Source organism: Streptomyces sp. NPDC031426, from assembly GCF_055581585.1.
The window spans coordinates 444,094-501,764 of sequence record NZ_JBVIJE010000001.1 but is presented as its reverse complement, the minus strand read 5'-3'; the positions used below and the strand labels follow the sequence as shown (position 1 = coordinate 501,764).

The 57,671-nt window shown below is 70.3% G+C and carries 43 protein-coding genes, 1 tRNA gene and 6 pseudogenes (1 of these 50 running past the window's edge); 34 read left to right on the top strand and 16 right to left on the bottom strand.

All coding sequences use genetic code 11. The features are described from left to right. The first annotated feature begins 640 nt into the window (after positions 1-640). The 7 genes from ACZ5NH_RS02480 to ACZ5NH_RS02450 all read left to right on the top strand — a co-directional run bounded on the left by ACZ5NH_RS02480 (position 641) and on the right by ACZ5NH_RS02450 (position 10,901). Positions 641-2,245, top strand: coding sequence for an amino acid permease (locus ACZ5NH_RS02480; RefSeq protein WP_468772560.1), 1,605 nt, complete (start codon positions 641-643; stop codon positions 2,243-2,245). A gap of 62 nt (positions 2,246-2,307) precedes the next feature. Next, positions 2,308-3,219, top strand: coding sequence for an urea amidolyase associated protein UAAP1 (locus tag ACZ5NH_RS02475; RefSeq protein ID WP_388635257.1), 912 nt, complete (start codon positions 2,308-2,310; stop codon positions 3,217-3,219). Position 3,220: 1 nt separating this feature from the next. Beyond that, a complete protein-coding gene (locus tag ACZ5NH_RS02470; RefSeq protein WP_468772559.1) occupies positions 3,221-4,021 on the top strand; it encodes an urea amidolyase associated protein UAAP2 in 801 nt (266 codons plus the stop codon). Continuing rightward, on the top strand, positions 4,018-7,611 hold the full coding sequence (uca, locus tag ACZ5NH_RS02465) for an urea carboxylase (protein WP_468772558.1): 3,594 nt from the start codon (positions 4,018-4,020) through the stop codon (positions 7,609-7,611). Before ACZ5NH_RS02470 ends, uca begins: the two co-directional genes overlap by 4 nt. A 5-nt stretch (positions 7,612-7,616) precedes the next feature. Continuing rightward, entirely contained in the window at positions 7,617-9,320 is a 1,704-nt protein-coding gene (atzF, locus tag ACZ5NH_RS02460) for an allophanate hydrolase (RefSeq protein WP_468772671.1), read from the top strand. Between the two features lie 41 nt (positions 9,321-9,361). Further along, positions 9,362-10,045: a TetR/AcrR family transcriptional regulator gene (locus ACZ5NH_RS02455; RefSeq protein ID WP_468772557.1), complete on the top strand. Its 684-nt coding sequence runs from the start codon at positions 9,362-9,364 to the stop codon at positions 10,043-10,045. Positions 10,046-10,256: 211 nt separating this feature from the next. After that, positions 10,257-10,901, top strand: coding sequence for a dihydrofolate reductase family protein (locus tag ACZ5NH_RS02450; RefSeq protein ID WP_468772555.1), 645 nt, complete (start codon positions 10,257-10,259; stop codon positions 10,899-10,901). 20 nt (positions 10,902-10,921) lie between these two features. Here ACZ5NH_RS02450 and ACZ5NH_RS02445 read toward each other — a convergent pair. Beyond that, positions 10,922-11,632: pseudogene (locus ACZ5NH_RS02445) on the bottom strand (transposase); the annotation flags it as partial. Positions 11,633-12,256: 624 nt separating this feature from the next. On the opposite strand from ACZ5NH_RS02445, the gene ACZ5NH_RS02440 reads away from it, so the two are divergent. Together ACZ5NH_RS02440 and ACZ5NH_RS02435 are read left to right on the top strand one after the other, a co-directional pair. Beyond that, a complete protein-coding gene (locus ACZ5NH_RS02440) occupies positions 12,257-12,799 on the top strand; it encodes a hypothetical protein (protein WP_388635267.1) in 543 nt (180 codons plus the stop codon). A 730-nt stretch (positions 12,800-13,529) separates the two neighbouring features. Beyond that, complete coding sequence (locus ACZ5NH_RS02435) at positions 13,530-14,078, top strand: DUF4142 domain-containing protein (protein WP_468772553.1); 549 nt, start codon at positions 13,530-13,532, stop codon at positions 14,076-14,078. Between the two features lie 309 nt (positions 14,079-14,387). On the opposite strand, the gene ACZ5NH_RS02430 is transcribed toward ACZ5NH_RS02435, so the two are convergent. After that, a complete protein-coding gene (locus ACZ5NH_RS02430; RefSeq protein WP_468772552.1) occupies positions 14,388-16,100 on the bottom strand; it encodes an MFS transporter in 1,713 nt (570 codons plus the stop codon). A gap of 278 nt (positions 16,101-16,378) precedes the next feature. Here ACZ5NH_RS02430 and ACZ5NH_RS02425 point away from each other — a divergent pair, with 278 nt between their 5' ends. The 3 genes from ACZ5NH_RS02425 to ACZ5NH_RS02415 all read left to right on the top strand — a co-directional run bounded on the left by ACZ5NH_RS02425 (position 16,379) and on the right by ACZ5NH_RS02415 (position 18,559). Further along, positions 16,379-17,173, top strand: coding sequence for a TetR/AcrR family transcriptional regulator (locus ACZ5NH_RS02425; RefSeq protein WP_468772551.1), 795 nt, complete (start codon positions 16,379-16,381; stop codon positions 17,171-17,173). A gap of 57 nt (positions 17,174-17,230) precedes the next feature. Continuing rightward, on the top strand, positions 17,231-17,431 hold the full coding sequence (locus ACZ5NH_RS02420) for a DUF6207 family protein (RefSeq protein ID WP_468772549.1): 201 nt from the start codon (positions 17,231-17,233) through the stop codon (positions 17,429-17,431). A gap of 201 nt (positions 17,432-17,632) precedes the next feature. After that, positions 17,633-18,559, top strand: coding sequence for a hypothetical protein (locus ACZ5NH_RS02415; protein WP_468772548.1), 927 nt, complete (start codon positions 17,633-17,635; stop codon positions 18,557-18,559). Positions 18,560-18,684: 125 nt separating this feature from the next. Here the strand turns inward: ACZ5NH_RS02415 and ACZ5NH_RS02410 are convergent. Beyond that, a pseudogene (locus ACZ5NH_RS02410) lies at positions 18,685-19,326 on the bottom strand (integrase core domain-containing protein). A gap of 49 nt (positions 19,327-19,375) precedes the next feature. Then, the gene (locus ACZ5NH_RS02405) at positions 19,376-19,774 is read right to left on the bottom strand and encodes a VOC family protein (protein ID WP_468772547.1); all 399 of its coding nucleotides are present in this window, start codon (positions 19,772-19,774) and stop codon (positions 19,376-19,378) included. 93 nt (positions 19,775-19,867) lie between these two features. Here ACZ5NH_RS02405 and ACZ5NH_RS02400 point away from each other — a divergent pair, with 93 nt between their 5' ends. Further along, positions 19,868-20,857 (top strand): helix-turn-helix transcriptional regulator, encoded by a 990-nt coding sequence (locus tag ACZ5NH_RS02400; protein ID WP_468772546.1) that lies wholly within the window; start codon positions 19,868-19,870, stop codon positions 20,855-20,857. Between the two features lie 641 nt (positions 20,858-21,498). On the opposite strand, the gene ACZ5NH_RS02395 is transcribed toward ACZ5NH_RS02400, so the two are convergent. Both ACZ5NH_RS02395 and ACZ5NH_RS02390 read right to left on the bottom strand, forming a co-directional pair. Continuing rightward, positions 21,499-21,747 (bottom strand): hypothetical protein, encoded by a 249-nt coding sequence (locus ACZ5NH_RS02395; RefSeq protein ID WP_388635283.1) that lies wholly within the window; start codon positions 21,745-21,747, stop codon positions 21,499-21,501. A 124-nt stretch (positions 21,748-21,871) separates the two neighbouring features. Further along, a pseudogene (locus ACZ5NH_RS02390) lies at positions 21,872-22,099 on the bottom strand (ABATE domain-containing protein); the annotation flags it as partial. Between the two features lie 683 nt (positions 22,100-22,782). Here ACZ5NH_RS02390 and ACZ5NH_RS02385 point away from each other — a divergent pair. The 9 genes and pseudogenes from ACZ5NH_RS02385 to ACZ5NH_RS02345 form a co-directional block, all read left to right on the top strand. After that, positions 22,783-23,916: an alpha/beta hydrolase family protein gene (locus ACZ5NH_RS02385; RefSeq protein ID WP_468772544.1), complete on the top strand. Its 1,134-nt coding sequence runs from the start codon at positions 22,783-22,785 to the stop codon at positions 23,914-23,916. A 458-nt stretch (positions 23,917-24,374) separates the two neighbouring features. Continuing rightward, positions 24,375-26,546 carry a SpoIIE family protein phosphatase gene (locus tag ACZ5NH_RS02380; RefSeq protein WP_468772542.1) on the top strand — a complete coding sequence of 724 codons (2,172 nt, stop codon included), beginning with the start codon at positions 24,375-24,377 and terminating at the stop codon, positions 26,544-26,546. A 513-nt stretch (positions 26,547-27,059) separates the two neighbouring features. Beyond that, the gene (locus ACZ5NH_RS02375; RefSeq protein WP_468772541.1) at positions 27,060-27,527 is read left to right on the top strand and encodes a hypothetical protein; all 468 of its coding nucleotides are present in this window, start codon (positions 27,060-27,062) and stop codon (positions 27,525-27,527) included. A 332-nt stretch (positions 27,528-27,859) separates the two neighbouring features. Beyond that, positions 27,860-29,395: a S8 family serine peptidase gene (locus ACZ5NH_RS02370; protein ID WP_468772540.1), complete on the top strand. Its 1,536-nt coding sequence runs from the start codon at positions 27,860-27,862 to the stop codon at positions 29,393-29,395. A 75-nt stretch (positions 29,396-29,470) separates the two neighbouring features. After that, positions 29,471-30,167, top strand: a pseudogene (locus tag ACZ5NH_RS02365) (MmyB family transcriptional regulator); the annotation flags it as partial. After that, positions 30,061-30,840 (top strand): annotated as a pseudogene (locus ACZ5NH_RS02360) (RNA-guided endonuclease InsQ/TnpB family protein); the annotation flags it as partial. The pseudogenes ACZ5NH_RS02365 and ACZ5NH_RS02360, both read left to right, overlap by 107 nt. 96 nt (positions 30,841-30,936) lie before the next feature. Then, positions 30,937-31,923, top strand: a complete 987-nt coding sequence (locus ACZ5NH_RS02355; RefSeq protein WP_468772538.1) for a GNAT family N-acetyltransferase — start codon at positions 30,937-30,939, stop codon at positions 31,921-31,923. 175 nt (positions 31,924-32,098) lie between these two features. After that, positions 32,099-33,340 (top strand): ThuA domain-containing protein, encoded by a 1,242-nt coding sequence (locus tag ACZ5NH_RS02350; RefSeq protein ID WP_468772536.1) that lies wholly within the window; start codon positions 32,099-32,101, stop codon positions 33,338-33,340. Positions 33,341-33,440: 100 nt separating this feature from the next. Further along, positions 33,441-33,764: pseudogene (locus ACZ5NH_RS02345) on the top strand (PP2C family protein-serine/threonine phosphatase); the annotation flags it as partial. Positions 33,765-33,802: 38 nt separating this feature from the next. Here the strand turns inward: ACZ5NH_RS02345 and ACZ5NH_RS02340 are convergent. Next, complete coding sequence (locus ACZ5NH_RS02340) at positions 33,803-35,332, bottom strand: methionine--tRNA ligase (RefSeq protein WP_468772534.1); 1,530 nt, start codon at positions 35,330-35,332, stop codon at positions 33,803-33,805. Between the two features lie 218 nt (positions 35,333-35,550). On the opposite strand from ACZ5NH_RS02340, the gene ACZ5NH_RS02335 reads away from it, so the two are divergent. The 5 genes from ACZ5NH_RS02335 to ACZ5NH_RS02315 all read left to right on the top strand — a co-directional run bounded on the left by ACZ5NH_RS02335 (position 35,551) and on the right by ACZ5NH_RS02315 (position 43,213). Beyond that, positions 35,551-35,615, top strand: a tRNA-Ser gene (locus tag ACZ5NH_RS02335). Positions 35,616-35,673: 58 nt separating this feature from the next. Further along, a complete protein-coding gene (locus ACZ5NH_RS02330; RefSeq protein ID WP_468772532.1) occupies positions 35,674-39,294 on the top strand; it encodes a hydantoinase B/oxoprolinase family protein in 3,621 nt (1,206 codons plus the stop codon). Between the two features lie 208 nt (positions 39,295-39,502). Then, complete coding sequence (locus tag ACZ5NH_RS02325; RefSeq protein WP_468772531.1) at positions 39,503-40,033, top strand: (2Fe-2S)-binding protein; 531 nt, start codon at positions 39,503-39,505, stop codon at positions 40,031-40,033. After that, complete coding sequence (locus tag ACZ5NH_RS02320; RefSeq protein WP_468772530.1) at positions 40,020-41,009, top strand: FAD binding domain-containing protein; 990 nt, start codon at positions 40,020-40,022, stop codon at positions 41,007-41,009. The genes ACZ5NH_RS02325 and ACZ5NH_RS02320 overlap by 14 nt, the downstream gene beginning before the upstream one ends. Then, complete coding sequence (locus ACZ5NH_RS02315; RefSeq protein WP_468772528.1) at positions 41,006-43,213, top strand: xanthine dehydrogenase family protein molybdopterin-binding subunit; 2,208 nt, start codon at positions 41,006-41,008, stop codon at positions 43,211-43,213. Before ACZ5NH_RS02320 ends, ACZ5NH_RS02315 begins: the two co-directional genes overlap by 4 nt. A gap of 372 nt (positions 43,214-43,585) precedes the next feature. On the opposite strand, the gene ACZ5NH_RS02310 is transcribed toward ACZ5NH_RS02315, so the two are convergent. Further along, positions 43,586-43,867 carry a hypothetical protein gene (locus ACZ5NH_RS02310; protein ID WP_468772526.1) on the bottom strand — a complete coding sequence of 94 codons (282 nt, stop codon included), beginning with the start codon at positions 43,865-43,867 and terminating at the stop codon, positions 43,586-43,588. Between the two features lie 231 nt (positions 43,868-44,098). Next, positions 44,099-45,028, bottom strand: a complete 930-nt coding sequence (locus ACZ5NH_RS02305) for an alpha/beta hydrolase (RefSeq protein WP_468772524.1) — start codon at positions 45,026-45,028, stop codon at positions 44,099-44,101. Positions 45,029-45,138: 110 nt separating this feature from the next. On the opposite strand from ACZ5NH_RS02305, the gene ACZ5NH_RS02300 reads away from it, so the two are divergent. Next, positions 45,139-45,585 (top strand): MarR family winged helix-turn-helix transcriptional regulator, encoded by a 447-nt coding sequence (locus ACZ5NH_RS02300; RefSeq protein WP_468772523.1) that lies wholly within the window; start codon positions 45,139-45,141, stop codon positions 45,583-45,585. Between the two features lie 124 nt (positions 45,586-45,709). On the opposite strand, the gene ACZ5NH_RS02295 is transcribed toward ACZ5NH_RS02300, so the two are convergent. The 3 genes from ACZ5NH_RS02295 to ACZ5NH_RS02285 form a co-directional block, all read right to left on the bottom strand. Next, positions 45,710-46,381, bottom strand: coding sequence for an enoyl-CoA hydratase-related protein (locus tag ACZ5NH_RS02295; protein ID WP_468772522.1), 672 nt, complete (start codon positions 46,379-46,381; stop codon positions 45,710-45,712). A 176-nt stretch (positions 46,382-46,557) separates the two neighbouring features. Then, entirely contained in the window at positions 46,558-47,601 is a 1,044-nt protein-coding gene (locus ACZ5NH_RS02290) for a TDT family transporter (RefSeq protein ID WP_468772520.1), read from the bottom strand. Between the two features lie 79 nt (positions 47,602-47,680). Continuing rightward, positions 47,681-48,697, bottom strand: coding sequence for an alcohol dehydrogenase catalytic domain-containing protein (locus ACZ5NH_RS02285; protein WP_468772518.1), 1,017 nt, complete (start codon positions 48,695-48,697; stop codon positions 47,681-47,683). Between the two features lie 198 nt (positions 48,698-48,895). Here ACZ5NH_RS02285 and ACZ5NH_RS02280 point away from each other — a divergent pair, with 198 nt between their 5' ends. Both ACZ5NH_RS02280 and ACZ5NH_RS02275 read left to right on the top strand, forming a co-directional pair. Beyond that, entirely contained in the window at positions 48,896-49,468 is a 573-nt protein-coding gene (locus tag ACZ5NH_RS02280) for a TetR family transcriptional regulator C-terminal domain-containing protein (protein WP_468772517.1), read from the top strand. Between the two features lie 101 nt (positions 49,469-49,569). Beyond that, entirely contained in the window at positions 49,570-50,289 is a 720-nt protein-coding gene (locus ACZ5NH_RS02275; RefSeq protein WP_468772516.1) for a hypothetical protein, read from the top strand. A gap of 72 nt (positions 50,290-50,361) precedes the next feature. Here ACZ5NH_RS02275 and ACZ5NH_RS02270 read toward each other — a convergent pair whose 3' ends face one another. The 4 genes from ACZ5NH_RS02270 to ACZ5NH_RS02255 form a co-directional block, all read right to left on the bottom strand. Then, positions 50,362-50,538 carry a hypothetical protein gene (locus tag ACZ5NH_RS02270; RefSeq protein ID WP_451555316.1) on the bottom strand — a complete coding sequence of 59 codons (177 nt, stop codon included), beginning with the start codon at positions 50,536-50,538 and terminating at the stop codon, positions 50,362-50,364. Positions 50,539-50,948: 410 nt separating this feature from the next. After that, positions 50,949-51,857, bottom strand: coding sequence for an alpha/beta hydrolase (locus tag ACZ5NH_RS02265; protein ID WP_468772515.1), 909 nt, complete (start codon positions 51,855-51,857; stop codon positions 50,949-50,951). Between the two features lie 143 nt (positions 51,858-52,000). Beyond that, entirely contained in the window at positions 52,001-53,065 is a 1,065-nt protein-coding gene (locus ACZ5NH_RS02260; protein ID WP_468772514.1) for a carbohydrate kinase family protein, read from the bottom strand. After that, complete coding sequence (locus ACZ5NH_RS02255) at positions 53,058-54,116, bottom strand: LacI family DNA-binding transcriptional regulator (protein WP_468772513.1); 1,059 nt, start codon at positions 54,114-54,116, stop codon at positions 53,058-53,060. Before ACZ5NH_RS02255 ends, ACZ5NH_RS02260 begins: the two co-directional genes overlap by 8 nt. A gap of 149 nt (positions 54,117-54,265) precedes the next feature. On the opposite strand from ACZ5NH_RS02255, the gene ACZ5NH_RS02250 reads away from it, so the two are divergent. From ACZ5NH_RS02250 to ACZ5NH_RS02235, 4 genes are all read left to right on the top strand, one after another. Continuing rightward, positions 54,266-55,390: a substrate-binding domain-containing protein gene (locus ACZ5NH_RS02250; protein WP_468772512.1), complete on the top strand. Its 1,125-nt coding sequence runs from the start codon at positions 54,266-54,268 to the stop codon at positions 55,388-55,390. Between the two features lie 146 nt (positions 55,391-55,536). Continuing rightward, on the top strand, positions 55,537-56,571 hold the full coding sequence (locus ACZ5NH_RS02245; RefSeq protein WP_468772511.1) for an ABC transporter permease: 1,035 nt from the start codon (positions 55,537-55,539) through the stop codon (positions 56,569-56,571). Continuing rightward, positions 56,568-57,350, top strand: a complete 783-nt coding sequence (locus ACZ5NH_RS02240) for an ATP-binding cassette domain-containing protein (RefSeq protein ID WP_388635315.1) — start codon at positions 56,568-56,570, stop codon at positions 57,348-57,350. The genes ACZ5NH_RS02245 and ACZ5NH_RS02240 overlap by 4 nt, the downstream gene beginning before the upstream one ends. Positions 57,351-57,367: 17 nt before the next feature. Then, a protein-coding gene (locus ACZ5NH_RS02235) for an aldose epimerase family protein (protein ID WP_468772509.1) crosses the window boundary here: on the top strand, positions 57,368-57,671 show its beginning. 710 nt of this gene lie beyond the right edge of the window; only the first 304 of its 1,014 coding nucleotides appear in the window; the start codon lies at positions 57,368-57,370; its stop codon lies off the right edge, out of view.

Genomic DNA, 57,671 nt, shown 5'->3' with positions numbered 1-57,671 from the left:
CGGAAAACCCAGGGAGCCAGGGGCGTCGCAACCACCCGCGACGCCCCTGGCTGTGACCGGGTGGGCCGGGACGGTTCGGATGAAGGCGGAACCGAGCCCTCTGACGGACTGGCTGAACGACCCGGGGTTGACCACGACCAGGTAGACCTTGCCTGACTTGCTGTCCTTGGTGGCGACGGTGTTGATACCGCCGACACCGGTGTACGTGGCTCCGGTCACCCGGTCACAGTGATGGCCGGCGAGCGGGTCTGCTGCACGTAGTAGCTGGGCGCGCCATAGCTGGTCCGTGCGTCGTTTGGCCATCCGCTGCGCAGTGACCGCGAGCGCCGCCCGGGAGAAGTCCCGGAGATGACCTTGCCATCAGGGCCCTGGGCCTACGCCGGAGGCCAACGCTCACCAACGCGACGACCAGAGCCCCGGTCGGTCGCCGAGACCGGAGGAGACGCGGGAGCTGATCCTGCGTCTCGCGCGGGAGCATCCGCTGTGGGGACACCGCAGAGTGCTGGCACGCGGTCATCTCCGAGGCGGGCCCGCGGATACACGAAGTTAACTTCCCAGACTCGGGTGTGAGACCGGTCCGGCCGACGATCGCAATACCTATCAAGCGACAGGTATCTGTCGACCGATCGGAGGTGCGGCGATGAGCCGGCCCGAACTCCCCCTTGCGCAGGACCCTGACGGCGGTGGCACGACCGGCCACGCCCTCTTCGGCTACCAGCAGGAACTCCGCCGCGGCGTGGGCGGCTTCGCGTCGTTCGCCGCGGGGTTCTCCTTCGTGTCGATCCTCACCACCGTCTTCCAGCTGTTCGGGCTGGGATTCGGTCTCGGCGGCGCGGCGTTCTTCTGGACCTGGCCGCTGGTCTTCGCGGGCCAACTGCTGGTCGCGCTGTGTTTCGCCGAACTGGCCGCGCGCTGGCCCATATCCGGGGCGATCTACCAGTGGTCGAGCCGGCTGGCCGGCACCACGACGGGCTGGTTCGTCGGCTGGATCATGATCATCGGGCAGATCCTCACGGTCGCGGCGGCCGCGATCGCGGCACAGGCGGTACTGCCGGGCATCTGGTCCGGGTTCCAGATCGTCGGCGGTCCGGGCGCCGATCCGTCGGTGGGCTCCCCGACCGGCGCGCAGAACGCGGTCCTGCTGGGATGCGTCCTGCTGGTCATCACCACAGTGGTGAACATCCTGGGCATCCGCCAGATGGCCGCCGCCACCAGCTTCGGCGTCACGGTCGAGATCATCGGCGTGCTCGCACTGGTGCTGATCCTGTTCTTCCTGCCCGAGCGGGGTCCACAGGTGGTGGCCCACCCCACCGGTTGGGCCGGCCACGGCAGCTACTTCGGGGCCCTTCTCGCGTCCTCACTGATGGCGGCGTACGTGATGGTCGGCTTCGACTCGGCGGGCGAGTTGGCGGAGGAGACCCACAGCCCGCGCCGGACCACCCCCCGGACCATCCTGCGGGCCCTGATCACCTCGGGTGTCGGCGGCGCGTTGCTGATCCTGTCGGGGTTGATGGCGGCGCGCAGCCTGACCGACGGAAAGCTGGCGGCCGGTGGTCTGTCCTGGGTGCTCACCGACCGGCTCGGCGGGGTTCTGGGCCGACTGCTGCTGTGTTGCGTGGCGGTCGCGGTGTTCGCCTGCACCCTGGCCGTGCAGACCTCCGGGGCGCGGATGATGTACTCCATGGCCCGCGAAGGCGCCCTGCCTTTCCACCGGCACCTCGGCAAGGTATCGGCCCGCACCGGTACGCCGATCACCACGTCGATCGTGGTGGGCGTCGGCGCCGCGATCGCGCTCGTGGTCAACATCCGCCAGTCGGCGATCTTCACCGCCCTCTCCAGCCTCTGCATCGCCCTGCTGTACCTGGCCTATCTGGGCGTGACGGTGCCGCTGCTCGTCACCCGGATCCGGCAGCGGGGCGGCGGCGGGCTGCCGGTGGGCGTCGACGAGACCGGCCGGCCCCTGTTCTCGCTGGGCCGCTGGGGAGTGGCGGTCAACGCGATCGCCGTGCTCTACCAGGCCGGTATGACGGTCAACCTGATCTGGCCCCGTGCGGAGATCTACGACCTCACCGGCGGCACGTGGTGGCTGCGGTGGAGCGCCCTGCTGTTCATCGGGCTCAGCCTGGCCGCCGGTGCCGGCTACTTCCTCGCCCGCCGGCTGCACCGCCGTATCGAGCTGAGGCACGTACCGCACACGCACACCGAGCCGACCCTCGACGCGCAGGCCGTCGCCGAGCCCGCCTGAGGGCCCGTGTGACACGAGCGGACGCACCGATGACGTACCGACGAAGGGACGACGGGACATCCATGACCACCACCGAGAGCTCGACCGCCGGGCCCCCACGCGGCCGCTGCACGACCGGGCAGACGCCCACGCGCGCCCGTGATCTGCACCTGACCGACAGTGTCCACAGTGCCCGCGACGACGCCCGCGCCCAGGGCGGGCAGGCCGGCGCGTGGATGCCGTACCTGCCGGCGTCGGACAGCCCGTACTGCCCACCGGGGGTGGACGCGACCGCCTTGGTATGGGCGGAGACGGTGGCACCCGGCGGCTACACGCACAAAATCCTTGCCCGCGGCACACGGCTTCGCTTCGACGACCCGAGCGGTGACGCCTGCGCGCACCTGCTGCTCTTCAACGCCCTGGAGCCGGTGGAGCGGCTCAACGTCGCCGACACCCAGAAGGTGCCCTGGCAGGCCTATCCGGGCCAGGACCACCCGCTGCTCTCCGGCGACGGCCGGATCCTGGCGGTGGTCAGCGCCGACTCCTCCGGCCGGCACGACGCCTTCTGCGGCACCACCACCGACGCCTGGAACGAGCGCAAGTACGGTGACGCCCGCCCCGAGGGGCCGTCGCCGTCCGGCCGCGGGCTCTTCCTCAAAGCGGCCGCCAAGCACGGTCTGAGCCGGCGCGACCTGCCACCCAGCCTGTCCTTCTTCCAGGGCGTGCGCGTCGAAGCAGACGGCACCCTGGCCTGGCAGGGCAGCGCGGGGGCGGGCACGCATGTCGAACTCGTCGCGGAGATGCCCCTGTTGGTGCTGGTCGCCAATGTCGCCCATCCGCTGGACCCTCGTCCCGGCTATGTGGTCGGCCCACTGCGGGTGCACGCCTGGCGCGGTGCCCCGACCGGCCCCGGCGAGCCGCGGTTCACCGCCACTCCGGAACTGCACCGGGCCTACCTCAACACCGTCGACTACTGCGAAGCCCGGGGGCTGTGACATGGCGAGCACGCGGACCGAGACCAGGCCCGTCAACTACCCGACCGCCGCCGACGGCACGGTCGCCTCCACCGTCCCCGTGGGCGCCGTGTACGCGGAGGGATCTCCCCTGGACCGGGGAGCGAGCCTGGTCGAGGGCGCCGTGGTCCTGGACGAGACGGTGGCCCCCAACGCGCCCTGGTCGGCGGTGGTGCGGACGGGGCACGTCCTGACGATCGTCGACGTCGGCGGCAACCAGTCGGCCGACTGTCTGCTCTACAACGCCGACGATCCCGAGGAGCGCTACAGCGTCCCCGACACCCTGGCGTGGCAGGGCAACGCCTATGTGCGCACCGGCACCGTGCTGCGCAGCAGCGAGGGCCGCCCGTTGATGACCGTTGTCGCCAACGAGGTCGACCGCCAGGACACCATCGGCGGCGCGTGCGGCAAGGAGTCCAACACCCTGCGCTACGGCCATCATGTGATGTTCCAGCACGGCTGCCGCGAGAACTTCCTCGCCGAGGCCGGCCGGCGTGGCCTCGGGGTGCGGGACATCGTCTCCAACCTCAACTGGTTCATGAACGTGCCCGTCGAGGCGGACGGCGCGCTGGGCATCGTGGACGGCATGTCGGCGCCGGGCCGCCGGGTCGCGGTGCGCGCCGAGACGGATGTGCTGGTGATGGTGTCCAACTGCCCGCAGATGAACAACCCGTGCAACGACTTCAACCCCACTCCGCTGCGGATGATCGTCGTGGAGCCGGCACCGGTCGACGTCGACGCACGGTCCGCGCACGCCGCTCGCACCGCGAAGGAGGGCGCGTGATCCGCCCGACCGCCGTTCTCGTCGCCAACCGCGGTGAGATAGCCCGCCGTGTGATCCGCACCGCCAGGAGGATGGGCCTGGGCACCGTCGCAGTCTTCTCCGACGCCGACCGGGCCGCTCCGCACGTCCGCGAGGCCGACCGCGCGGTCCGCCTCGGTCCGGCGCCCGCCCGCGCGTCGTATCTGCGCGGGGAGGCGATCATCGAGGCCGCGCTCGCCCATGGCGCGGGCATCATCCACCCCGGCTACGGCTTCCTCTCCGAGAACACCGCCTTCGCCCGTGCCGTGGAGGAGGCCGGTCTGCGTTTCGCGGGACCGACCGCCGACCAGATCACCGCCTTCGGCGAGAAGCACACCGCGCGCGCCCTGGCCAAGGCCGCCGGAGTGCCGCTGCTGGCCGGGACGGAACTGCTGGCAAGCGCCGAGGAGGCCGTCACCGCGGCCTCCTCGATCGGGCTGCCCGTGATGGTCAAGGCCACCGGCGGTGGCGGCGGCATCGGCATGCAGGCCTGTGCCACCGCCGACGAGGTACGCGAGGCCTTCGCCCGCGTCGCGGCGCTCGCGGAGTCCAACTTCGGGTCCGCCGGGGTCTTCCTGGAGCGCCTCGTGCGCCCCGCCCGCCATGTCGAGGTGCAGGTCTTCGGCGACGGCACCGGCCGGATCGCCGTCTTCGGCGACCGGGACTGCTCGTTGCAGCGCCGCAACCAGAAGGTGATCGAGGAGGCCCCGGCCCCGGCCCTGCCTCCGCATGTGCGGGCACTGCTGCACGACTCCTCGCGCCGGCTGCTCGCCTCGGTCGGCTACCGGGGCGCGGGGACCGTGGAGTTCGTCTACGACCCCGTGCGCGAGGAGGCCGCCTTCCTGGAGGTCAACACCCGCCTCCAGGTCGAGCACCCGGTGACCGAGGAGGCGTACGGCGTCGACCTCGTCGAACTCATGCTCGTCCTGGCCCGCGACGGCCGGGTCGAGGACGCGGTGTTCGAGCGGGAGTGGACGCCCTCCGGCCATGCCGTGGAGGCTCGCGTCTACGCCGAGGATCCCGGCAAGGACTCGCTGCCGTCCTCGGGCCTGATCACCCGGGCGGTCTTCCCCAGCCAGGGCGCCGACAACATGCCCGGCGTGCGCGTCGACGGCTTTGCCGAAACCGGTCTGGAGGTCTCGCCGTACTACGACCCCATGCTCGCCAAGGTGATCGCGAAGGGCCCCGCCCGGGAGGCCGCGTTCGACGTGCTCGGCCAGGCCCTGGCGGCGAGCCGGGTCGACGGCATCGTCACCAACCTGGGCCTGCTGCGCGAGCTGACCTCGCGGAGCGAGGTGCGCGAGGCCGTGCACAGTACCAGCACGCTCGCCACCACGGCCGACCCCGGGCCGCGCATCGACGTCCTGGTGCCGGGCGCTATGACCACCGTCCAGGACCTTCCGGGCCGGCTCGGCTACTGGCACGTGGGCGTGCCGCCGAGCGGCCCCTTCGACGCCGTCTCCTTCGCCGAGGCCAACCTGGCCGTCGGCAACCCGGCCCAGGCCCCTGGCCTGGAGGTCACCGCGGGCGGGCTGAGCCTGCGCTTCTCGGCCGCCACCGTGGTCGCCGTCACCGGCGCTCCCGTCCCGGTCACGGTGGACGGCAGCGCGGCAGCCCTGTGGGAGCCGGTCACGGTCGCGGCCGGCGCCACCCTGGTGCTCGGTGCCTGCCGGGGACCGGGCCTGCGCAGCTATGTGGCGGTCCGGGGCGGTATCGACGTACCCGAATACCTGGGCAGCGCCTCGACGTTCACCCTCGGTGGCTTCGGCGGGCACGCCGGGCGGGCGTTGCGCGCCGGAGACGTACTGCGGCCCGGAACTTCGGCGACGGCCGGTGGCGGCCCGATCCCGCCCGAGCGCCGGCCGGAGATCACCTCGTACTGGCACATCGGTGTCACCGAAGGGCCGCACGCGGCGCCCGAGTTCTTCACCCGCGCTGACATCGACACCCTCTACGCCACCGACTACAAGGTGCACCACAACTCGGCCCGCACCGGCGTCCGCCTGATCGGGCCTAAGCCGCGGTGGGCCCGCCAGGACGGCGGTGAGGCGGGCCTGCACCCCTCCAACATCCACGACACGCCATACGCGGTGGGAGCCCTGGACTTCACCGGCGACACGCCGATCATCCTGGGCCCCGACGGTCCGTCCCTCGGCGGTTTCGTCTGCCCCGCGGTGGTCGCCAGCGGCGAACTGTGGAAACTCGGCCAGCTCCGCCCCGGCGACACCGTCCGCTTCGTACCGGTCAGGGAAGCCGAGGCGGCCGCCCTCGATGCCCGCCGCTCCTCCCCCACGCTGATCAGCACGGGCGGAGACGGCGACGACGGCGTACTCGGCCGCCTGGAGGCCACCGATGCCCGCCCCGCCGTCACCTACCGCCGGGACGGCGACGACAACGTCCTGGTCGAGTACGGCCCCATGGTCCTCGACCTCGGCCTGAGGATGCGGGTCCACGCCCTGCAGGAGACTCTCGCCGGCCACGCGCCCGACGGCATCCTCGACGTCACCCCGGGCATCCGCTCCCTCCAGATCCACACCGATGCCCGGCGGCTGAAGGCCCGTGACCTCACCGCCCTGCTGCGCGAGCTGGAGGACGAAGTCCCGCCCAGCGACGAACTGGTGGTCCCCTCCCGCACGGTGCGGCTGCCGCTCAGCTGGGACGACCCGGCCACCCGGCTCGCCATCGAGCGGTACATGGCCGGGGTGCGCGACGACGCCCCGTGGTGCCCGTGGAACATCGAGTTCATCCGCCGTGTCAACGGCCTTCGGACCGCCGACGACGTCTACCGCACCGTTTTCGACGCCTCCTACCTGGTGCTCGGCCTCGGCGACGTCTATCTCGGCGCCCCCGTCGCCACCCCGCTCGACCCACGGCACCGCCTGGTGACCACCAAGTACAACCCGGCCCGCACCTGGACCGCGGAGAACTCCGTCGGCATCGGCGGCGCCTACCTCTGCATCTACGGCATGGAAGGCCCCGGCGGCTACCAGTTCGTCGGCCGCACCGTGCAGATCTGGAACCGGTTCCGCAAAGGCGGCCTGTTCCAGGACTCGCCGTGGGCGCTGCGCTTCTTCGACCGCATCGAGTGGTATCCCGTCACCGCGGAGGAACTGCTCGAACTGCGGGCCGAGACGGACGCCGGGCGCGGTGACTTCGCGACCGAGGAGGGCACCTTCTCGATCGCGGAGTACAACGCCTTCCTCGCCGCGGAGGCCGACTCGATCGCCGCGTTCCGCCGGCGGCAGAGCACCGCCTTCGAGGCCGAGAAGGAACGCTGGCGAGCCGCGGGAGAGTTCGACCGCGTCGACGATCCCGAACCCGTCACCGCCACTGCTGACGTCACCCTGCCGGACGGGGCGGTCCCCGTCACCGCGCCGTACACCGCCACCGTCTGGCAGATCGCCGCCGAGCCGGGCGCCACCATCGCGAGCGGCGATGCGATCCTCTCCCTGGAGGCGATGAAAATGGAGTCCAAGGTGAACGCCCCCACCGCCGGGACACTGCTGGAGATCTACGTCAAGCCCGGTGAACAGGTCGCCCCCGGCCAGATCCTCGCGGCGGTGAGGGCATGAACGCCATGACACCGGCCGCACGCGTCCAGGCCGCCTACGACCGGATCAAGGACATCGGCCGGCCCGAGATCTGGATCCACCTCAGGCCGCGCGAGGAGGTGCTCGCCGAGGCGGCCGGTATCGACCCGGCGCTGCCGCTGGCCGGCCTGGTGGTGGCCGTCAAGGACAACATCGACGTCGCCGGGCTCCCCACCACCGCGGGCGCCCCGTCGTACGCCTACGAACCGCAGGCCGACGCGGCGGCGGTGGCGCGGCTGCGCGCGGCCGGCGCGGTGGTGCTCGGCAAGACCAACCTGGACCAGTTCGCCACCGGCCTGGTCGGCACCCGCAGCCCCTACGGCGCGGTGCGCAACGCCTGGGACGCGGCCCGCATCTCCGGCGGGTCGTCCTCCGGATCCGCCGTCGCGGTGGCGCTGGGCATAGCCGACATCGCGCTCGGCACCGACACGGCCGGCTCCGGGCGGGTGCCCGCCGCCCTCAACGGCATCGTCGGCGTCAAGCCCACCAAGGGTCTGGTGCCCGTGACCGGGGTGGTCCCCGCCTGCTACACCCTCGACTGCGTGACCGTCTTCGCCCGCGACCTGCAACTCGCCCGCACCGCCGCGGAGTTCGTCGAGGGCCCCGACCCGGCCGACCCGCTCTCCCGCACCGGCACCCAGCTTCCGCCGCCCCCCGCGCGCCCGCGGATCGCCGTACCGGCCGGGGAGCATCTGAAGGGCATGGCCGGCGGCTGGCGCGAGGCCTTCGACGCCGCCGTCGCCCGCCTGGCGAGCACCGGGGCGGAGATCGTCGAAACCGACATCACCCCGCTGCTTCAGGCCGCGGAACTGCTGTACGACGGCGCGTTCGTCGCCGAGCGGTACGCCGCCGTGGGCGCGCATCTGGAGAAGCACCGCGACCTGATCGGGGCGGACCTCGATCCGACCGTCGCCGCCATCGTGCTGGCAGGCCGGGAGAAGACCGCCGCCGACTGGGCCGCCGACGCCGCCAGGCTCGCCGCGCTCGGTGCCGCCGGACACGCGGTGCTCGACGGCTGTGCAGCTCTCCTGACCCCGACCACCACCTGGCATCCCACCCTTGAGGAGGTGGCGGCCGACCCGGTCGGCGCCAACGCCCGGTTGGGACGGTTCACCAACTTCGCCAACCTGCTGGACTGCGCCTCGATCGCCGTTCCCGCCGGGTTCGTGGACGGCCTGCCGTTCGGCGTGATGTTCACGGGACCGGCCTTCTCCGACCGCGCCCTGGCCGCGCTGGCCGAGCGGTTCGCCAACCCCCGGCTCGACCTGTTCGTGGTCGGCGCCCACCTCACCGGTCAGCCCCTCAATGCCCAGTTGGTGCAAGCCGGCGCCACACTGGTCGGCCCGGCCCGCACCGCAGGCGGCTACCGGCTGTACGCCCTGGCCACCGAGCCGCCCAAGCCCGGCTTGCTCCGGGTCACCGAGGGCGGGCGGGACGCCGCCGCCGGGGCGGGTCACGACACGGCGTCAGGCGGCGACGCGCGGCCGGGCGTCGAGGGCGAGATCTGGCGGCTGCCCGCCGCCGGTTTCGGGGCGTTCACCGCCGCCGTGCCCGCGCCGATGACCATCGGCACCGTCGAACTGGCCGACGGGCGGCACGTCTGCGGCTTCCTCGTCGAGCCGTACGCCGTCGAGGGCGCGCCCGACATCACCCGCTTCGGTGGCTGGCGGGCGTACACGGCGTCCGCGTGACCGGAGGCCGCAGGGCGGACACCTGGTGGCAGGATGGGGTCATGACGACGACGCGTCCCCGTCAAGGCAGGCCCCGGCACACGCCGCCGTCCGACCCCGGCACCTCCGCCCGGGAACAGATCCTCGACGCCGCCGGGGCGCTCTTCGTCGACCATGGGATCACCAGCACCAGCACCCGCATGATCGCCGAGCGGGTCGGCATCAGGCAGGCCTCGCTCTACTACCACTTCGCCACCAAGGAGGAGATCCTCGCCGAGCTGCTGGCGACGTCCGTGCGGCCCAGTCTGCAGATGGTGGACCGGATCCGGGCACTGGTGCCCGAGCGGGCGAATCCGGCCGCCGCGCTGTACGCCGTGGCCGCGATGGACGTACGCACCCTCTCCCGCACTCCGTACAACATCGGCACGCTCTATCTGCTGCCGGAGGTGCAGGCCGAGCGGTTCGACGCCTTCCGGGCCGAGCGGGGCCGTCTGCAGTCGAGCTACGGCGCGCTGGGCGCCCTGGCGGCGACCGAGGACGTCGCACGCGGCCTGCCCGCCGAGCGGCTCGGTGAACTGCTGATCCAGCTGGTGGAGGTCGTGATCCAGATACGGCGGTCCCGTGAGCCGGATGCGGCGGACACCGAGGCCATCGCGTCGTCGTGCCTGCGCCTGTGCGGGCTCGGAGAGCCGGCGGTGGCCGCCGCCCGGAAGGACGGCCGAACGCTGCTGAGCAGCCTGGACTGACTGCCGGCCCACCGCACACCCTCCAGCGCCGCCATGCAGCACCCTCGATGCCCTCCGCGTCCACGACGGTCACACCGCCGACGCGGCCGCTTCCTGACGCGCCGCTGGAAAAAAGTTGCGGGCCGCTGTCGATTCGGCCACGTCCCGTTCGACGTCATGATGTGCGGCGCCTCGCCACACGATGACGCGACAGGACCTGAGGAGGACACACGTGGATCAACTGCTGAGAGTCATGAACTTCAACGTCTCGTGTGACGGAATCGGTGCCGGTGAGCACCAGAGTCTCGAGCAGCCGTTCGGCCTCGACCATCCCGAGAGGCTGTTCGCCTGGGCCGGGGCCACGGCGAGCTGGCCCATGCGCACGGATCCCGGGGGTAGCCGGGGCCTCGACGACTACTTCACGCGCGACTTCGCACACAACATCGGTGCCGAGATCATGGGCCGCAACAAGTTCGGGCCCCAGCGCGGGCCCTGGCACGATCATGAGTGGCGCGGCTGGTGGGGGGAGGAGCCGCCGTTTCGCACTCCGGTGTTCGTCATGACCCACCACACGCGTCCTTCGTTCACGCTCTCCGACACCACGTTCCACTTCGTCGACAGCGATCCGGCCACCGTCCTCGAACGGGCGCGGGAAGCGGCGCAGGGCAAGGACGTCCGGCTCGGCGGCGGGGTCACCATCATCCGGCAGTTCCTTGATGCCGGCCTTGTCGACACCATGCATGTGGCGGTCTCGCCGGTAAAGCTCGGGTCCGGGCTACGGCTCTGGGAGTCCCCCGATGAGCTGCTCGACCGGTTCCACCTGGAGGTCGTGCCCAGCCCGAGCGGCGTGACGCACCACCTGTTCTGGCGAAGGTGAGGCGAGGGGCCCAGTTGAGTTCAGGCTGCGGCTGGGAGGGGGCGTCCGCCCCGTCGGATGCCCTTCTCGCTGCGGATGCGCCGCGTTCCTTGCGCTGGGCGGCGAGTGTGGCGGCGCGGCGGCCGTTGGCGTTGCGCCAGCGCAGGCAGCGGTGCAGGCCCTGGGTCTGTGCGGGGGTGGCGGGGGTGGTGAGAGTTGGCCAGGGTGAACTGGCGCAGCGGGCCGAAGTGGGCCTCGATCGGGTTGGTCCAGGAGGCGTAGGTCGGGGTGAAGCACAGCTCGACCTTGTTCTTCTTCGCCCAACGGCGGATGTCGGCGCCGGTGTCGGCGGAGAGGTTGTCCAGGATGATGTAGATCGCGGCGCCGTCGGGTCGGGCGGCACGAATCGACTTCAGCGCGGCCAGGGTGGTGGCGGTGCCCTTGCGGCGGCGGTTGACGCCCCACAGACCGTCGTCGCCGACGGAGCAGCAGCCGTGGAAGTAGGTGACGCCGTGGATGCGCTGGTAGGTCACCGGCAGGCGGTTGTGTTTGCCCTGCTTCGCCCAGCAGGAGCCCGCGGTGGGCCGGATCCCCAGCGGCCCGAACGCGTCGAAGTCGAAGACGGGGTCGGGGAAGCGGTCCGGCACTTGCTCGATCTGGTCGAGCTTCGCGCAGCGTTCGGGCTCGAGGGATTCGTTCCAGGTATTGGTGTGCCGGAAGGTGATGCCGCGGCGCGACAGCAGGCATCGCGGCGAGTGTGCCACCGTGCACGACCGCGACCACAACGCAGCACGTAACGTCCTGTTCGAAGGACGGCGAATCGTCGCCACCGGACGGGTGGAGACGCCGAACGCCTAGCCGGTAAGACGGGCACACGTGCCCACCCCGCACGTCGAAGCAGGAAGCCCCCGGAAGGGTCACACGACTCAGGCCCCGCCGCACCACTTCGGCGACGGCCACCCGCACACTCGGACCAGGAGGCACCGCGGCCTCGGACACCTGCGCACGCATCGGCCGGCCCCGCCCGCCTCTGCCCAGCGATAGGCCGCAGACGGCGACCGTGACCGCGACGCCGGTGTCGATCGAGCTCACCCTGCCCCGGTGGCTCGGGCCCGGTCGATGGCCATGTCAACCCGATCGCGATGCTCAAGCGCCAGATGTTCGGGCGCGCCGGCTTCCAGCTCCTCCGCGAGCGCGTGGTGGTGCACTCGTAGCGCCCAGGGGAACCGCCCGGTGCGTCGCCGCGGAAACCAGCCGGCAGGCATCGAAGAGCTCTTGGGTCTGCTCGGCCAGGCGCTGGTCTAGGTGGTGGAACTCGCCTGGCGCTTGCACGGACTGGGCGGGCGGGTACGCCTCCGCTGGGTGAAGCTGAAAGCGTGAGCATCAGTAGCGAGCGCCCGGTAAGTACTGAGCAGATCTACGCAGCGCTGGCCGCTCTGGCGGCTGAGCCGGTCGCGGATCAGGAGAAGCGACCCGAGGGGCCGCAGGAAGAAGACCGCCTGCACCTGCTGGGCAGTCTGCTGGCGAAGACGGAGCTCGAGATCACCGCCGCAACCCGCCTGACCGAGGAAGGGGAGATCGAGGACGTGCTTGAGACGTTGCTCGGCTGGGGGGAGCAGGTAGGAGATCCCGGCCTCGCGGTCAACGTCCTGACGAACCGGCTGCAGCGCACGGCGGTGCAGGTCTCCGAACCCGAGGCGGAAGAACTGCCACCCGGCCGGGAGGCCGCCTTCGCTGCCGTCATGACTGCGGTGTACACCCTCAGCGCTCAGCTGCACGCCGAGCGCGGCGATACGGAGGGAACACGAAGCGCTCTGAGCGGGGCGGAAGAAGCCCTCATCGACATCCTGCAAGGCATGCATGACCTGCGCGTCGCCATCGGCGACGCGGCCGGACCGGAGGATCAAGCCGACGACTGATCCGCAAAAGCGTGCGCCACAGCGGGAGGAACACTGCCGCTACCTGGCTTGTGAAGTGGCCTCGCTCCTGGTCGTGGGCGCCAATCGTGAGGACGACTGACCCACAAGAGCCGCCTCACCCGCGACGTCAAGAGGCGGGCCGACGATGACGGAGTCGCTCGAGCCGGCTCCTTACCAGTCGCTGACGTGCCGGTCATCGGCCGGTCCTGCGCTGTACGCGCCTGCCATAGTGGTGCAGTGCCGGGCCGTCCTGCCACGGCGCATCCGCCGCTTCCCGCGTGAACACAAGGCCGGGTCCACGCTGGTCTCGGCAGCAAGGATTGTCGGCGTGGGCCGGGACGGGGTGGTCAGTGGTCCTGCGGTCCGCCTGACCGGACAAGAAGCCGTCGCTGCGGCACAGGAGAAGCGGCTGCTGCAGTGACAGGGCGTCCCGGGCTGCTGCCCGGGGCGCCCGCATCGCCAGCGGCATCCCCTCAATTTTAGGCAGCGTTGCCCTATCTGCACCTGGGGTGGAGAAGGGCCTGGGAGCGGGCAGCGCCGGGGCTGGGCCGTGTCTGATGGTTCGAGTCGCTCGACCTGGCACCCCAAGGCGCCGGCAGCGAGGCGCCGGCGTGCTCGGTTGCCGAGCAACTGAACCGGGTGAACCATGACATAGGTACCGTTTCTGACCCTTTGAGCAATAGGGATGGGACTTTCGTCGGGGCTTGCACGTGCGACCCGTGGAGGATTCATGGACACGACTCGATCCGCTGCCCGTTTCACCGTCGTTTGCGCCGCCGCTTTGTCCCTCATGGGCGCCGCGTCGCTCCCGGCTCTCGCTTCGTCGACGGCCTCGCCATCAGCGGTCTCCGCTCTGGACAGGCAACTCCTCACAGCAGCCCACCAGGGCAACCTGTGGGAGATCGCCGCCAGTCAGCAAGCTCAGAGCGCCGCGACCACCGCCTGCGTCAAGCGGGTCGCCGCCGACTTCATCCGCGACCACCGCGCCCTCGATGCCGGTGTCGTCAAGACCGCGAGACGACTCGGGGTGACACTGCCGTCCGGGCAAACGGCCGCGCAGCTGAGGCAAACCGCCGCCCTCAAGTCCCTCGCCGGGACGCGCGCGTACGATGCCGCGTGGCTCAAGGCCCAGTACCCCGCCCACGTACAAACCCTCGCGCTCATCGACAAGGAGATCGCCTCGGGCACCAACCCGCTCGTCAAGTCCCTGGCGAAGAGCGCGCGCCCGGTCGTGGCACGCCACACCCAGATGGTCAACCACGGCGTGTGCCACGCATAGCGCCCGCCGACTCACGAACGTGATCCCGGCCCACTGATGTGTGCCTTGTGGAGTGTGCCGGTTGGAGCGGCTCGTCCGCAGCCACTTGCCCCTCCACGTCGGTCTCGGAATCGCTGTGCATGATCCGGGACGCTATGGAGGGCGCGCTGCGCTGCCGTTACTGCGGCGCGACCGAGACGTGACATCGACTCGTCCTCCTCCCCGGGGTGTGTCTGATGTGTGACCGCGCATCAACCGGCATGCGTCCAAGGGGCGTTGGAGGCCCTGTTGCCCATCGGCGACAGGGCCTCCGGCCTACCTGCACACCGCTCAGTGACCGGCAGAACCCTCGGGGCGCGCGTGCCGCGGCAGGAGGAAGGAGAGCAGGAACGTCAGGGCCAGCATGCCGTCGACGATCCACAGCACCGTCTTCATCACGGCGCCGAAACCGCTGCGGAAGGCCGACGTCGCGGTGGTCTCCAGCGCGCCGGGTATCCGGGCGCCGGCCTGCGGCGATGTCATGGCGGACCGAGTGTCCTTCTCCAAGCGGGCGCAGGTCGCCGGGGTGGCGGCAGGATCCTTGGCCACGGCACGGTCGGAGGCGCACCTCCGCAGGTCTGCCACGACGCGGTCCTGGGCGGCCGGTGCCACGTGCGCGGCGCTCAGCTGACCCCGCAAGCCGGCCGAGTGGTGGTCGACGGCGGTGGCGATACCACCGCCCAGCAAGCCGAAGAACACGGTGCCGAGGAGCGCCACGCCGAAGGCGCCGCCGAGCTGCTGCATCGCGGTCATCGTGCCGGACGCCGAGCCCGTCTCGTGCTGCTCGACGCTGGCGAGCACGATGTCGAAGAAGGGGGCCATGAGCAGGCCCATGCCGATGCCGGTGAAGAGCAGGGCCGGCACGAGCTGCCAGGGGCCGACGCCGCTGCCCACCGTCTCGAGGGTCAGCCACACGCCGAACACGCCGAGCGCCATGACCACCGTGCCCGCCTGGAGCACGGCCCGGCCGAACCGGGCGACAGCCTGAGCGACACCGAAACCGACGATCATGCCGGCCGACCAGGGCACCATCACCAGGCCTGCCTTCAGCGGCGAATAGCCGAGGCCGATCTGGGTGTAGAGGTTGAAGACCAGCATGAAGCCCTGCATGGTCGAGAAGAAGACCAGTCCGAGCGTCATGCCTCCGCTGAACCCGCGCTTGCGGAAGAGGCTGGGCACGACCAGCGGGTCCCGGCCTGCCTTGCTGCGGCGCGACTCGTAGATGGCGAAGGCGACGAAGACGGCCACCGAAGCGGCCATCATCGCGAACGTCCACCCGGGCCAGTCGTACTCACGGCCCTGCACCAGCGGGAAGATGATGAGCAGCGCGGCCAGCGAGACCAGGAGCATGCCGGGTATGTCGAGGCGCGGCCTGTCGCCGGACCGGCCCCTGGGCAGGTAGCGCAGGGCTCCGAGGAAGGCCGTGGCACCCAGCGGCAGGTTGATCAGGAAGATCATCCGCCAGCCGGTGCCGAGGTAGTCGGCGTCCACGAGCCAGCCCGCCAGGATCGGCCCGCACACCGCGGACAGCCCCATGATCGGGCCGAACATGCCGAAGGCTTTCTGTGACTCCTTCGGCGGGAACATCTCCTTGATCATGCCGAGGCCCTGCGGCAGCATCACCGCGCCGAACAGGCCCTGCACGACACGTGCGGCGATCAGCATCTCGGGCGACACGGCGACCGCGCACAGCAGCGAGCCCAGGGTGAAGCCGGCGGCACCCACCAGGAACATCCGGCGTCGCCCGTGGATGTCCCCGAGCCGGCCGCCGGTGACGAGGCCGACGGCCATCGAGAGGGTGTACGCGGCGGCGAGCCACTGGAGGGTGGAGGCGCCGCCACCGAGGTCGGCCCGCATGGAGGGGCCGGCGATGTTCGTGACGACCGCGTCGAGGAGATCCATCACCTCGGCCGCGAGGATCACGAAGAGCGCAGCCCAGCGCCACCGGTAGGGCGCTGGCGAGTCGGTGGGCGTCTCGGCGGACGCGACACCGGTGGTGGACATCGGAAACTCCTCACAGAAGGCCGCGTCGCGTCGATGTTCCGCGGGCGCGGTGGATGGCTGGACGGAAACTGCCCGGCTCGCTGGTGCGGTCCAGAAAGACAGGCGGCCGGACGCCTGGCGAACAATGTTCAACCTAGCAGAACACCGCTCACCGTGAGAACGGCGTTCATTAAGATATAGCGCAATTCCTCGACGTCTACAAGATATATCGCGTCTGAGGCAGTGAGAGGCCCTGACCACCAGCAGAACGCTGTTCTCCGTGTCCCTAGACTGGTCCCATGAGCGACGCGGCCGCCGGCACCCCAGCACCCCCTCCGCCATCCCCGTGGCAGCGCGAGCGTCCCGCTCGCAGCCACATCGCGCCCGTACGCACGCCGCTGTCGCGCGAGCGCGTCGCCGAGGCCGCCCTCACCGTGCTGGACCGGCACGGGCTCGACGGCCTTTCGATGCGTCAGGTGGCGGCCGAACTGGGGGTCGCGGTGTCCGCCCTCTACGCCCACGTCAGCTCCAAGGACGACCTCCTGGAGCTCATGTACACGCGGCTCTTCGACGACTACGCGTTGCCCGCACCCGATCCGGAGCACTGGCAGGAGCAGCTGCGGGACTTCGCCCGCGCCTGGCGTCGCCGTCTGCTGTCCCACCGGGACATGGCCAGGATCTCCATGGGGCACGTCCCCTTCACCGCCGAACTGCTGCCGCATGTCGAAGCGTTGCTCGCCATCTTCCGCACCGCCGGGCTGCCCGACCGCATTGCTGCGGAGGCCGGTGACCTCATCTCCACCTACATCGACGGGTTCGTCCTGGAGGAGGGCATGTGGCGAGACCGGGCCGCTCAGCACGGCGGTCACGATGCCTCGCAGGCCCGGCCCGACTGGCGCGAGATGACCGACGAGATGCAGAACTACTTCGCGTCCCTGCCCGCGCAGGACTTCCCCCACCTGCGCGCCCTGGCCGGGCTGATGGTGACGGACTCCTCCGACGAGCGGTTCGACATCGGCCTGGAGATCATCCTGCGCGGCCTGGCGAGTTACCTGCCGGACCCTGCGGCCGGCCCGGTCCCGGAAGCCGACTGAGTCCGGAAGCCGAACGAGTCCCGGGGTCCGGCGCAGCCCGGGAAGCCGACGGCACACGTGGCACGGCCGGATCTGATCGCAGGGGACGTCTCAGCCGCTCGTGACCAGACGCCACTGGCGTTCCAGGAGGCATTCGCCGCACGGTGGGCGACCGCAGCAGCCGACCGCACCATCCGAACCCTTGCGGGCTGCCGACGGAACGCAGCGTGTCCAGTGACGCCGCAGGCCGGTACGGGGCCCCCGCAACACAGACCTTGACCGGCGGCTGCACGGCGTGAGCCGCTACGCGGCGATCATGCTCCCGCAGGAGCACCTCACCCCTGCGGACACGGCATCCCCGGCAACCGTGCGGCCGAGCCTCGTTCGCCCTGCTCCGTGCACCTTTCGCCAGGGTAGGAAAGAACGTACTGAGTACGAGAACTCATGTGCGTCAGGACGCGGGCTGGCAGGCTCCGCGGCATGACAAGCGGCAGACGGGCGCTGACGGCCCTGCATCTCTTCTTGGTATGGGCGACGATGGCGGCCGCGCTGCCGGCGCTCGGCTTCGAGTTGGTGGTGACGGCCTGGGGCGGTGGCGCCGGGGCGGCGGTGCCGGTCCTCGCGTTGGGCGTGCCGCTGATGGTGGGCCTATTGGCGTTGGCGGGCATGCCGGCGAAGACCGTGGTGCCGCTGTGCGGCTCTGCGCGCCGGCGGCTCGGTTGGGCGGCCCTGGTCTTCGTCCTCGGCACGCTCGGCGTGCTGGCGGGCCTGGCCGCGTACGACGGGAACGTCTACCTGGGGAGCGCCGGCACACGGGTCGCGCTGACGGGTGTGCCGTACGCCGTCGCCGCAGCGCTCTTCGTGCCGAGCCGGTGGGTACGGCTGGGGGCGGTGGCTGTGCTGGCGGCCGGTGTGGGCTACGGGGGCTTCATCGGCCCGGCGCAGGCGCAGCAGGGCCGGCACGCGGCGGAGATCGCGCGATACCGGGAGCATCCGGAACTGCTCTATCTGGGCGCTGCGCCACCTGGAATGCACGTATCCCGTGCCGTGGTCGGGCCCGCCTACTTCAGCGTCGACTACCGCCCCGTCCGGGAGGGATACGAGTTGGGGTACGTGGGCCTCGTGGTGCGTTCGCCGCTCACACAGACGCCACGATGCCCAGAGCCCGCGGACAAGGGCGCGACCTGCACGCTGGACATGCACGGCGAGATGCGCATGATCCGCCGCCTCCCCGGTGGCACCCGCGACATCACCCTCACCCGCCACTACCACGACGCGGAGGTGGAGGTCACCAGCCAGTCCCTCGGTGAACCCGGCCTGCGCCACCTCCTGAACACGCTGCACCCGCTGTCGAACACGGAGCTGGAAACGCTGATGCGGGAAAAGGCGATCGCCCAGGGCTACTGAGCCATGCCCGCTCGGGCCAGGTAGCCAACCCCTGCCCGGCGGGTTCTGGCCGCGACGCCGTGAAGGGTCCGCTCAGTGAGAACGGCGTACGAAGCATCGGTTAGCTGTGGTGTCTCGGACCATGGTTACGCGAAGTCCTGGAGGATGAGCTGCTGCGGGATGTCCGCGAGTGGTTGGGGCGGCTGGTCGAAGAGGATCCAGTAGTCGCTCCCGGCGGTCCGGCTGGTGGGCGGCCGGTCGCCAAGCGCGGCGTGCGTCCGCTGGTGGTTGTAGTTCACCAACTCCGGGAGTGCGACACGGCGTTCACGCTCGGTTGTGTAGCCGCGGACGTACTCCGACTCGTGCGAGAGCGTCCCGTTATACCTGTCCACCTTCCCGTTCGTGCGCGGCGGGTACGGCCTGGTTCGCGGGCGGACTCGGTGCCGACGCCGTGCATCCGCCAGCCGCCGCCGGTCGGGATGCGTCCGAGCTTCTTGGTGTCGACGTGGACCAGGTCGCCGACTCGGTCGTGCTCGTAGCGGATGACCTCGCGCAGCTGCTCGCCGGTCGGTGGGTCGAGGTCCCGGAGCCCGGGCCGGCCCGTGCTTGGTCTGCCGCCGCAGCGCCTCCACCAGGTCAACGATGTCCTCGGGGGTGCGGGTGGGGCTGCTGGAGGGGCGTGAGGGGGGGCGAGCAGTGAGGCACAAGCGCAGACGTCCTTCGGGGGTCAGCGGTGCGTTCCCGTGTCCCCTGCTGGTGGCGCTCCTGGATCCGGCCGTCGCGTTCACCGGGAGCCCTGGGATCCCAGGGCTCCCGCGTGAGCGGCTGTGCGTGGCGTCAGCGTGCGAACTTCGCGATGGCCGCTGGGGTGACGGGGGTGAAGAAGTTGACGAGGTTGCCGTCGGGGTCACGGAACAGCAGCGACCGGTTGCCCCAGGGCATCGTGGTGGGCTCGTTGACGAAGTCGGTGACGAAGCCGGTCAGGTTCTGGTGCACGCGGTCCACGTCGTCGACGAGGAACTCGGTGATCACGCTGTGGTTGTCCGCCGCGCGGGCAGAGCCCGGGGCGAACAGCGGGACGGTGCGGGTGTCGGCGATGGCGAGGGTGGCGCCCGCGGTCTTGAGTTCGGCGAAGTCCTTGGTGGCCCAGGTCGCCCGCGCCCCTGTGGCCCGCTCGTAGAACTCGACGAGGCGTGCGACGTCGCTGGTGATGATGCGGATCGAGACGAAGTCCATGGAGATCTCCTTGGCTGTGCTGGAGGCGTGCGCGTCGCAGGCTAGGACAAATAGTGGACAGATTCGGTCCGGTATTCGCGTTAGGCTGCGAACATGCCTCGACCCACCGCCCGCGTGCTGACACTCCTGGAGCTGCTGCAGTCGGGCGGCACCCGGACGGTGGCCGAACTCGCCGAGCGGCTCGGCGTCGAAGGGCGCACCGTGCGGCGGTATGTGGACCAGCTGATCGACCTGGACGTGCCCGTGGAATCGGTGCGCGGCCGCTACGGCGGGTACCGGCTCGCCCCCGGGTACCGCTTGCCTCCGCTCATGCTCAGCGACGACGAGGCACTGGCCGTGCTGCTCGGCCTGGTCGCCGGCCGCCGAGCAGGCTTGACGACGACCGAGCACACGGCAAGCGAGACGGCATCGGCGAAGATCCGGCGGGTGCTGCCCAAGCGCGTCGCCCGTCGGCTCGACACACTCCTGGAAGCTCTCGCCTTCACGGATCATCCCGATGATTTCGACACCCCGGACGCCGAGGTCCTGCTCACCATCGCCGATGCGGTGCGCCACCGCCGACCGGTCTCGATCCGCTACCGCGACCGCGACGGACGCCGCAGCGAACGCACACTGCACGCGTACGGGATCGTCGCCCATGCGGGCCGGTGGTACGTCACGGGCAAGGACGCCGGGATCGGCGAGGGCCGAACCTTCCGGCTCGATCGCATCGCAGACGCGCGGACCCTGCCCGGCTCATTCGAACCGCCCGTGGGTACCAGTCCGGCACAGCGCCTGTTGTCAGCGTTCGCCACGGCCGAGTACCGGCACGAGGTGACCTTGCGGATCCACGGGACGGTCGGGCAGATCCGCGCCCACCTTCCCGCCAGCGTCGCGAGCCTGGAGGAGTACGCGCCCGTGGTAGGCGAGGACCGGGCGACCGAGCGCTGGCTGCGCGTCGAACTGCGGGCGGAGCGGCTCGATTGGTTGCCTCCGGTACTCGCCTCACTCGACCGGCCGTTCGTCATCGAGCGCCCCGATGAACTGCGCGACCTGGTCAACGCGCTCGCCGATCGCCTCGCGTCCTACGCCCGCCAAGTCTGACCGCCGCCCGCCAAGCCTGAACGCGAGGAGCCAATGGCATGAGATGGCACAGTTGGCCATCGCGGATGCGCGGCTAGAACCTGTAGTCGGCCAGCGAGCGATTGACTTGGGCCGGCAGCGCGGTGTGGCTGGAGAAGCTGCTGGGCGAAGGCTCGCTCTGTCGGCCGAGCTGACGCATGCCCGGTCGAGGGAGTCCTGCTCACGATGATCCTTCCCAACGTCCACCTCGATGTCGTGGGGATCGGCACGAGGCACTTGCTGGACGAGGACGGGATGGAACCGTTCGATGACGACGAGATCTACGGGGAACGCTACCCCGACGACGCCTCTCCGCCTACGAACTTCTGCTTCACCGCGGCCAACCAGGTACGACCAGCACCTGATGCTCGACGCGGCGAACGAAGGCATCACCCACTACGCCCCCAACAGATGTGATCACGGGGCCCGTTGGATCGTCACGCCTCCGATCGAGTACGCCAAGCCGGACTTGGTCGTGATCGGCCCGCTGCTCAGTCCGTCCCGGCCTGCCGGGAGCATTCCCGGCTTGGCCGTCCACCACCGCAACCGAGTCCACCGCCATCGGCACCTCCCTGTGCGCCCCCGAGCGCCGGGCCTGCCCAGGGGGCTCACGGTATGGCGGGTTATGCGTCCGTCCGGCACAGCGCGTACAGAACGGCCATGGTGTGCGTCGTCGTCCGGCAGGGCGTCTCGGCGGCGAGCGCACGGCCGGCTGCCAGCAGCAAGTCCGCCGCGTCGCGCACCGTGCAGCACGCCTGGAACTCCCCTGCGATGCCGAGCTGTTTCGCCAGGTGGCGGACCTCTTCCTCGTGCGTGACGAGCTGACTGCGGAGGGCTCCGGTATCGAGAGGCCGCAAACTCTCTGTATCCATCCGACCACAGTAGCGATCCGGCTGCGCCGATTGCGCCCCTTTCTAGATATATCTGGGAAGGTTTTTGGTCGCCGAAGACATGTGAACACCGGTCCAGTTGGTCCATGTACACATGTACGTGCAGATGACGACCACTGCAGGCATCCGGCGTCCAGCGTCCCGAAGGAGTGATCTGCGGCACCGGTGGCGGCTTGCGTGCGGTGTTGTTGACGGCGGCCAACGCCGATATGGGCTTTGCCTGTTCGACATCGGCCTCCTGCCCGGGCGAGACCGCGTCGACGACCTGGACGAAGGCGGGGCGCCTGGCCTGCGCTTCACCAAAACGAGGGCAGCTCAGCTCACGCAAGACCATGACCAGGCCGCCCCCACGCCGCTCACCCACCGCTAACTCAACGAGCAGCTACGGGGGGCGACAGTCGCGCGGGCGCGCCGGCTGCCCCCGCAAATACTGCACGAGTCCGTGACGGCGAGTGGTCGTTCGTCCAGGCCCTGCGCCGCCTCGCGTTCGCGACCGCTTCGGGGGTCGGGCGCTGCATCCTGGCAGATCCCAGTGCGTGCCACCCGCTGTCCCTGCCGTGGGACCACAAGGATCCTCGACAGGAACGCGCGGCCGTCACTCGATGAGGCACTCACCTTGCGGCCGGCTGCGATGGCGCTGATGCGACGGTGGTCGACGGCCTGACCGACGAGCAGATTGACAGCAGCACCGGACCACTGGGCGGTGGCTCATGGACCGACGGACAAGCGGACCAGACGGCCTACCCCCACATGCCTGCCACGCACGAAGACACCAGAGTGGGATACGACAGGCCTGTTGGAAGGGAGTGTCCGCCCGTGGGGATACCGAGATCGCTTCGCTTCCTGAGGACGGGCACAGACACTGGGCGGCGCCGGTCAAGGCGCCCCCGATTGCGTGCCACAGCGGTCACCGTCGCGCTCGCCGCGGCAGCGGCGGGCTCTCCCGCCTCCCGTCCGTCACCGTCGAACCGCACCGGGACTCTCCATGCGGCGGAGGACCGGCACCTGGATTCCGCTGTGATCACGCTGAATCACGCCTACCAGGTACCCGATCGGCTGCCGAGCGCAGAACCGGGCACGCTGATCGCGGCTACAGACCATGGTCCTGATGCGCGGCTGGGGAGCGCGCGGCGCTGGACGGTGCTGTACCAGTCCACCAACGCACGCGGCGCGAACGTTGCCGTAAGCGGCACCGTGCTGCTGCCGTCGGGCCGCGCTCCGCAGGGAGGGTGGCCGGTGGTGTCCTGGGCGCATGGAACCACCGGCGTGGCCGACGCGTGCGCACCCTCGCAGTCGGCGAACCTGGGTTCGGAGGCCTTCGCTGAGGAGCTGCGGGCGCTCCTGCGCGCCGGGTACGCGGTCGCTGCCTCGGACTACCCGGGGCTGGGCACCCCGGGCCCGCACACCTACCTGGTCGGCGCGGACGAGGGCAACGCCGTGGCCGACATCGTCACCGCGGCTCGCCGGCTGGTACCCAGCCTGGCGCCGGTGTGGTTCGCGGTCGGGCACTCACAAGGGGGTCAGGCGGCGCTTTTCGCCACCCACACCCAGCGCCGGACGGGCGCCCAGCGGCTTGGTGCTGCGGTGGCCGTTGCGCCGGCCAGCCACCTGGAGGCCATGCTCGCGGGCGTGAAGGCCTCGCATGTGCCCAGCGAGCTGTCCTTCGCTTTCTACTCGCTCGTCGGGCTGGCAGCGACCGATCCCGGTGGCCCTGGGACGGATCTGCGTTCGCTGCTGGGCCCCTCGGCGGCCGCTACGGCCTCCCGGGTCATCGCCGACTGCGTGACGCACAGCCATCCCGTGCTCAAGGGGGTGAACACCGAGCGGATGCTGCCGCTGAAAGGGGACCAGCTGCGTCGCATGGGCGAGCGGATGGGCGCCTACGGCGATCCGGACCGCTCCGCCATCACCGTCCCCACCCTGGTCATCCAGGGTGACGCCGACCAGGATGTGCCGCCTGCCTGGACCGACGAGGTCGTGGCCCGCCTGCGTCGCCTGGGCTCCCCCTCGCTGGTCTATCGCGTCTATCCCGGTGCGGGCCACGATCAGGTCCTGGGCCAGTCCGTGTGCGATCTCCTGGCCTTCCTCAGCGCCCACGGCGGGGCCCGCCCCGGTGCCTGTACCCCTCCCCGGAGCAGCAGCCACGGTTGAACCGGTTGGGCAGGACGCCGAGCCCTGTTTCGGTGTCGAACCGACCGCAGCGTTCGACGGCGCCTTCGCCGCAGGCGCCTGACGACTGCGGCGTCATGGCTGGTCAGGGGCCTGTCACGCCAATTCATCGAGATGTGGCGCGGGTACGGCTGCCGCCGCCTCGGTCCGCGGCGAGCGGCATGGAGGGTGACGGACCGGCGGTCGTGCCGGCCCACTGCCTGCCACCGGCGGCGGAGGTACTCCGCGGCGAAGATTGCCGTGTCGTGCTCGCACGCGACGCTGACCAACCGGTATGCGGGGCGAGGTCGCGGATTGCGCGGGTGGTCCTCCGGCGAGGCCCGGGGTGTGCCGCCGTGATCGGCCCGGCTCCCGGCTGGAAACAGCGGAGACATGTGCCAGAGTGGAGGCACCGAAACGGCGCGGTCAGCGCGCGGACGGGACAGGAGAGGGCGCCTGTCATGTCCATCCATTTCGATCCCCGCAGTGCGGGGACGGCCCGCTCCGTCTCCGTCGACCGGCGGGGCGAAGAGTACGCGGACCTGTTCGGACAGGCCCCGGTGATCTTTGCTGCGCTCAGTGGGCCGGGACACCTGCTGGAAGCGGCGAACTCGGCATTCTTCGAGACGCTCGGGTGCGACCGCGGGCGCCTCGGCGAGCCGGTCGGAGAGGTGATTCCGGAACTGGCGCCGCAGGGCGTCCTCGACCGGCTCGATGCGGTCTACGGCACCGGTGTCGCGTACCGGGCCCGGGGCGGACGGCTTCTGCTGGGCAGGCCGGGCCTGCAGCGGGAAGGATTCTTCGACGTCACCTACGAGCCCCGCCGGGACACCGCCGGCCGGATCGACGGGATCGTGGTGATCGCCGTCGAAACCACCGCGTACCACCACGCTCATCTCCTGGCCGCCGAGCAGCGCGCGCTGCTCGAGCAGATCGCACGTGACGCCCCACTGGACGAGATCCTCCGAGGAATGGCCACAGCGATCGAGGAGCTCTCCCCGGACATGCTCGTCTCGGTACTGCTCGTCGATCCCGACGGACAGCGCCTGCGGCACGGCACCGGCCCACGCCTGCCCGACTTCTACAACGAGGCGATCGACGGAGCACCCATCGGCGAGGGCGTCGGCTCGTGCGGCACGACCGCGTTCCGGCGTGAACCCGTGATCGTCACGGACATCGCCACCGATCCCCTGTGGAAGGACTACCGTGACCTGGCACTGAGAGCCGGGGTCGCCGCGTGCTGGTCCACACCCATCCAGGACGCGGACGGCCGACTGCTGGGCACCTTCGCGATGTACCACCGCACCCCCAAGGCTCCCCAGGACAAGGACATGGCGCTCAGCGCCTCCTTCACCCGCATCGCCGCGCTGGCCATCGAACGCCATGCCGCGGTGGAGGCGCGCCACGCCGCCCAGGAACGCGAGAAGGCCGCCCGAGAGGATCTGGCCTTCCTGCTGGAGGCCAGCACCGCCATCACGGGCGAGACACACTATTCGAACAGCCTCCAGCGCATGGCCCGGCTGACCGTCCCGACCCTGGCGCCGCTGTGCGCTGTCCACGTATGCGACTGCGGCCAGACTCAGCGCATCGCCGTCGCGGCGTCGACCCGGGAGGAGGAGAATCTCCTCTCCTCCCCCGCGCTGTGCGACGAGGTGGACGCCGCTGTCGCCCGCGTGCTTGCCTCCGGCGCCACCGAGTCCGCCCACGCGAGCGGCCCGCGCACCCGGCTCGGTGCCAGGGACTACGTGTGCGTGCCGCTGACCACTCGGGGCCGCACCTTCGGAGCGCTGACCCTCCTGGCCACCGACCTGCCCCTGGACGAACGCAAGGTCGCCCTGGCCGAGGAACTCGCCCGCCGGGCCGCTTCGAGTGCCGACAACGCCCATCAGTTCACCGACCGCGTCCAGCTTTCCCACGATCTTCAGGCAGGCCTGTTGCCTCCCGAGTTGCCCAGGATTCCCGGCGCCGCCCTGGCTGCTTCGTACCATCCCGCCGGTGAGGGCCTCGAGGTCGGCGGCGACTTCTACGACGTCTTCCCGCTGCCCGCCGACCGCTGGGCCCTCATGATCGGCGACGTCTCCGGACGCGGCGCTCTGGCAGCCACCACCACCGGAATGGTCCGCCACACCGCGCGCGCCGCCGCCCGCCTCCTCAACGAACCGGCGGCCGTGGTCACCGCCATCAACGACGCCTTGATGGGCAACACCGCCGATGACGACCAGTTCGTTTCACTCGTCTACGGCGAGCTGCGGCACAGCGCGTCCCACCTCGCGCTCAACCTGATCCGAGCAGGCCACGTACCGCCGCTCGTGCGCCGCGCCGACGGCACGGTCGTAGAACTCACTGAGTCGGGCCTGCTGTTGGGTATCGGTCCTGACCCCGGCTTCTGCCCGTGCCGCATCGACCTGTATCCCGGTGACAGCCTCGTCCTGGTCACGGACGGCATCACCGAGGCCCGTTCCGCCGACGGCGAGTTCTTCGGCGAGGAGCGCCTGGCCGACGCGCTCGTCGCCGTCCGGACCACGACGCCCTCAGCCACCGCCGTCGTCGAGTCCATCACCACCGCAGTCACCGCGTTCGCAGGCAGTGCCACCCTCGACGACCAGGCCGCACTGGTGATCACCGCCGTCTGAGGGGCCGAATGGCGCGGCATCCGTTCCGCCGCCTCGTTCGCACCGCCGGCAGGGGCCGCCCCCAGCGGTGCGGCGACTCACCGAATCCGAGACCTCTTCGAGTTCCCACTCGGAGCAGGTCTCGGCGCGGTGGCGCACTTTGCGCATCCGAATGCACCTGCCCGAGGACTTCGGTGTGCGCGACTGGACCTACAGCAAGGTCGCGGGGAGAACCCCGTAGAGGTCTCCGCCAGCGTCCGGCCCCGCTCGCCGATCTGCACCATGACCGGTACGGGCACTCGTGCAAGGACGGGGCGCGCCAACCTGCCTCCTCCGGTGCGGGCCGACTCGGCCCGTCATCCTTCGTCCGGAGGGTTCTTCTGCCAGCGGCCTCATTGCGATCGTTTCTCGGCCGGGTGTGAGCGATTGCGGTCTTGGTTACACCAACTTAACGTCCGAGGAGTCGGGTTCTTCCGATAAGGCCGATATCAACTTGTATGTCGGCTTCCCGTCGTGCCATCGAACGGAGCATTCATGTCGGTAATGACCGGTACTCCGCCCCTGCAGCAGTTCGGCCAGCAGATGGGCGGCCCGCAACAGCAGATCGCCCAGGTCGTCCAGCAGGCCATCCAGCAGGCGTGTCAGCAGGCGAGCCAGCAGATCGCGCAGCGGATGCAGCAGACGCTGCAGCAGATCCAGCAGGTCCAGCAGCAGCTTCAGCAGCAGGGCCTCGCCCATCAGGCGCACCCCTACCTGGCTCTCGCGCTGCACCACACGCTGCAGCAGGGCGTCCGAAGCGCGGTGGAGCACTCCGTGCAGCAGGCGCTGCCGACCGCGATCGTGACGCTGCTCCAGCAGAGCCAGCAGGGCCAGCAGGGCCAGCAGGGCCAGCAGCCGTGGGGCGGTGGGTTCGGCCAGCAGCCGTTCGGCCAGCAGTTCCCGCAGTACCAGCAGCCCAGCTTCGGCTACGGCCAGATGGGTCAGCCCTTCGGTATGGGCTGACCTGAGGCGGCAGCGCGATGCGGTGTGTCCCGGAGTCGTTCCCGGGCACACCGCATCACCGTGGAAGCACGGGCCGCCCGTTGCCCACAGGAGCACACACACAGGACGTAGGCGTGGTGAAGGTGGAGGCAATGGTCAAGGAAAGGCCCGGGAACAACCGGGAGAGCGGATCCGAAGGCACACAGCCGAATGGGTCGGTGCCTGAGGGCAAAGCGGCGGGGCCAGGCAAGGAAGGTGCTCGCTCACCGCGGACGGTTCAGCCGCGCCGGGAACGGTACCTGGTGGCACCGCTTCCGCAGCATCTGCTCCCGCCAGGGGTGCCCGAACTCGGCATGGACGCGCTTTGTGACCAGCTGGAGCAGATGCCCGAGGTCAAGGTGATCCGCAGGCTGCGGCCCTCTGCAAAGGCCCAGCCGTCAGGCCTTCACCCCTCCTGCCCGGAGATCGCAGTCGTAGAGGCAGCCGAGGCCCGGATCCCGGTGATGCAGTCGCTGCACGTACACATCGAGCCGGACCTGCCATTGGCCGGAACCGGACTGGCCACCATGCCTACCGCGGGAATTCTGCCGCTGCGCGACCCGGGGCTGGTCATGCACATGGAGCAACCCGAGGACATCTCCCTGCGCGTGTGTGGCCCGGAAGGCGAACCCTTGGCCGGCGCCGGGGTGTTCCTGATCGGAACGACCTGGCCGAGCCAGGGCGTCACCGGGGCGGACGGGACGGTCACCATCACGCCGGCCACGGAGACCGCTCGCTCCATCGGGTCCCTGTACGTCCGGCCTGCAGGCGGATACATGGACCGCTGGATTCATCGGCCCGACCTGTCCGCGGGCAGGGAGAACGTCGTCACTCTCACCCCACTGACGCAGGTGTACCCGGAGTTGGAGGAACGGCAAGGTTACGGCTGGGGCCAGCAGGCCATGCGGCTGGACCGGCTGCCCCCCACGTTCCGCGCCTTCGGCGTCAAGGTCGCCCTCATCGGCTCGGGTGTCAGTGCCGACCATCCCGACCTGAACCAACCCGTGCGCTCCGGGGTCGATCTGGTACGCGGCACGGACGACGGCTGGGCACGCGACGTGACCGGCTCCGGCACACATGCGGCAGGGATCGTCGCCGGGGCGGACACCGGCAAAGGCGTCATCGGCATCGCGGTCGACGCCGAGATCGAGGTCTGCAAGGTCATGCCGGACGGGCATTTCAGCGACCTCATCGCGGCCCTCGACCACTGCATGGAACGCGAGATCGACATCGCCCACATCGCGGTGGCCGTCCCGTACCCGTCGGCGCTGGTCTCCCGCAAACTCGCCGACGCCCACGCGGCCGGGATCGCCTGCGTCGCCCCGGCGGGCGACACGGCCGGGCCGGTGGCCTTCCCGGGCTCGCTGCCCACCGTGTTCACCGTGGGCGCGCTGGGAGTCTTCGGCTCGTATCCACAGGAGACGTCCCAAGCCTGCCATTCAGGGGCACAGTTGACACCGGAAGGGCTGTTCGCCGCGCCGTTCAGCTGCCATGGCCCGGGAGTGGACGCCGCCGCCCCCGGTGTGGCGGTCCTCTCCTGCTCGCCGCAAGGCGGCTACACGGCCCTCGACGGAACCGCCACCGCCTCGGCCCACGTCGCCGGCCTTGCCGCTCTCGTTCTCGCTCACCACGAGGACTTCCACGGCCAGTTGCTGCCCCGCGGCCCCGGCCGGGTCCACCATCTGTTCGAGATCATCGCCGCCAGCTGCCGCCAACTCGCCGCCCCGGGCACCGCGGAGGCGGCCCGAGTCGGACACGGCCTGCCCGACGCCCTGGTCGCCCTCGGCCTGGCTCCCGGAGTGCAACTTGCTCCTGCGATGTCGCCCTACGCTCCGTCCATGGCCGGTTGAACCAGCCCGCGCGGCACGCTCACACAACGGCACCCGCCTTGAAGGACGGGTGCCGTTCGGCTTGTCGCGGTGAGGTCCCGTCCCAGCCCGGCCGTCGTCGACTCCCTCGCCCGCACGCTGCGTCTGGAGGGGGACGAACACGAGCACCTGCGCCGGCTGGCGGACCGCGCCGCCCGGAGCGCCCCCGAGCCACCCACCGCGCCCAGCCGCGCGGTGCGGCCAGGCGTCAGGCTGCTGCTGGAGAACCTGCGACCGAGCCCCGCCTACGTCCTGAGCCGCACCCTGGACGTACTCGCCGCCAACCCCGGCGGCCTGCACCTGTACGCGGGCATCGACAGCTGGCCGGTCAGGCAGCGCAACCTCGCCCGCTACTCCTTCCTCCACCCTGCGGCCCGCGACCTGTTCCCCGAGTGGGAGACGCGGATCCGCGGCTGTGTCGCACGCCTGCGGGCCCTGGCCGGCACCGACCCCGATGCCCCCGACCTCGCCCAGCTCGTCGGCGAACTCCTGCTCATGAGCGAGGACTTCGCCCGCCTGTGGGAACGCTACGACGTCCGCGCCCACCGCCCCGGCACCAAGCACTTCCACCACCCCCAGGGTCGGCGACCTCACCCTCGACCACCAGTCCATGCTGCTCGAAGGCACCCCCGGCCACCGCCTCCACGCAGACGGTTTCCATCTGCACCACCGCGGGCCGGATCAAGGGCGTGCGGTTCGCGTGCTCGACCAACGCGCTCAAGGTGCTCCAGCAGTACCGCAAGGGCGAGAGTGACCTGATCGAGCGTGACGGCGCCTTCTACCTGATCGCCACCTGCGAGATCCCCGAGGCCGCCCAGTTCGAGCCGGACTCGTTCATCGGCGTCGACCTCGGCATCGCCAACATCGCCACCACGTCCACCGGCTACCAGGCCGCCGGGCGCGGCCTGAACCGGTACCGCAAGCGGCAGATTGCCTTGCGGGCCAAGCTCCAGAAGAAGGGCACCAAGAGCGCCAAGCGCCGGTTGAAGGAGCGCTCCCGCCGCGAACGGCGGCACGTCAAGAACACCAACCACATCATCGCCAAGACGATCGTGACCGAGGCTGAACGCACCTTTGCCGGGATCTGCCTGGAAGAACTCAAGGGAATCCGGCAGAGGGTACGGCTCCGCAAGCCCCAACGGGTCACCCTCCACGCCTGGGCCTTCGCCCAGCTCGGAGGCTTCATCGTCTACAAGGCCAAGCGGGCCGGTGTGCCCCTGGTCCTCGTCGACCCCGCGTACACGTCGCAGACATGCGCCGAGTGCGGCCACGTCGACAAGCGCAACCGTGTCGACCAGGGGCTTTTCATCTGCCGGGGGTGCGGGGTCGTTGCCCACGCCGACCGGAACGCTTCCCACAACATCGCCCAACGTGGCGAGAGCGTGTGGAACGCGGGGCGTGAGTCACACGTCCCTGCCACCCCGTAAGGGGTGTCTGGACGGAGGAGCCAGCCCAGCAGCCAGTTGGGCACTACCTCCAAACCCGGTCCTTTAAGGCCGGGTCAAGTTGACGGATCCTGAAGCATGCGCCCGGATGACTGGCACCTCACCGAAGACATCGACGACTTTCTCGCCCGCGCCGGAGACTTCCTGTGCTCGCGCCCCGTCATGCACAACACGCCGCTGACAACGCTCGAGAAACTGCGCACACACGGGGCGAACGCATACGGTGCCGAAGCCACCGTCTTCGGCCGACTGGAGTCAGGGGGCGAGGTCCGCGCCATCTTCTACCGCACTCCGCGCGGCCGCCTGACCCTCACCACCCTCTCCCCCGAGCAGGCAGAGACTCTCGCCGGCCACCTGACCGATCTCGGCCACCCCTTCTCCGGTGTCACCGCGGATCACGACACCGCCACCGCTTTCGCCGAGGCCTGGCAGCGGCACACGGGCGCGGCGCCGGTACGCGACTGGCGGGGCCTTCTCCACCGGCTCGGCACGCTCACCCCGCCGGAGCCGGTCCCAGCGGGCCGGGGCCGACTCGTGGGCGAGCGCGACCACGAGCACCTCATGCGCTGGTGCCGAGAGTTCACCGCGGACGTCGGGGAAGTCGTCTCCATCGACGCCGCTTCCTGGGCCGGCACACGCTTCGCCGAGAAGCGCTACACGTACTGGGAGAACCCGGACGGCACACCCGTCTCCATGGCGGGCGCGAACCCGATGGTCGCAGGCCAGGTCCGGGTGGATCCCGTCTACACCCCGGCCCACCTCCGCGGTCGCGGCTACGCGGGCGCCGTGACGGTCGAGGTGAGCCGAGCCGCGCTGGCCGCAGGCGCCACGGATGTCGTCCTGTTCACGGACCCGGCCAACGCCACCAGCAACGCCCTCTACCAGCGCATCGGGTTCGTCCCGGTTGCCGGCTTCACCGGGTACAGCTTCTCCTACGAGCGACCAGAAGCCGGCTGGGCACACGGCCTACGCAAAACACAGCTGCCACCAGGAAGCCGACCGGTCGGAAGCGACGCCGTCACGCCGCCAGTCGGTCCGCCCAGGCCTGGTCCAGCGCCCGCGTGAACGTCTCCCGTAGCGGGCCGACTTGACAATCCTCCGTGACCGTTCAACCACCCAAACGAATCTGCCCCACGCGCCCCGATCCGTTGGTCCAGACTAGCCATCATTGACATGAACACGGTCTAGACTTCTGAATACGCCGTACACGGCACCCCCCACAGCCGAGGAAGGCCTTCACATGGTCAGATCTGGTACGGAAGTCGCCCGGCGCCACCCCCTGTTGAGACTGCTCGCCCTGCTCGCGTTGGTATTCACCCTCCAGGCGGCCCCGGCGCACACCGCCCAAGCCGCCACCCCCTTCAAGGTGCTCGCCTTCTATGACGGCACCTACGACGCAGCGCACATCAGCTTCGACCACGAGGCCAACACGTGGTTCCCGCAAGCCGGTGCGCAGAACGGGTTCACGTACACCTCGACCACGGACTGGAGCGAGCTCAACACCGCGAACCTGGCCAACTACCAGGTGGTGATGTTCCTCGACGACTACCCGCACACCGCGTCGCAGCAGTCCGCCTTCCAGACGTACGTGTCCAACGGAGGCGGCTTCATCGGCTTCCACGTCTCGGCGTACAACGACGACACAAGTGACTGGCCCTGGTACCACAACACCTTCCTGGGCACCGGCACGTTCAAGAGCAACTCCTGGGGGCCGACCTCGGAGACGCTGAAGATCGAGGACACCGTCCACCCGGCCACGGCCGGCCTGCCGGCCACCATCACATCGTCGGTCAGCGAGTGGTACAGCTGGCAGAACGACCTGCGGCAGAACCCCGACATCGACATCCTGGCGTCGATGGATCCGTCGACCTTCCCGATCGGCACCGACCCCAACCAGACCTGGCACAGCGGCTATTACCCCATCGTCTGGTCCAACCGCCACTACAAGATGGTCTACAACAACTTCGGCCACAACGCGATGGACTACTCCACCAACACCACTCTGTCCTCGACGTTCGCGAGCGCCCAGCAGAACCAGCTTCTCCTGCAGGAGATCAAGTGGGCGGCGGGACAGTCCGGTCCGGTCACCCCGCCCCCCACCGTCACGGGCCCGATACACGGATACGGCGGCAAGTGCGTGGACGTCGCCGGCGCGAACACGACCAACGGCACGGCGGTTCAGCTCTACGACTGCAACGGCACCAGCGCGCAGGACTGGACGGTCGGCGACGGCACACTCACCGCACTCGGAAAGTGCATGGACGTGACCGGGGCCGGCACCGCCAACGGCACCAAAGTGCAGCTGTACGACTGCAACGGCACCGGCTCGCAGGTCTGGCAACCGGGGGCGGCCGGCTCCCTGGTCAACCCGCAGTCGGGCAAATGCCTGGACGCCACCGGACCCAGTTCGGCCAACGGCACCCGGCTGCAGATCTGGTCATGCGCCCAAGCGGCCAACCAGAGCTGGACCCTGCCCTCCTGAGCCGACTCCGGCACAGGCCCGGCCGGGTTCGTCCGGCCGGGCTCCCTGCCCAGAGGCGGGAGCTGCACGCGCCGGTGGACGCAGGCCGAGCTGATGGAGTCACCTGCCGCCGGTCCTCATCCGAGCCGGCAGACCACCCGAACTCCTCGATCTGCCCACCGGCACTCCGCTCGGAGTCGGCGGCGTTCCCTTCGAGACGACCACCCCCGACCTGGAGCCCGGTGACCGGCTCGTCCTGTACACCGACGGGCTGGTCGAAACCCGCGATGATCCCATCGACGAGCGCCTCAGCGACCTGCTGCGCCAGTTGTCCCTTCCGTACCGCTCCACGGAGGAGACCTGCGGCCGGCTCCTGCGGCAGCTCCGGCACCCCGCCGGCCACGACGACGTCGCCCTGCTCATCGCCCAAGTACAGACCGGTTGATCGGCGACGGACCGCGGACTGCCGGGTGGCCCGGGGCGTCACACATGCGGCGTGGTCTCTTGGAGCCGGAGGAACAGCGGGGTCGCGGGCGGCAGGCTCCCGTCCACGGGCGTCACCTGCGCCGCGATCCGGGCCGCGGCGTCGGGGATGAAGGGCAGCAGCTCCTCTGCGAGGACACGACACGCCGCAACCAGGGCGGACAGGACCGCGTCGAGGCGTTCGCCCGCAGCGGCATTGCCGTGGCGTTCCGCTCGGGCCAGCTCCCAGGGCCGCGTGACATCGATGCACCGGTTGGCCTCCTCCACGATGTCCCAGGTGGCGCCCGTGGCGCGGCGGAAGTCGAAGTCGGCCAGCGCCGCGTCGATCCGGGCGGGAGCCTTCGCGCACACGTCCAGCAGCGTCGTCACAGTGAACCGGTCGGTGCCGAGCGAGGGCACCGTCCCCCCGCGGTAGCGGTGGACCATGGTCACGATGCGGTGGACGAGGTTGCCGAGGCCCCCGGCGAAGTCCGCGTCGGCACGCGCGATCAGCCGGTCGGGGGTGAAGTCGGCGTCTCCGACGCGGGGCACCTCACGCAACAGCCACCAGCGCACCGCGTCGGTGCCGTACGTGTCGGCGAGGGCGACCGGGTCGACGGTGGTCCCGCCGGATTTGCTGATCTTGCGCCCGTCGACGGTGAGGTAGTCGTGGACGAGGATGTCGTTGGGCAGCGGCAGACCGGCCGACAGCAGCATCGCCGGCCAGTACACGGCGTGAAAGCGCACCACTCCCTTGCCGATCAGATGGGTACGGCGTTCGCTCGTCACCCACCACTGCTCGTAGGCGGGGTCCTCGGCGCCGTAGCCAAGGCTGGTGACGTAGTTGCCCAGCGCGTCCCACCACACGTAGACGACCTGGGTGGGGTCGCCGGGCACAGGGATGCCCCAGCCGCGGGCACGGGTGTGGGAGCGGGAGACGGAGAAGTCGTGCAGGCCTCCCGCGATCAGGGACAGGACCTCGTTGCGGCGGGCGGCGGGTTCGATGCGCGGGGTGCCGCCGGCGATCAGCTCGTGCAGCCGGTCGGCGTAACGGGACAGCCGGAAGAACCAGTTCTCCTCCGCCACGAGCTGCGGCTCGGTGCCGTGCTCGGCGCAGCGCCCGTCGACCAGTTCGGCCTCGGCGTAGAACTGCTCGCAGCCGACGCAGTACAGGCCTTCGTAGTGCTTGCGGTACAGGTCTCCCGCCGCGGCGCACCGGCGCCACAGCCGCTCGACGCCGACGCGGTGGCGCGGGTCGCGGCTGGTACGGATGAAGTCGTCGAGCGACAGCGCGAGCGGGCCCCGCAGGGCGGCGAACGCCTCGGCGTTGCGGTCGACCAGCGACTGTACGTCGATGCCCTCGGCCTCGGCGGCCAGTACGTTCTTGAGGGAGTTGTCGTCCGTCCCGCTCAACAGGCGTACGTCGGCGCCCCGTTGGCGGCGGTGCCGGGCCAGGGTGTCCGCCTGGACGAGTTCCAGGGCGAAGCCCAGGTGCGGGCGCGCGTTGACGTACGGGATCGTCGTGGTGATGTAGTGGCGAGGTGCGGTCATCGGAACCTCCTGTCAGGGAGACGAGGCCCGGTCCGCACAACCACGTCGAGGCCCCGTCCCCGGGGCCTCGGATTCGTCACGCGTCCATGCTCAGCAGCCCCGTCGACGGGGCATCATCCGATGCTGAGGCCAAGGCGTGATCATGAGGCAGATGCTAGCAGCCGGGCCTGCGGGACGGCGTTCGGTTTTCGCCCGGCCACGGCTTGCCTGACGAGGCAGCCCGGACGGTGCGGTGGCCGGCCCTTCAACGGCCGGACACAGGTTCGAGTCCTGCGCCGGGCCGCGCCCATGGACAACGGGAGGCTGTGCGGCGGAGCAGGTCCAGAGCGCACAATGGGTGCATGACCGGTCGCTGGCAGTTCTGGATCGACCGTGGTGGCACCTTCACCGATGTCGTGGCGGTGACACCGGATTCCGAGCTGGTCAGCCGCAAGCTGCTGTCCGAGCAGCCGGAGGCGTACCGGGACGCGGCGGTCGCCGGTATCCGCCAGATGCTGGACCTGGAGGCGGACGAGCCGATTCCGGGCGACCGGATCGAGGTGGTGAAGATGGGCACCACCGTCGCCACCAACGCGCTGCTGACACACACCGGTGAGCCGACCGTCCTGGTCGTCACCCGGGGCTTCAGGGACGCCCTGCGCATCGCCTACCAGAACCGCCCCCGCATCTTCGACCGGCGCATCCTGCTTCCGGAGGCGCTGTACGACCGGGTGATCGAGGTGGAGGAGCGGGTGGGCGCACACGGCGAACTCGTCCGTCCGCTCGACCTGGACGCCGCGCGCGAGGCGCTGGCCGCGGCGTACGCGGACGGATTCCGCAGCGCCGCGGTCGTCTTCCTGCACGGCTACCGCCATTCCGCGCACGAGGCGGCCGTCGCCGAGGCGGCCCGCGCCATCGGCTATCAGCAGGTCAGCTGCTCGCACGAGGTCAGCCCGCTGATCAAGCTGGTACCGCGAGGCGACACGACCGTGGTCGACGCCTACCTCTCCCCCATCCTGCGCCGCTATGTGGACCAGGTGGCCGCCGAGCTGAACGGCGTACGGCTGATGTTCATGCAGTCCGGGGGCGGCCTGCGCGAGGCGGGCCGCTTCCGGGGCAAGGACGCCGTGCTGTCCGGACCGGCGGGTGGGGTCGTGGGCATGGCGCGCGCCGCCACCGGAGCGGGCCACGTCAGGGCGATCGGCTTCGACATGGGCGGCACTTCTACCGATGTGTCCCACTACGCGGGCGAGATCGAACGGGTCCTGGGCACGCAGGTGGCCGGAGTGCGGATGCGGGCGCCGATGACGGACATCCACACCGTCGCCGCGGGCGGTGGCTCGATCCTGCACTTCGACGGGATGCGCTACCGCGTCGGCCCGGACTCGGCCGGCGCCGACCCCGGACCGGTCTGCTACCGGCGCGGCGGTCCGCTGACCGTCACCGACGCCAACGTCATGGTCGGCCGCATCCAACCCGCCTTCTTCCCCCGGGTGTTCGGCAAGGACGGCAACCAGCCGCTGGACGAGGCCGCGGTCCGTGTCCGGTTCACCGAGCTGGCCGAGCAGACCGCCGCAGCGACCGGAAAGCGCCGCAGCCCGGAGGAGGTCGCGGCGGGATTCCTCGACATCGCCGTGCTCAACATCGCGAACGCGGTGAAGAGGATCTCCGTACAGCGCGGCCGCGACATCACCCGCTACGCGCTGGTCGCCTTCGGCGGCGCGGGCGGCCAGCACGCCTGCGCGGTCGCCGACCGGCTCGGCATCGACACCGTTCTGGTCCCGCCGCTCGCCGGAGTGCTGTCCGCGTACGGCATCGGGGTGGCGGACGCGGTCGCGCTGCGCGAAGCCTCGGTCGAGGCCGCCCTCGACCGGCCGGAGACGGCAGCCCGCGTCCAGGCCGTCCGCACGGAGCTGGAGGAACAGGCGCGCACCCAACTGCGCGAGGACGGTGTGCCGGACGCCACCGTCCGCACGGCCGCCCGCGCCCTGCTGCGCTACGAGGGCACCGACTTCTCGCTGCCCGTGCCGCTGGCCCCGGCCGACGACATGCGGGCCCGCTTCGAACACGACCACCGCGACCGCTACGGCTTCACCATGAGCAAGCCGCTGGTCGTCGAGGCCATCGAGGTCGAGGCCACCGGTTCCTCCGGACCGCGCACCGCCACGCCGACCGTCCCGCCGCCGCAGACAGGCGCACTGCAAGCGGCCGACACCGTACGGATGTTCACCGAGGACCGCTGGCAGCCCACCGGGCTGTACCGACGCCGGGACCTGCGCCTCGGTGACAGCGTCGAGGGCCCGGCGATCATCGCCGAGGCGGACGCGACCACCGTCGTCGACCCCGGCTGGCGGGCCGCGGCCGACGAGCACGGCGACCTGGTCCTCACCCGCTCCCGCCCCCGCCCGTCCCGTACGGCCGTCGGCACCACCGTCGACCCGGTGATGCTGGAGGTCTTCAACAACCTGTTCATGTCCATCGCCGAGCAGATGGGTGTACGGCTGGAGAGCACCGCCCACTCGGTCAACATCAAGGAGCGCCTCGACTTCTCCTGCGCACTCTTCGCCCCCGACGGCAGCCTCATCGCCAACGCGCCCCACATCCCCGTACACCTGGGCTCCATGGGCGAGTCCATCAAGGAGGTTCAGCGCCGCAACCAGGGATCGATCCGGCCCGGCGACGTCTACGCCATCAACGACCCGTACCACGGCGGCACCCACCTGCCCGACATCACCGTCGTCACCCCGGTCTTCGACGAGGCGGGCGAACAGCTCCTCTTCCTGGTGGCCTCGCGCGGCCACCACGCCGAGATCGGCGGCATCAGCCCCGGATCCATGCCCGCGTTCAGCACCGTCATCGACGAGGAGGGCGTGCTCTTCGACAACTGGCTGCTGGTACGCGACGGACACTTCCGCGAGGACGAGACCCGCCACCTGCTCACCAGCGCCCGCTTCCCCTCACGCGACCCGGACACCAACCTCGCCGACCTGCGCGCCCAGATCGCCGCCAACGAGAAGGGTATCCACGAACTACGCCGGGTCATCGACCAGTTCGGCCTCGACGTCGTCCACGCCTACATGCGCCACGTCCAGGACAACGCCGAGGAATGCGTACGCCGCATCATCGCCACCCTCGACGACGGCGAGCACCGCTACGAGACCGACAACGGCGCCGTCATCCAGGTCGCCCTGCACATCGACCGCGAACAGCGCAGCGCCCTACTGGACTTCACCGGCACCTCACCCCAGCAGCCCGGCAACCTGAACGCACCCACCTCCGTCGTCATGGCAGCGGTGCTGTACGTCTTCCGCACCCTCGTCGCCGACGACATCCCGCTCAACAGCGGCTGCCTGAAGCCCCTCGACGTCCGCATCCCCGCCGGCTGCATGCTCTCCCCCGCCTATCCGGCCGCCACCGTCGCCGGAAACGTCGAGACCTCCCAGGCCGTCACCGGTGCCCTGTACGCCGTGCTGGGCGCCCAGGCCGAGGGCTCCGGCACGATGAACAACGTCTCCTTCGGCAACGATCGCTTCCAGTACTACGAGACCGTCGCCTCCGGCGCCGGCGCGGGCGAGGACTTCGACGGCGCGGATGCCGTGCAGACCCACATGACCAACTCCCGCCTGACCGACCCCGAGATCCTGGAGTGGCGCTACCCGGTGCGTGTGGAGGAGTTCCGCATCCGCGAGGGCAGCGGCGGCGACGGCCGCCGGCACGGCGGGTGCGGGGTGGAGCGCCGGATCCGATTCGCCGAGCCGATGACGGTCGCGGTCGTCTCCGGTCACCGCCGCGTCCCGCCCTACGGCATGGCCGGCGGCGAACCCGGCGCCCTCGGCGAGAACCTGATCGAACGCGCCGACGGCAGCACCCATCGACTGCGCGGCTGCGACACGGCGGACGTCGCGAGCGGCGATCTCCTGGTGATCCGCACCCCCGGCGGGGGCGGATACGGACCCACCGACGGCATCGCGCCCGCTCAGTGACGATCGGATGCTCGGGACCGCCGCGAGGAGGAGGTTCAGGTCGCCCGCGCGCCCCGGGCCTTTCGGGATCGGAGCGCATGCCGATCACCCGTCTGGCTTATATCGTGAAGCGAAGTGGTCAATCTTCCCAAAAGTGTCGAATCGGCTCACCGGGTCTGCGCCGCGGGTGGGGCTGGAGCCGTGTGCGACCCGTCCGGAGGAGGACGCGATGACGGACGTGGCGAGCAGGCGGGACGCGGGTGAGCGGCCCGTGGCCCCGGAGCGGGTCATGACGCTCACGGTGAACGGACGGTCGTACGCACTGCGCATGGACACGCGGGTCACCTTGCTGGACGCCCTGCGGGAACGGCTGGGCCTGGTGGGTACCAAGAAGGGCTGTGACCAGGGCGCCTGCGGCGCATGCACCGTCCACGTGGACGGCCGCAGGGTGCTGGCCTGTCTGACCCTGGCGGCGCAGGCGGAGGGCCGGGCGATCACCACCATCGAGGGCATCGCCGGCGCCGACGGCCCGCACCCGGTGCAGCAGGCGTTCATGGAGCACGACGCCTTCCAGTGCGGCTTCTGTACGCCGGGGCAGATCATGTCCGCGGTGGCGCTCCTGGCCGAAGGCCGGGCCGGCTCGGACGAGGAGATCCGGGAGTTCATGAGCGGAAATCTGTGCCGGTGCGGTGCCTATCCGAACATCGTCGCCGCGATACGCGAGGCGGCCTCCCGGGGAGGTCGCGATGCGCGCCTTTGACTACGTCAGGGCCACCGACACCCGCGAGGCGGTGCGGTTGCTGGCGGAGGATCCCGCGGCATCCTGCCTCGCAGGCGGCACGACACAGCTCGACCTGATGAAGGACGGAGTGCTGGAGCCGCCGCGGCTGATCGACATCACCCGGCTCCCGCTGCACGGCATCGAACGACGCCGCGAGACCCTCCACGTGGGCGCCCTGGCCACCATGGAGGAACTGGCCGCCGACGCCACGGTGACCGAGCGCCTGCCCATGGTGCGCGAGTCCCTCCTGCTGGGCGCATCGGTGCAGCTGCGCAACATGGCCACCATCGGCGGCAACCTGCTGCAGCGCACCCGCTGCCGCTACTTCCGCGACCCCACGGTCGGCGCATGCAACAAGCGCACGCCGGGTTCCGGCTGTGCCGCGGTGCAGGGCGCGGCACGGATGCACGCCGTGCTCGGCGCGAGCGAGCAGTGCATCGCGCTGCATGCGTCCGACCTGGCCGTCGCCCTGGTGGCGCTCGACGCGGTCGTGCACATCCAGGGGCTGTCGCAGGCCCGCACCGTGCCGCTGACGGACTTCTACCTGACGGCCGACGACAGCCCCCAGCGCGAGAACGTCCTGGAGCACGCCGAGCTGATCACCGAGGTCGAGATCCCGCTCCCGCCGCCGGCCGCCCGGTCGGGCTATCTCAAGGTCCGCGACCGGGCATCGTACGAGTTCGCCCTCGCCTCGGCCGCGGTGCTGCTCGTCGTGGAGGACGGCACGATCCGTCAGGCCCGGGTGGGCCTTGGCGGCGTGGGCACGAAACCCTGGCGGGCCTACGAGGCCGAGCAGGTGCTGACCGGCGCGTGCGCCACGACGGCCACGTTCCAGGACGCGGCCGAGGCGACGATGCACGATGCCTTCACCGTCCCCGGAACCGCGTTCAAGGTCCCGCTCGCCCGGCGCACCCTGGTGCGCGAGCTGCAGACCGTCTCAGGAGTGACCGCATGAGCACCGTGGAAAGCAGGGCGCGGGTCGGCGCGGGCGTCAACCGGGTCGACGGCCCGCGCAAGGTCACCGGCACCGCCCCGTACCCGATGGACTTCAGCGTCCCGGGCCAGGCCTACGGTGCCCTGGTGCAGAGCACCGTCGCCGCGGGCCGGATCGTCCGCATGCACACCGACGCGGCCGAGGGCGCCCCCGGGGTGATCACCGTACTGACCCACGAGAACGTGCCGAAGGTCGGGACGGGCCCAGTGACGGCCCTCGGAGCCTCGCCTCCCGCACCGCTGCGCAACGACCGGATCGTCCACCACGGGCAGCACATCGCCTTCGTGGTGGCCGACACCCCGGAGCAGGCGACCGCCGCGGCGCGGCTGGTGCGGGCCGACTACGACGCCACGGAGCCGCTGCTGGACCTCCAGGACCCGCGGGCCGAACAGCTCGTCGACCCGTGGGGCACGGACACCTCGCGCGGCGACACCGCCGCCGCGCTGGAGTCCGCGGAGGTGACCCTCCGGGCCACGTACACCACGGCGGACAACACCAACAACCCGCTCGGCCTGTTCGCCACCCTGGCCGTGTGGGAGGGCGACACCCTCACCGTCCACGACACCAGCCAGTGGCCGTCGATGGTGCGCACCACCCTGGCCACGGTCTTCGGTATCCCCGAGAGCGCGGTACGGGTCCTGGTCCCCTACGTCGGCGGGGGCTTCGGCGCCGGGCTGCGCGCGTGGCCGCATGTGGTCCTCACCGCGATGGCCGCCCGGATGATCAAGCGACCGGTCAAGCTGGTGCTGACCCGGCCGCAGATGTTCACCTCCATCGGGCACCGGCCCAATGGGGTGCAGTGGCTGAACGTAGGTGCCACGCGCGATGGCGCACTGGTCGCCCTGGACCACCGCAGTCTCAGCTCCCTGAGCATGGAGGACACCGACTACGAGCCGTTCTCGTCGGGAAGCGCCTTCGCCTACCGGTGCCCCCACGTGATCACACAGGACCGGCAGGCCCGGCTCAACATCGCCGTGCCGACGTCCATGCGCGCCCCGGCCGAGGCGCAGGGCAACTTCGCGCTGGAGTCCGCGCTCGATGAGCTGGCCCGCCAACTGCGCATGGATCCCCTGGAGCTGCGGCTGCGCAACCACACCGACGTCGACCCGCGCAACGGGCTGCCCTGGTCCGGCAAGTCGCTGCTGGAGTGCTACGAGGTCGGCGCGCGACGCTTCGGCTGGTTCGACCGCAATCCCGAGCCGTGCTCCATGCGTGACGGCAACTGGCTCGTCGGCTACGGCATGGCGAGCGCCTGGTTCCCCTATTTCGCCCAGCCCTGCGCGGCGCAGGCCACCGTCAACAGGGACGGCAGCGCTCTGGTACGCAGTGCGGCGACAGACATCGGCACCGGCACGTACACCGTCATGGCCCAACTCACCGCAGAGGAGCTGGGCCTGTCCCTGGACCGGGTCCGCTTCGACCTGGGCGACTCCGACATGCCCAACTCGATGATGGCGGGCGGCTCCGGCCTCACCGGCGCGCTGGGCAACGCGGTGCACGACGCCTGCCGGCGACTGGTCCGCTCGTTCGCCGAACTGGCCTGCGCCGACGCCGACTCGCCCCTGTTGGGCTGCTCCCCGGACGACGTGGAGTGCACCGACGGGAGGGTCCATCCCGCGGGCCGCCCCGACCTCGGGGAGCCGTACGCCGACATCCTCGCCCGGCACGGGCTGTCCGAGCTCACGGCGAACGGGAACAGCACGCCGCCGGTCCCCACCGAGCTGGGCATGTCCCTCGCCGGCGCGTACGGCGCGAAGTTCGTGGAGGTCCGGGTCGACGCGGACCTCGGCCTGATCCGGGTGGCGCGGGTGGTCTCCGCGATCGACGGTGGCCGCATCCTCAACGAGAAGACGGCGCGGAGCCAGATCATCGGCGGGACGGTCGGCGGCATCGGCATGGCCCTGTTCGAGGACACGGTCACCGACCCGCGCACCGGGCGCATCGCCAACGGCACGTTCGCCGACTACCTGGTCGCGGTCAACGCCGACGTCCCGGACCTGGACGTGGTCTTCGTCGGCGAGCCGGATCGCGGTACCGCCACCGGCACCAAAGGCGTCGGCGAGGTCGGCCTGGTCGGCATCGCACCCGCGATCGCCAACGCCGTGTACCACGCAACCGGCAAGCGCATCCGCGATCTGCCGATCACACTCGACGCCGTGCTGTGAGCGGCCGTCGAGCACGCGCCAGACGTCGAAGCCGCCCGATCTGCACACACCGCCCTCGGGAACCCACCGCCGGCAGGCGGCCGTCACCGGCCACAGCGACGTCAACGCGATCACCGAACTCGCGATGCTCGCCGACGACGCCGGGTGCCCATTCCCCGTCGTCGCGGCTGACGTGCCTGCAGCAGCCGCCATCACGTGGGGGGGGGCAGTGAGGTTTTCTCAGTGAAGACGATTTCCCGTGCCCGTTGAGAACGAGTGCGGCGCGGGCCATGTCGCCGATTCTGCTGAGGCTGAGGGTGACTTGCTTGAGGGTTCGCCGGCGTTCCTTCAGTTCCGCCGCGGTCCGCTCGCCGCGCGCCCTCACGTGTCTGATCAGCGCATTCGTGGCGCGGGTTCCTCGGTGTACAGCGCAGGCAGCACGTGGATACGGGCCGAGGTGATGTCCGGGGTGGAACCCGGCTCGACGTCGGAGACCCACAACCGGGTGCCGCCCGGCGCGGCCAGGAACTGAGCGCGGCAGAGGTCCAACTCCTCGTGCAGATCAGGAGCTTGGGCGGCCGGCGCCGCCTGGCGGAACGGGCCCAGGGCGCGAGAGCCCCTCGGCGTGCCGATCCCGCGCCGATGGGCGGCCGGCCACCGGGCGAGGAACTCCACGATGTGGCGTGGGACGTCGAGCGCGGCAGTAGGGGACCGACGTGAAGCCGTCTTGCCGGCCGGTTTTTGATGGTGCGGCTGATCCGGTTGAAGAAGTTGGTCAGCGCGATCTCCAGGTTGATCGCGCCGATCTGCCGACCCTGCCAAACTCGCGCTCATGGGCCTTCCGACATCGGTGTGACTCCCTACCGGCGAAGGACGCGCAGACGCGAAGTGGTCCACGGGTCGGTGTCAGTGGGCCGGTTCGCGATGGTCTGCGCCCGGGCGTCCGGCGCTCAGGTGGGCGGTGAGGAAGCGGGCTGCGCGGTCGAGTGCGGCGTCCGCCTCGTCGAGGCGGCCGTAGTGGTGTTGGAAGACGTGAGGGAGGCCGGGGCCGACTTCGAGCGTGACCTCGACGCCGTCGGCGCCCGCGCGGCCGGCCAGCCGGACCGCGTCGTCGAGGAGCACCTCGTTCGCTCCGACCTGCACGAGGAGTGGGGGCAGTCCGGTGAGGTCGGCGAACACCGGACTGGCCAGGGGATGCGCCCTGTCGCCTGCGCCGACGTAGTGATCGGCGTAGGCGCGTACGTCGGCCTCTGTGAAAATGGGGTCGGCGCTCTCCTTGGAACGGATGCTTCCTCCAGTGAGGGTGAGGTCGGCCCAGGGGGAGAAGACGACCACGGCGGCTGGTTGCGGCAGCCCGGCCTCCCGGGCGGCGAGCAGCGTGGCGATGCTCAATCCGCCACCGGCGGAGTCACCGGCCATGACGAGGTCCCGTGGGTCGGTGCCCGACGCCAGCAGCTCGCGGTAGGCCGCGAGCCCGTCGTCGACAGCCGCGGGGAAAAGGTGCTCGGGCGCCAGCCGGTAATCCACCGACGTCGCGCGCAGCCCGGCGCGGCGGGCCAGTTCACCGACCAGCCCTGCGTGGGTGTCCGGTGAGCCGATGACGTATCCGCCACCGTGCAGGTAGAGCAGTCGGCCGCGGCCGGAGGCTTCGGCCGGCTCCAGCTCCAGGGTCGGCCGCCCGCCCAGGACGGTCCTGCGGGTGACCACGCCCTCCGGTGCGGGGCGGGTGACAGCCGCGGTGAAACCGCTGCGCTGCTCCTCGGGAGTGGGCCGTATGTTGCTGCGAGGGGCGGAACGGAGTATGGCGTCCAGGGCGTCGCGCTGCTGTCGGGACATACGGGGCCTCCAGGGGTCGGGGTGCGAGGATGGATTCCTTGGAATCCACCTGCCTGACCCCAACCGGATTCCAAGGAAGATGATTCCCAGGAATCTACTGAAAGGCCAACGTGAGCCATATCACTCCGATCTTCACCGATCTGGTCCGCGTCGAGACCCGGCTCTACAACGCGGTGAGCGCCCGGTTGCGCGCCGAACAAGGGCTGGGGCTGGGACAGTTCGAGCTTTTGGAGATCATCGACCGCGTGCCGGGGTGCCGCGTGCTCGACATCGTCGGCGAACTGGCGATCACCGTGGGGGCCGTCAGCAAGGCGGTCGACCGGCTGGTGGCTGCGGGCTGGTGCCTGCGGGTCGCGCACCCCCAGGACCGCCGCTCGTCCGTCCTCCGCCTCACATCCGCGGGTGAGAAGCAGTTGTCCGCTTCCCGCCCCATTGTCGAAAGCGAGCTCATCTCACTGACCACGGCGGTTCCCCCCGACGACCTGGCCCGCATCGCCTCAGCCCTGGCCATCCTTCGCGCAACCCTCGAAGCGGGCTCCCACGGCCGGCCGGGATGAGGGGAATTCGGGGGCGCCGCGGGAGTTCGCCGCGACGCATCCGCACGGTGGCGATCACCGGCCAGGAAGAGGTTTGGCAGTCTTCATGCCCCACCCCGGGCCGGCGACCGCCGCCGGCACGGCGTCAGCCCAGCGGGTTGGTCGTGTCGCGGAGCATGGTGAGGACGGGGGCGTACATGCGCGTCTTGATGGTTCCCAGAGTGTCGCCCGCCTTGCTCGCGTGGGCCTGGGCAAGTTCGAGGGCGGCAGTGCGCAGGGTGCCCTCGTCCACGGCCTGATCGACGATTCCGGCGGCGGCGGCTTCCTGGCCGCCGAAACGACGGGCGGACACCATGGCGTGCTGGGCCGTTTGCGGGGTCAGCCGGGCCTGGATGAGGGCGGACATGCCCGGCGTGAAGGGGATGTTGATCTCCGCCTCGGGCAGGCACCAGAAGCCCCGGTCGGCGCGCATCAGACGGAAGTCATGGGCCAGGGAGAACATCGCTGCGGCGGCGAACGTGTGTCCCTGCAGCGCGGCCACGGTGATCAGCGGGAGGGACAGGAACCTTGCGAACAGACCGTGGACGGAAATGACGTAGTCCAGGTGCTCGTCGCCGTGCGCAGCGAGCCATTCGAGATCGAGACCGTTGGAGTAGAACTTCCCGCTCGCTGCGGTCACCAGGGCGCAGGGGCCTTCCGACTTCTCCACCTCGTCCAGGGCTGCGTCGACCGAGGCGATCCAGTCGGGGTGGAAGCGGTTCTCCCCGTCACCGAGGTCGAGAACGAAGACGGCGTCGTGGCGGTCGAGCGTGGGCATGGCGGCTCCTTGCCGGCATATCGATGGGGCAGAGCACATGAGTCGGGCGGCGTCGGGGTCTGCTGGGGCCGCAAACCGAGGCGGCGGGCTGTCACCCTCCGGTGCACCGGGCCGGTCGGCGTTCGAGGAAGGAGGCGATGCCTCCGGCGGGCGTCTCTCCGCCGCCGGAGCGGAAGTCAGCTGGGAAGTGCTCGCCGGGCCCGGTGGTGCAGGGTGGCCGCGGCCAGCAGGCCCAGCGCCACGGTCGCGCCGGCAAGGAGGACGCCGGTGAGGGCCGACCCTCCGGGAAGTGCGCTCGCATGGATCCAGCGGATGGCGAAATTGGTGGACGCCGCTATGGGGAAGCTGAAGATCCACAGGCCCGGATGGAACGAGGGCTGGCGCAGCTCGGGGAGGAGGAAGACGACGAGCAGGACGGTGAAGAGCAGGATCCCGGCGAAGCCGTAGCCGACGGCGTCGAAGACGCCCTTGTGAGCGGCGGTCCAGGCGATTCCGCCGGTCGCCGGTGGGATGGTCAGGACGGTGAGGGCCGGGCGGGCGGGACCGGGCAGGGGGCCACCGGTGACGAGGCTGCCGAGGATGACGGTGCCGAAGGCGAGCCAGTACAGCAGCCCCACCGCGAAGGCGGCGTCGGCGACACCGGGCAGCCTGAGCGTGGAGGCGACGGCACTCGCCACGAACGGTGCGGAGGAGACCGGCAGCAGGTAGCCCGGGTGCAGGGCCGTCGCGCTCAGGGCACCAGTGAGCCAGTGGGCGAGCAGGCGTGCGGCGATGAGGGCGGCCACGCTGACGAACACGGCGTAGGCCCATCGTGGGCCTGTGATCCCGTACCGCGAGAAGTGGCCTGCGATCAGCATGCCGATGATGGGCACGTATCCAAGGGTGAAACCATCGCCGGGGTGACGCAGGTCATGGCGCAGGTTGCGCCAGCGGGTGCCGCCGTGGCGCAGGTACTGGGCCAGCAACACCAGCCAGATCAGGCCGCTGACGGTGAACAGGGCGTCGCTGACTTGGGGCGCCACCGGGACGGTGGTCGCCGCCGCCTGCCAGGCTCCGCCGAGGCCGGCGGTGCCGAGGGAGACGGACAGCAGCCTGATCCGTGCGGCGCGGGTCGCATGGGGCACGTTGACGTCGGAGACGATGTCGGCGGCTGGGCGCGCAGGTCCGCTGCCGCGCGGGGCCGTACTGGTGTGCTCTGTCGTGTCGACCATGTCGGTCATGGGGGAACCTCAAGGGGATTGCCGAGGGCGCGGGCCTGGAGCCGCCTGCCCGGCGGCGCAGGCGCAGGTCGTGGCGTGGTCAGGCGTCCATGTCCAGGACGACGCGGAAGCGTGCCTTGCCCGAGAGCATCCGCTCGTAGGCCTCCATCGCCTGGGTGAACGGCATGGTCTCGGTGGAGGGGCGGATGCCGTGGGCGAGGGTGAAGGCGAGGTTGTCCTCGTTCTGGATCGACGATCCGGTCAGGCTGCCGACGATGCGGCGGGTGCCGAAGATCAGGTCGGCCGTGGCCACCGTCAGCGGGTCCGGGGCGGCGCCGACCACGACCAGGCTGCCGCCCGGGGCCAGTCCGCGGACCAGGGGGTTCATGGACGTACCGCTGGATGCGGTGGCGACGATGAGCGATGCGCCGCCCAGGTCGGCAAGCGCCGTGCCGGGGTCGGTGCCGGTGCTGTCGATGTACTCGTGGGCACCCAGTTCCCTGGCGAGCTTCTCCTTCTCCTGGCCGCGGGCGATGGCGGCCACACGGTATCCGAGGCTGCGGGCGTACTGCACGGCCAGGTGCCCCAGCCCGCCGATCCCCTGCACGGCGACCAGGGCACCCGCGCGGGTGGGGGCCTGCTGGAGCGCGGTGAAGGTGGTCAGCCCGGCGCACAGCAGCGGGGCCGCCTCTACGGCGGGCATGCCGTCGGAAAGGCGCACCAGTCCGCTCGCACGGGCGTAGGTCACCTCCGCGTATCCGCCGTCGATGGTGGTGCCCGTCTGCTCCTGGTTGAGGCAGTTGACGAAGTCGCCGCGGCGGCACGGTTCGCACTCCCAGCAGTGCCCGTTCAGGAAGCCGACGCCGACGCGGTCGCCGGGCTGCCAGGCGGCGACGCCCGCGCCCACGGCATCGATCACACCGACGATCTCGTGGCCGGGGACGACGGGGCGTGACGGGTCGGGGCGCAGTCCCTCCACGGCCAGCACGTCGGAGTGGCAGACACCGCACGCCTCCACCTTGAGGCGCACGTGCCCGGGCTCCGGGTCGACCAGCTCGCGCTCGACGAGCCGGAGCTGGTGGACTCCGCTGGCCTCGAATGCTCTGTACGCGGACATGACGCTTCTCCTCGGTGCTGCCTCTGCCGACACGGGGAGGGCCGAGGCTTGGGGCGGGGACCTATTCAATATGACCGGTCACTTTAAACTTGGTCAAGCACGTCCGATGGCCTAGCCGTGGCGAGCGGTCTCCCCCATGACGTGGGTTTGACCCGAGACAAGGCGACCGGACATATTGGTCCGGAGGTGGTGGTGAGGATGGCACGCGCGTCCAAGCGCGAGGAGATCGCGCAGGCAGCCCTGGAGCAGTTCCGCACGCGGGGCTTCAACGCCACCGGCATCAGCGACATCACATCGGCGGCCGGGGCGCCCAAGGGCTCGTTCTACAACCATTTCGCCAGCAAGGAGGAGAGCGCCCTCGAGGCACTGAGCCGCTACGCCGCCGGGTTGCGGTTCGACCTGCTCGACACGCCCGGACGCCCTGCGCTGGAGCGACTTCGGGCGCACTTCGAGTTCCTGGGCGCCGACACGGTCGACAGCGGCTTCGCCCGCGGGTGCCTGGTGGGCAACCTGGGTGCGGAGGTGGCGGACCACTCCGAGGAGATCCGCGCCGCCGTCCAGGGCGGCTTCCAGCGGTGGGCCGCGCACATCCGGCGGATGCTCACCGAAGCCAAAGAAGCAGGTGAGCTGGACGCCGCTCTCGACGTCGAGGAGGCCGCACTGTTCATCCTCAATGCCTGGGAGGGCACGCTGATCGCCGCCCGGGCCGACAAGTCCCGCGCCCCCTTCGACGCCTTCTTCCACATGGTCTTCGGCGTTCTCCTGCGCTGATCGCGGTCGGCCGCTCACGACTCGCAGGCGCCGCCACCCACACCAAGGCTCCGCCGCCCGCAAGGCGGGCGCGGGCGAGCACGACCGAGCAGGAGTCCGACATGAACACGTTGCTCGCAGAGGTCCTCGATGCCCATGGTGGTCTCGACCGCTGGAACGCACTCACCACGGTTCGCGCCACCATCGTCAGCGGTGGCGACATGTTCGTCATCAAGGGGATGCCGCAGGATCCCACCCCACGGGAGATGACCGTCTGGCTGCACGAGCAGCGCGCCTCCGTGATGCCGTTCGGCGCCCCCGACCAGAAGACCGACTTCACGGCCGACCGCGTCAGTATCGAAAAGCTCGACGGTCGCGTCGTGGCCGAACGCGACGAACCGCGGAGGTCGTTCACCGGGCACGGCCTCGACACCCCGTGGGACCCACTGGACCGCGCCTACTTCAACGGATACGCGCTGTGGACGTATCTCACCACGCCCTTCCTGCTGTCGATGCCCGGCTTCACCCTCACCGAAATCGAACCATGGCGGGAAGGAGACGAACTCTGGCGCGGACTGTGCGCCACCTTCCCGCCCGACATCGCCAGCCACAGCACGCAACAGGACTTCTACTTCGGCCCCGACCATCTCCTGCGTCGGCATGATTATCACGTCGACATCGCAGGCGGGTTCGCCGCCGCGCAGTACGTCTACGACACCGTGGAAGCGGACGGGATCCGCCTGCCCACCAAACGCCGGGCCTACCGGAGCGATGCGGACAACCGCCCGATCCTGGCACAGACCATGGTCTCCATCGACGTCAGCAACCCTCGGTTCACCTGACATCGGGCCTGTGTGTGGCGCGCGCCGAGCGCGACTGGTGGCTGCGCGCGCCGTACCGCTGCAACGGCGGGCTCAGTCGCCGAGGTTGGCCAGCCAACGCAACGCGCTGAGACTCGGCAGGAACAAGTACTCCCCGCCACGAGTGGTGACAAAGCGCTCGACGCCGTGCAGACGACGCCGGACGGGTCGCTGAGGGACCGTGAAGATGCCCGTGCCGTCGTTGTCCCCCATAATCAGGGCCTTCTCCACGTCAGGCCGATGAAGTTGCCGTCGTTGAACCATTGCGACATCACGAACTCGAACTGCCGGTCGAGACGCGCGTTGACAGCGATGAACACGACGCCGCGGTCGGCGCCGTCGTCGTCCAGGGTGCCGGCCGGCAGCGGCGGCCCAGAGCCGGTGCTCCGCCGGTGCCAGACAAGGGAACTCCCGGGTGGCCGGCGACGCCCGGTCGACGCCGCCGCTGACCCGCGGACCGTGGAAAGGGTTGGCGATCAGCGTGTACAGCGTGTCGATGACATCATCGTTGAGCGACCGGCCACCGCAAGGTCGTGTGCGCATGCCCCGCCAACAGGGCGCGCTCGATCTCGGTAACCGTCGGACAGCCCGGACGGACTCGCGGCTTTCGCCGGCCAGGCCCTGATCCGAGACCGGCGCACCTACGAAGTGCCCCCGCCACGGTCGACCGGCTGGTCCGGGCGATCTTCCGACCGCCACAACCAGCGCAAGGCGTCAGGGAGCAGGACTCCACCGTGATTGGGGCTATGGCCGCCGTCACCCCGGACGAGGCGGAAGTCGTATCCGGCTTCCGCGAGCGCGACCGCCACGCGCAAGTTGTCGGCAAGCCAGTTCACTTCGGGCTCGTTCCAGCGCAGGTCACGATGGCCCGCTTGCAGAAGGATACGCAGCGGCTTGCGGGGAGTTCCGGGGATCAGTTCGGGGTACGGGTTGCCGCCTGGCATCTGCGTGAAGCTGGACAGGTACCCGATGACGCGGCGGAACTTGTCCGGGCGCAGCCATGCTGCGGTGAAGGAGCAGTTGCCGCCGCTGCTGCCACCGCAGATGCCCCACCGGTCAGGGTCCTCGGCGATCGTGTACCGCTGCGTGACCTCGGGGATGATCTCGTCCAGGAGGAAACTGGCGTACCGGTCGTCGAGTGCGTCGTACTCGGTGTTGCGGTTCTTCGGGTCCGCGGCGTCGGGGAAGACGCCAGGGTCGACGAACACGCCGATGGTGACCGGGATGTCGCCGCGGTGGACGAGGTTGTCCAGGACGATCGCACCGCGGACCTCTCCTTCGGGGTCCAGGTACAACCATCCGTCCTGGAACACCATCAGCGACGTCGGCTGTGCGGGGTCGTACTGGGCGGGCACGTGAACCCAAAACTTTCGCGACGTGCCCGGGTAGATCGCACTCCGGTTCCAGCCGAACTCGATGGTCTCGCCGACAGGCACGCCGGGCTGGACAGCCGAGTCGGGGCCATGGGCGTAGCGAACATCCGACTGGTCAACCGGAAGCGGCTGGTACGGCGCCTCGATCGTCAGGCGGGCCGACCTAGGCGAGATCACGCGCCCTCTCACATGGGTTTGTGCCCATGTCTCACGGCTTGACTTCTCCGTTGGGAAGTCACGAACGACGCCCTGCGCGGACGGATCACCGTGATCTGCTCCGTGCCGAACAGGGCATGGGGCGCCGCGTGACCGTCAGCTCTTCACGACTGCATCGGCTGCGGAGTTGGGCTGCCCGTGCGCACCAGGCCGGTGCCGTCGGGGAACGTCAGATCTGTCACCTCCAGGGGCGCCTGGGCAGGCAGGTGGGGGCGGGGCAGGGCGGTGGGCGGGTCGGCGCCCAGGCGCTCGCAGGTCAGCGCGGAGACGAGGATCGCGTCGTCCACCGCGATCGTCAGTTCGTCCGGGGCGGCCGTGGCCAGCGTCTGCGGGGTGTGCAGGCCGTGGCGGGCCAGCGCGCCGAGCAGACCCGCGGTGAACGCGTCGCCCGCGCCGACGGTGTCCACCACCGCGACCTTCCGCCCGGGACGGCTCAGGCTTCCCCCAGTGGAGTGGAAGGCATGAGCGCCGTCGGGCCCGTCGGTGATGACGACGAGCAGCGCGCCCAACTCCAGCCAGTGGGCGGCGATCCGGTCGATCGGTGTGTCCGGGTAGAGCCACTCGATGTCCTCACGGCTGGCCTTGACCAGGTGGGCGATGCCGACGCTGCGTTCGACGGCCTGCCTGCCGCGCTCCGGGGCGCCAAGGAGGGCAGGGCGGACGTTGGGGTCGTAGCTGAGCAGCGTCGTGCCCCCGGCGCGCAGGCGCTGGGCGACGGAGTGGATGTGCTCGGCGGTCGGCGGGGTCCAGGAGGCGACCGAGCCGAAGTGCAGTACGGCGGTGTCCTGCGGGACGAGGGCTGTCTCCGCCTCGGTCCACTGCCAGTCGGCGGTGCCGTCCAGGTAGAAGTCGTAACTCGCCCTTCCTTCCGCGTCCATGGAGACAACGGCGAGCGTGGTGGGCTCGGCGGCGGCCGGGGCGTACGTCAGGTCGATGCCCTCGGCGGCGGCGTGCGTGCGCAGCATCCTGCCGAAGGTGTTGTCGGCCAGGCGTGCCATGAGCGCGGTGCGGTGTCCGAGCCGGGCCAGGCCGACAGCGACGTTGAACGGGCTGCCGCCGGGTCGGGCACGGTAGTCGCCGGGTGCGTCGAGCTGGACCAGGTCGATGAGTGCTTCGCCGATCACGGTCACGGCCGGGAGTTGTGCGGCGGCTGGTACGGCTTCAGACATGGCAGGGCCCTTCAGCTGTGATCTCGCCGGAGCCCCGCTCGATCAGCCGGGTCGGCACGGTGACGGTGCGGGTCGGCGACTCGTCGCCGTCCAGCCTGCGAAAGAGCATCTCGGCGGCCGTCCTGCCCACCTGCTCGACGTCCTGGGCGATGACGGAGATGCCCGGACTGAGGATGTCGGCCAGGGGAAAGTCGTCGAAGCCCACCTGGGCGGTGGTGTCCTGCCGCCCCATGGCGCGCAGCGCGCGGACGGCGCCTACGGTCACGAAGTTCTGGCTGGTGAACAGGGCCGTCGGCGGATCAGGCAGCGACAGGACCTGCTCGGTCGCCGCGATGGCCGCCTCCTCGCTCGACCCGACATGCCGCACGATCTCGTCGTCGTACTCGATGTGCGCGACCTCCAGGGCGTGCCGGTAGCCGGCGAAGCGCTGGGCGGCGGTGGGGATGGACGCCCGGTCGCCGAGGTAGGCGATGCGGCGATGGCCGGACTTCAGCAGGTGGTTGACGGCCGTGATGGCACCCTGCCGGTTCTCGGAGACGACGGCGTCCGCGTCGAGCAGGCCGGCCTCGCGGTCGACGAAGACCATGCGCGTCCCGGAGCGCTGCTCGCTGATGAGATAGCTCTGGTCGTGTCCCGCTGGGACGATCACCAGGCCGTCGACCCGGCGGTCGATGAGCGCCTGGGCCAGTTCCCGTTCGCGGGTCGGGTCCTCGTCGAGGCTGCCGACCAGCACCAGCACTCCGCGTTCGCGGGCGACGTTCTCCACGGTGCGGGTCAGGACCGCGGAGAAGGGGTTGGCCGCGTCCTCGACGAGCATGCCGATGGTGGCGGTGCGGCCATCGCCGCGGCGCAGGCTGCTGGCCGTGAGGTTGGGACGGTAGCCCAGTTTGTCGGCGGCCTCCCGCACTCTTGCCACGATGGCCGGATCGACGGTGGGGACGTCGTTGAACACGCGCGAGACCGTCTTGATGGCCACTCCGGCCAGCGCCGCGACCTCACGCATGGTGGGGCGGCTACGGGTGGACCGGGGCGCGGCCTCGCCCTGAGTCATCGTTGTCTCCAACCGGTTGTGCGTTACCTACTCGTTGCGGACGTATGTCTATCAGCGTCTTGACGGGCTCGTCCATACAGGCCCAGTATCTCGCCCAGTCAACGTTGTCTCAGCGTCGGCCAAGAGACGGCTCCGAAAGGGATCAAGCCATGAACATCTCCACCAGCCAGGTGTCGAGTCGCCGTGGTCGGCGTGCCCGGGCGGCAGCGATCGGCGTCACCGTCTGCCTCGGCGCCACGCTCGTGGCCTGCGGTTCTTCGAACGGGAGCTCCTCCTCGTCCGCCTCGGGCGGCGGCAAGGTGGGTGTGTCGCTGATCCTGAAGACGCTCACCAACCCGTACTTCGTGAGCATGGAGAAGGACGCCAAGACCCAGGCGGCCAAGGACAACGTGAGTCTCACCGTGGCGGCGGGCAACTCCGACGGTGACACCCAGACGCAGATCACGGCCATCGACAACGCCATCTCGCGCGGCGACAAGGGCATCCTGATCACGACGAACGGCGATGCCGTGAACGCCGCCCTGAACCGGGCCAAGCAGGCCGGTCTGTTCGTGATCGCCCTGGACACCGCGCCCAACCCGCCCAGCACCGCGGACATCACCTACGCCACCGACAACGAGCAGGCGGGCAAGCTCGACGGCCAGTACGCCGCGGCGGCCCTGAACGGCAAGCCGGCGGTCATCGCCATGCTCGACCTGTTCAACAACCAGGTCGTCTCCGTCGACATCAACCGCGACCACGGCTTCCTCGAGGGCATGGGCATCGACCCCGGCAGCAAGACCGAGAACGGCAAGGAAGCCAAGTCCGGCAAGTACACCGGCGGCAAGGGCGGCAGCTACACGATCGCCTGCCACCAGCCCACCCAGGGCGCCATCGACGGCGGCCGCACCGCGATGGAGAACTGTCTGTCGGCCAACCCGAACATCAACGTGGTCTACGCGATCAACGAGCCGGCGGGCGAGGGCGCGTACAACGCGCTGAAGGCGGCCGGCAAGGAGAAGAACGTCGCGATCTACGCGATCGACGGCAGCTGTGCCGGCCTGAAGAACGTCACCAGCGGCGAGTTCGCCGCCGACGCGGTTCAGTACCCGGGCAAGATGGCGTCCCTCGGCGTCAGCTCCATCGCCAAGCTGGCCCGTGGCGGCAGCAAGCCCAGCGTGACCAACGGCAAGGCCTTCTACGACACCGGCACCGCCCTTGCCGCCGCCAAGTCGCTGGGCGGCCTGACCGTGCAGTCCCCGTCGCAGGCCGCCTCCGCCTGCTGGGGCAGCTGACACCCCGAGCGGGTGCGACCGCCCCCGACCGGGCGACTGCCCCGAGCCGGGTGCGGCGCCGGAAGCCACCATGACGGTACCGGCGCCGCACCCGCACCACACGAGCCCATGAGCCCGTACCAGGGAAGACACCGGAAGGACCCCCTGTGACCACTCACGTGGACCCTCAAGCCGCACCGGCGCCGGCGGAGGAGTTCCTCAACCGGCCCGCCACCCTCAGCCAGCGCATCCACTCGGTGCTGCACCGTCAGCCGGCGCTCAGCCCGGCCATCGTCCTGGTGCTCGCCGCAGTGGTGTTCTCCCTGGTGAACGAACGCTTCTACGCGTTGCAGAACCTCTCGCTGGTCGCCCAGCAGGTGGCCGTCATCGGTTCGCTCGCCGTCGGACAGACCGTCATCATCCTCACCGCCGGCATCGACCTGTCGATCGGCGCCGTCATGGTGCTGGCCTCGCTGATGATGTCGAAGCTCGTCGCGGACAGCCACTGGCCCGGCTGGCTCGCCCTGCTGGCCGGCGCGGTCGTCGCGATAGCGGCCCAGGCCGTCAACGGCCTTTTGGTGACCAAGGTCAAGCTGCCGCCCTTCATCGTCACCCTCGGCACCCTCAGCGTCTTCACCGCGATCACCCTCATCTACGCCAAGGGCCAGACGGTGTCGCTGCAGCCGGGCAACATCCTCATGTGGAGCGGCCAGACGGTCTCCCTCGGCCAACTGAACCTGACCTACGGCGTCCTGCTCATGATCGCCCTCTACGCGGTGGTCGGCTACGCCCTGCGCTATACCGCCTGGGGACGCCACCTCTACGCGGTCGGCGACGACATCGAGGCGGCCCGTCTCGCCGGCATCTCCGTGAACCGGGTGCTGCTCAGCGCCTACATGCTGGCCGGTCTCACCATCGCCGTGGCGGCCTGGGTCCTCGTCGGCCGGGTCGGCGGCGGCGATCCCAACAGCGGACTCAACGCCAACCTGCAGTCCATCACCGCCGTCGTCATCGGAGGCACCAGCCTGTTCGGCGGGCGCGGCGTGGTCTTCGGCTCGCTGATCGGTGCGCTGATCGTCCAGGTCTTCGTCAACGGCCTCGCCCTGGCCGGCATCGACCCGAACTACCAAGTCCTCGCAGTCGGCGTCCTCGTGATCGCGGCTGTCTCCGTCGACCAGTGGATCCGGAGTGTGAAGTCGTGACGACCGCCACCGCCCCCGTACTCGAGGCCAAGGGCCTGGTCAAGGTCTTCGGCCGGGTCGTCGGCCTGAACGACGTCGACCTCACCCTCCACCCCGGCGAGGTCCTCGCCGTCATCGGCGACAACGGCGCCGGCAAGTCCACCCTGATCAAGTGCCTGTCCGGTGCCCTCGTCCCCGACCAGGGCAGCATCCTCGTCGACGGCAAAGAGGTCCACTTCAAGCGACCCCAGGACGCCCGCGACGCCGGCATCGAGACGGTCTACCAGACCCTCGCCGTGGCCCCCGCCCTGGACATCGCCAGCAACCTCTTCCTCGCCCGCGAGATCCGCCGCAAGGGCATCCTCGGCTCGGTGTTCCGCATGCTCGACACCGGCGAGATGAAGAAGCAGGCCGCCGACCACATCAAACGGCTCGGCATCGGCACGCTGCAGAACATCAACCAGGCCGTGGAGACGCTCTCCGGCGGCCAGCGTCAGTCCGTGGCCGTCGCCCGGACCGCGGCCTTCGGCGGCCGGGTGGTGATCCTCGACGAACCCACCGCCGCCCTCGGCGTCCGCGAGACCGGACAGGTCCTCAAACTCGTCCGCGACCTGCGCGACCAGGGCCTGGGCGTCATCCTCATCAGCCACAACATGCCCAACGTGTTCGAGGTCGCCGACCGCATCCACATCCAGCGGCTCGGCGGCTGCGCGGGCGTCATCACCCCGCAGTCGCACTCCATGGAGGACGCGGTGGCCATCATGACGGGCGCGAAGAAGCTCGCCCCCGAAGCGAGCTGAAGGGAACACCAGGGGACGTGACCGCCGAGTACCGGATCACCGAGAACCGCCTCGGCGGGGAACCCACCCTCGTCGTCTGCGCACCGGACGACGCGGCGCGCGTCGTCCTCGCCCTGCGCGGCGCAACGCTGCTGAGCTGGCAGGTCCGGCACGGCGCGGCAGGTCGGCTGAAGGAGCTGACGGACGGCTACCGCGACGAAAAGGAACTCCTCTCCCAGGACGGCGTACGCGCCGGCCTGCTGGCCCCTTTCCCCAACCGCATCGCCGACGGCCGCTACCGCTACGACGGCCACGACCACGACCTGCTGCCCGGCAGCCTCG

What these genes read in the sequence shown, in the direction of transcription:
- ACZ5NH_RS02480 (WP_468772560.1), top strand. Translation starts at nt 641, where the DNA reads ATGAGCCGGCCCGAACTCCCCCTTGCGCAGGACCCTGACGGCGGTGGC.
- ACZ5NH_RS02475 (WP_388635257.1), top strand. Translation starts at nt 2,308, where the DNA reads ATGACCACCACCGAGAGCTCGACCGCCGGGCCCCCACGCGGCCGCTGC.
- ACZ5NH_RS02470 (WP_468772559.1), top strand. Translation starts at nt 3,221, where the DNA reads ATGGCGAGCACGCGGACCGAGACCAGGCCCGTCAACTACCCGACCGCC.
- atzF (WP_468772671.1), top strand. Translation starts at nt 7,617, where the DNA reads ATGACACCGGCCGCACGCGTCCAGGCCGCCTACGACCGGATCAAGGAC.
- ACZ5NH_RS02455 (WP_468772557.1), top strand. Translation starts at nt 9,362, where the DNA reads ATGACGACGACGCGTCCCCGTCAAGGCAGGCCCCGGCACACGCCGCCG.
- ACZ5NH_RS02435 (WP_468772553.1), top strand. Translation starts at nt 13,530, where the DNA reads ATGGACACGACTCGATCCGCTGCCCGTTTCACCGTCGTTTGCGCCGCC.
- ACZ5NH_RS02430 (WP_468772552.1), bottom strand. Translation starts at nt 16,100, where the DNA reads ATGTCCACCACCGGTGTCGCGTCCGCCGAGACGCCCACCGACTCGCCA.
- ACZ5NH_RS02425 (WP_468772551.1), top strand. Translation starts at nt 16,379, where the DNA reads ATGAGCGACGCGGCCGCCGGCACCCCAGCACCCCCTCCGCCATCCCCG.
- ACZ5NH_RS02415 (WP_468772548.1), top strand. Translation starts at nt 17,633, where the DNA reads ATGACAAGCGGCAGACGGGCGCTGACGGCCCTGCATCTCTTCTTGGTA.
- ACZ5NH_RS02405 (WP_468772547.1), bottom strand. Translation starts at nt 19,774, where the DNA reads ATGGACTTCGTCTCGATCCGCATCATCACCAGCGACGTCGCACGCCTC.
- ACZ5NH_RS02400 (WP_468772546.1), top strand. Translation starts at nt 19,868, where the DNA reads ATGCCTCGACCCACCGCCCGCGTGCTGACACTCCTGGAGCTGCTGCAG.
- ACZ5NH_RS02395 (WP_388635283.1), bottom strand. Translation starts at nt 21,747, where the DNA reads ATGGATACAGAGAGTTTGCGGCCTCTCGATACCGGAGCCCTCCGCAGT.
- ACZ5NH_RS02380 (WP_468772542.1), top strand. Translation starts at nt 24,375, where the DNA reads ATGTCCATCCATTTCGATCCCCGCAGTGCGGGGACGGCCCGCTCCGTC.
- ACZ5NH_RS02375 (WP_468772541.1), top strand. Translation starts at nt 27,060, where the DNA reads ATGTCGGTAATGACCGGTACTCCGCCCCTGCAGCAGTTCGGCCAGCAG.
- ACZ5NH_RS02370 (WP_468772540.1), top strand. Translation starts at nt 27,860, where the DNA reads ATGGACGCGCTTTGTGACCAGCTGGAGCAGATGCCCGAGGTCAAGGTG.
- ACZ5NH_RS02355 (WP_468772538.1), top strand. Translation starts at nt 30,937, where the DNA reads ATGCGCCCGGATGACTGGCACCTCACCGAAGACATCGACGACTTTCTC.
- ACZ5NH_RS02350 (WP_468772536.1), top strand. Translation starts at nt 32,099, where the DNA reads ATGGTCAGATCTGGTACGGAAGTCGCCCGGCGCCACCCCCTGTTGAGA.
- ACZ5NH_RS02340 (WP_468772534.1), bottom strand. Translation starts at nt 35,332, where the DNA reads ATGACCGCACCTCGCCACTACATCACCACGACGATCCCGTACGTCAAC.
- ACZ5NH_RS02330 (WP_468772532.1), top strand. Translation starts at nt 35,674, where the DNA reads ATGACCGGTCGCTGGCAGTTCTGGATCGACCGTGGTGGCACCTTCACC.
- ACZ5NH_RS02325 (WP_468772531.1), top strand. Translation starts at nt 39,503, where the DNA reads ATGACGGACGTGGCGAGCAGGCGGGACGCGGGTGAGCGGCCCGTGGCC.
- ACZ5NH_RS02320 (WP_468772530.1), top strand. Translation starts at nt 40,020, where the DNA reads ATGCGCGCCTTTGACTACGTCAGGGCCACCGACACCCGCGAGGCGGTG.
- ACZ5NH_RS02315 (WP_468772528.1), top strand. Translation starts at nt 41,006, where the DNA reads ATGAGCACCGTGGAAAGCAGGGCGCGGGTCGGCGCGGGCGTCAACCGG.
- ACZ5NH_RS02305 (WP_468772524.1), bottom strand. Translation starts at nt 45,028, where the DNA reads ATGTCCCGACAGCAGCGCGACGCCCTGGACGCCATACTCCGTTCCGCC.
- ACZ5NH_RS02295 (WP_468772522.1), bottom strand. Translation starts at nt 46,381, where the DNA reads ATGCCCACGCTCGACCGCCACGACGCCGTCTTCGTTCTCGACCTCGGT.
- ACZ5NH_RS02290 (WP_468772520.1), bottom strand. Translation starts at nt 47,601, where the DNA reads ATGACCGACATGGTCGACACGACAGAGCACACCAGTACGGCCCCGCGC.
- ACZ5NH_RS02285 (WP_468772518.1), bottom strand. Translation starts at nt 48,697, where the DNA reads ATGTCCGCGTACAGAGCATTCGAGGCCAGCGGAGTCCACCAGCTCCGG.
- ACZ5NH_RS02280 (WP_468772517.1), top strand. Translation starts at nt 48,896, where the DNA reads ATGGCACGCGCGTCCAAGCGCGAGGAGATCGCGCAGGCAGCCCTGGAG.
- ACZ5NH_RS02275 (WP_468772516.1), top strand. Translation starts at nt 49,570, where the DNA reads ATGAACACGTTGCTCGCAGAGGTCCTCGATGCCCATGGTGGTCTCGAC.
- ACZ5NH_RS02260 (WP_468772514.1), bottom strand. Translation starts at nt 53,065, where the DNA reads ATGTCTGAAGCCGTACCAGCCGCCGCACAACTCCCGGCCGTGACCGTG.
- ACZ5NH_RS02255 (WP_468772513.1), bottom strand. Translation starts at nt 54,116, where the DNA reads ATGACTCAGGGCGAGGCCGCGCCCCGGTCCACCCGTAGCCGCCCCACC.
- ACZ5NH_RS02250 (WP_468772512.1), top strand. Translation starts at nt 54,266, where the DNA reads ATGAACATCTCCACCAGCCAGGTGTCGAGTCGCCGTGGTCGGCGTGCC.